The 55,686-nt window shown below is 72.8% G+C and carries 53 protein-coding genes and 1 pseudogene (1 of these 54 only partly in view); 38 read left to right on the plus strand and 16 right to left on the minus strand.

All coding sequences use genetic code 11. The annotated features are described in order from the left end of the window. Window positions 1-370: 370 nt before the first annotated feature. Window positions 371-1,504 (minus strand): FUSC family protein, encoded by a 1,134-nt coding sequence (locus tag AVL61_RS02460; RefSeq protein WP_109244228.1) that lies wholly within the window; start codon window positions 1,502-1,504, stop codon window positions 371-373. A 129-nt stretch (window positions 1,505-1,633) separates the two neighbouring features. On the opposite strand from AVL61_RS02460, the gene AVL61_RS02465 reads away from it, so the two are divergent. From AVL61_RS02465 to AVL61_RS17265, 6 genes are all read left to right on the plus strand, one after another. After that, a complete protein-coding gene (locus tag AVL61_RS02465; protein ID WP_058872774.1) occupies window positions 1,634-2,140 on the plus strand; it encodes a hypothetical protein in 507 nt (168 codons plus the stop codon). Window positions 2,141-2,444: 304 nt separating this feature from the next. After that, the gene (locus tag AVL61_RS02470) at window positions 2,445-2,732 is read left to right on the plus strand and encodes a hypothetical protein (RefSeq protein ID WP_058872775.1); all 288 of its coding nucleotides are present in this window, start codon (window positions 2,445-2,447) and stop codon (window positions 2,730-2,732) included. A gap of 158 nt (window positions 2,733-2,890) precedes the next feature. After that, window positions 2,891-3,181 carry a hypothetical protein gene (locus AVL61_RS02475; RefSeq protein ID WP_058872776.1) on the plus strand — a complete coding sequence of 97 codons (291 nt, stop codon included), beginning with the start codon at window positions 2,891-2,893 and terminating at the stop codon, window positions 3,179-3,181. 557 nt (window positions 3,182-3,738) lie between these two features. Beyond that, complete coding sequence (locus AVL61_RS02480) at window positions 3,739-4,563, plus strand: hypothetical protein (RefSeq protein WP_058872777.1); 825 nt, start codon at window positions 3,739-3,741, stop codon at window positions 4,561-4,563. Window positions 4,564-5,263: 700 nt separating this feature from the next. Continuing rightward, window positions 5,264-5,554 carry a hypothetical protein gene (locus AVL61_RS17260; protein ID WP_082696909.1) on the plus strand — a complete coding sequence of 97 codons (291 nt, stop codon included), beginning with the start codon at window positions 5,264-5,266 and terminating at the stop codon, window positions 5,552-5,554. Further along, a complete protein-coding gene (locus AVL61_RS17265; RefSeq protein ID WP_081615836.1) occupies window positions 5,551-5,910 on the plus strand; it encodes a DUF488 domain-containing protein in 360 nt (119 codons plus the stop codon). The genes AVL61_RS17260 and AVL61_RS17265 overlap by 4 nt, the downstream gene beginning before the upstream one ends. Window positions 5,911-5,975: 65 nt before the next feature. On the opposite strand, the gene AVL61_RS17725 is transcribed toward AVL61_RS17265, so the two are convergent. Then, window positions 5,976-6,395: a hypothetical protein gene (locus AVL61_RS17725; protein ID WP_157571259.1), complete on the minus strand. Its 420-nt coding sequence runs from the start codon at window positions 6,393-6,395 to the stop codon at window positions 5,976-5,978. A 301-nt stretch (window positions 6,396-6,696) separates the two neighbouring features. On the opposite strand from AVL61_RS17725, the gene AVL61_RS02485 reads away from it, so the two are divergent. Then, window positions 6,697-6,987 (plus strand): hypothetical protein, encoded by a 291-nt coding sequence (locus AVL61_RS02485; protein WP_058872778.1) that lies wholly within the window; start codon window positions 6,697-6,699, stop codon window positions 6,985-6,987. Window positions 6,988-7,334: 347 nt separating this feature from the next. Here AVL61_RS02485 and AVL61_RS02490 read toward each other — a convergent pair whose 3' ends face one another. Further along, window positions 7,335-7,829 (minus strand): SRPBCC family protein, encoded by a 495-nt coding sequence (locus AVL61_RS02490; protein ID WP_058872779.1) that lies wholly within the window; start codon window positions 7,827-7,829, stop codon window positions 7,335-7,337. Window positions 7,830-8,010: 181 nt separating this feature from the next. On the opposite strand from AVL61_RS02490, the gene AVL61_RS02495 reads away from it, so the two are divergent. From AVL61_RS02495 to AVL61_RS02520, 6 genes are all read left to right on the plus strand, one after another. Then, on the plus strand, window positions 8,011-9,579 hold the full coding sequence (locus tag AVL61_RS02495; protein ID WP_058872780.1) for a fumarylacetoacetate hydrolase family protein: 1,569 nt from the start codon (window positions 8,011-8,013) through the stop codon (window positions 9,577-9,579). Then, window positions 9,576-10,265: a GntR family transcriptional regulator gene (locus tag AVL61_RS02500; RefSeq protein WP_058872781.1), complete on the plus strand. Its 690-nt coding sequence runs from the start codon at window positions 9,576-9,578 to the stop codon at window positions 10,263-10,265. The genes AVL61_RS02495 and AVL61_RS02500 overlap by 4 nt, the downstream gene beginning before the upstream one ends. Then, window positions 10,262-11,818, plus strand: a complete 1,557-nt coding sequence (gene hpaE, locus AVL61_RS02505; RefSeq protein WP_058872782.1) for a 5-carboxymethyl-2-hydroxymuconate semialdehyde dehydrogenase — start codon at window positions 10,262-10,264, stop codon at window positions 11,816-11,818. The genes AVL61_RS02500 and hpaE overlap by 4 nt, the downstream gene beginning before the upstream one ends. Window positions 11,819-11,865: 47 nt before the next feature. Beyond that, a complete protein-coding gene (gene hpaD, locus AVL61_RS02510; RefSeq protein WP_058872783.1) occupies window positions 11,866-13,032 on the plus strand; it encodes a 3,4-dihydroxyphenylacetate 2,3-dioxygenase in 1,167 nt (388 codons plus the stop codon). Window positions 13,033-13,131: 99 nt separating this feature from the next. Further along, a complete protein-coding gene (locus tag AVL61_RS02515; protein WP_058872784.1) occupies window positions 13,132-13,917 on the plus strand; it encodes a 2-keto-4-pentenoate hydratase in 786 nt (261 codons plus the stop codon). Next, on the plus strand, window positions 13,902-14,735 hold the full coding sequence (locus AVL61_RS02520; protein WP_058872785.1) for an HpcH/HpaI aldolase family protein: 834 nt from the start codon (window positions 13,902-13,904) through the stop codon (window positions 14,733-14,735). The genes AVL61_RS02515 and AVL61_RS02520 overlap by 16 nt, the downstream gene beginning before the upstream one ends. Here AVL61_RS02520 and AVL61_RS02525 read toward each other — a convergent pair. Continuing rightward, on the minus strand, window positions 14,729-15,463 hold the full coding sequence (locus tag AVL61_RS02525) for an IclR family transcriptional regulator (RefSeq protein ID WP_058872786.1): 735 nt from the start codon (window positions 15,461-15,463) through the stop codon (window positions 14,729-14,731). The genes AVL61_RS02520 and AVL61_RS02525 overlap by 7 nt on opposite strands. A gap of 323 nt (window positions 15,464-15,786) precedes the next feature. Between AVL61_RS02525 and AVL61_RS02530 the strand changes: the two genes are divergently transcribed. Both AVL61_RS02530 and AVL61_RS02535 read left to right on the plus strand, forming a co-directional pair. Then, window positions 15,787-17,682 (plus strand): FAD-dependent monooxygenase, encoded by a 1,896-nt coding sequence (locus tag AVL61_RS02530; protein WP_058872787.1) that lies wholly within the window; start codon window positions 15,787-15,789, stop codon window positions 17,680-17,682. Between the two features lie 26 nt (window positions 17,683-17,708). Continuing rightward, window positions 17,709-18,767 carry an MFS transporter gene (locus AVL61_RS02535; RefSeq protein WP_331457097.1) on the plus strand — a complete coding sequence of 353 codons (1,059 nt, stop codon included), beginning with the start codon at window positions 17,709-17,711 and terminating at the stop codon, window positions 18,765-18,767. Between the two features lie 18 nt (window positions 18,768-18,785). Here the strand turns inward: AVL61_RS02535 and mdlC are convergent, their stop codons facing one another. Then, complete coding sequence (gene mdlC / locus AVL61_RS02540) at window positions 18,786-20,378, minus strand: benzoylformate decarboxylase (RefSeq protein WP_058872788.1); 1,593 nt, start codon at window positions 20,376-20,378, stop codon at window positions 18,786-18,788. Window positions 20,379-20,844: 466 nt separating this feature from the next. Between mdlC and AVL61_RS02545 the strand changes: the two genes are divergently transcribed. Then, window positions 20,845-21,087 (plus strand): hypothetical protein, encoded by a 243-nt coding sequence (locus AVL61_RS02545; RefSeq protein ID WP_058872789.1) that lies wholly within the window; start codon window positions 20,845-20,847, stop codon window positions 21,085-21,087. Window positions 21,088-21,150: 63 nt separating this feature from the next. Here AVL61_RS02545 and AVL61_RS02550 read toward each other — a convergent pair. Continuing rightward, a pseudogene (locus AVL61_RS02550) lies at window positions 21,151-21,437 on the minus strand (DUF4193 domain-containing protein). Between the two features lie 146 nt (window positions 21,438-21,583). Beyond that, window positions 21,584-21,925, minus strand: coding sequence for a hypothetical protein (locus AVL61_RS17730; protein ID WP_231738256.1), 342 nt, complete (start codon window positions 21,923-21,925; stop codon window positions 21,584-21,586). Window positions 21,926-22,581: 656 nt separating this feature from the next. On the opposite strand from AVL61_RS17730, the gene AVL61_RS02560 reads away from it, so the two are divergent. Both AVL61_RS02560 and AVL61_RS02565 read left to right on the plus strand, forming a co-directional pair. Then, window positions 22,582-23,364: a gamma-glutamyl-gamma-aminobutyrate hydrolase family protein gene (locus AVL61_RS02560; RefSeq protein WP_231738257.1), complete on the plus strand. Its 783-nt coding sequence runs from the start codon at window positions 22,582-22,584 to the stop codon at window positions 23,362-23,364. Window positions 23,365-23,665: 301 nt separating this feature from the next. Beyond that, window positions 23,666-24,787: a DUF808 domain-containing protein gene (locus tag AVL61_RS02565; protein WP_058872791.1), complete on the plus strand. Its 1,122-nt coding sequence runs from the start codon at window positions 23,666-23,668 to the stop codon at window positions 24,785-24,787. 123 nt (window positions 24,788-24,910) lie between these two features. On the opposite strand, the gene AVL61_RS02570 is transcribed toward AVL61_RS02565, so the two are convergent. Both AVL61_RS02570 and AVL61_RS02575 read right to left on the minus strand, forming a co-directional pair. After that, window positions 24,911-26,899 carry a vWA domain-containing protein gene (locus AVL61_RS02570; protein WP_058872792.1) on the minus strand — a complete coding sequence of 663 codons (1,989 nt, stop codon included), beginning with the start codon at window positions 26,897-26,899 and terminating at the stop codon, window positions 24,911-24,913. Between the two features lie 92 nt (window positions 26,900-26,991). Further along, a complete protein-coding gene (locus tag AVL61_RS02575; protein WP_058872793.1) occupies window positions 26,992-28,395 on the minus strand; it encodes a magnesium chelatase ATPase subunit I in 1,404 nt (467 codons plus the stop codon). A gap of 226 nt (window positions 28,396-28,621) precedes the next feature. Here AVL61_RS02575 and AVL61_RS02580 point away from each other — a divergent pair, with 226 nt between their 5' ends. Both AVL61_RS02580 and AVL61_RS02585 read left to right on the plus strand, forming a co-directional pair. Then, on the plus strand, window positions 28,622-29,266 hold the full coding sequence (locus tag AVL61_RS02580; RefSeq protein ID WP_058872794.1) for an MSMEG_4193 family putative phosphomutase: 645 nt from the start codon (window positions 28,622-28,624) through the stop codon (window positions 29,264-29,266). A gap of 10 nt (window positions 29,267-29,276) precedes the next feature. Next, window positions 29,277-29,972 (plus strand): SCO1664 family protein, encoded by a 696-nt coding sequence (locus AVL61_RS02585; protein ID WP_058872795.1) that lies wholly within the window; start codon window positions 29,277-29,279, stop codon window positions 29,970-29,972. 39 nt (window positions 29,973-30,011) lie between these two features. On the opposite strand, the gene AVL61_RS02590 is transcribed toward AVL61_RS02585, so the two are convergent. Next, entirely contained in the window at window positions 30,012-30,773 is a 762-nt protein-coding gene (locus tag AVL61_RS02590) for an IclR family transcriptional regulator (protein WP_058872796.1), read from the minus strand. A gap of 89 nt (window positions 30,774-30,862) precedes the next feature. On the opposite strand from AVL61_RS02590, the gene AVL61_RS02595 reads away from it, so the two are divergent. The 4 genes from AVL61_RS02595 (at window position 30,863) to AVL61_RS02610 (ending at window position 34,912) form a co-directional block, all read left to right on the plus strand. Then, the gene (locus tag AVL61_RS02595; RefSeq protein ID WP_082696911.1) at window positions 30,863-31,990 is read left to right on the plus strand and encodes a Gfo/Idh/MocA family protein; all 1,128 of its coding nucleotides are present in this window, start codon (window positions 30,863-30,865) and stop codon (window positions 31,988-31,990) included. Next, window positions 31,968-32,522, plus strand: coding sequence for a TRAP transporter small permease (locus AVL61_RS02600; RefSeq protein ID WP_082696912.1), 555 nt, complete (start codon window positions 31,968-31,970; stop codon window positions 32,520-32,522). Before AVL61_RS02595 ends, AVL61_RS02600 begins: the two co-directional genes overlap by 23 nt. A gap of 2 nt (window positions 32,523-32,524) precedes the next feature. Further along, window positions 32,525-33,799 carry a TRAP transporter large permease gene (locus AVL61_RS02605; RefSeq protein WP_058872798.1) on the plus strand — a complete coding sequence of 425 codons (1,275 nt, stop codon included), beginning with the start codon at window positions 32,525-32,527 and terminating at the stop codon, window positions 33,797-33,799. Between the two features lie 84 nt (window positions 33,800-33,883). Further along, on the plus strand, window positions 33,884-34,912 hold the full coding sequence (locus AVL61_RS02610) for a DctP family TRAP transporter solute-binding subunit (protein WP_058872799.1): 1,029 nt from the start codon (window positions 33,884-33,886) through the stop codon (window positions 34,910-34,912). 88 nt (window positions 34,913-35,000) lie between these two features. On the opposite strand, the gene AVL61_RS02615 is transcribed toward AVL61_RS02610, so the two are convergent. Continuing rightward, window positions 35,001-35,963, minus strand: a complete 963-nt coding sequence (locus AVL61_RS02615) for a helix-turn-helix transcriptional regulator (protein ID WP_058872800.1) — start codon at window positions 35,961-35,963, stop codon at window positions 35,001-35,003. Between the two features lie 6 nt (window positions 35,964-35,969). Beyond that, on the minus strand, window positions 35,970-36,929 hold the full coding sequence (locus tag AVL61_RS02620) for an AraC family transcriptional regulator (protein WP_058872801.1): 960 nt from the start codon (window positions 36,927-36,929) through the stop codon (window positions 35,970-35,972). Window positions 36,930-37,140: 211 nt separating this feature from the next. Here AVL61_RS02620 and AVL61_RS02625 point away from each other — a divergent pair, with 211 nt between their 5' ends. Both AVL61_RS02625 and AVL61_RS02630 read left to right on the plus strand, forming a co-directional pair. Then, the gene (locus AVL61_RS02625) at window positions 37,141-37,905 is read left to right on the plus strand and encodes a Mut7-C RNAse domain-containing protein (protein ID WP_058872802.1); all 765 of its coding nucleotides are present in this window, start codon (window positions 37,141-37,143) and stop codon (window positions 37,903-37,905) included. Between the two features lie 255 nt (window positions 37,906-38,160). Continuing rightward, on the plus strand, window positions 38,161-39,849 hold the full coding sequence (locus tag AVL61_RS02630) for an ABC-F family ATP-binding cassette domain-containing protein (RefSeq protein ID WP_058872803.1): 1,689 nt from the start codon (window positions 38,161-38,163) through the stop codon (window positions 39,847-39,849). Window positions 39,850-39,865: 16 nt separating this feature from the next. Here the strand turns inward: AVL61_RS02630 and AVL61_RS02635 are convergent, their stop codons facing one another. Further along, entirely contained in the window at window positions 39,866-40,744 is an 879-nt protein-coding gene (locus AVL61_RS02635) for a serine hydrolase (protein WP_197412621.1), read from the minus strand. A 194-nt stretch (window positions 40,745-40,938) separates the two neighbouring features. On the opposite strand from AVL61_RS02635, the gene AVL61_RS02640 reads away from it, so the two are divergent. The 6 genes from AVL61_RS02640 (at window position 40,939) to AVL61_RS02670 (ending at window position 46,905) form a co-directional block, all read left to right on the plus strand. After that, window positions 40,939-41,223 carry a hypothetical protein gene (locus AVL61_RS02640; RefSeq protein ID WP_197412622.1) on the plus strand — a complete coding sequence of 95 codons (285 nt, stop codon included), beginning with the start codon at window positions 40,939-40,941 and terminating at the stop codon, window positions 41,221-41,223. A gap of 49 nt (window positions 41,224-41,272) precedes the next feature. Then, window positions 41,273-41,953, plus strand: coding sequence for a YqjF family protein (locus AVL61_RS02645; protein WP_058872805.1), 681 nt, complete (start codon window positions 41,273-41,275; stop codon window positions 41,951-41,953). A 211-nt stretch (window positions 41,954-42,164) separates the two neighbouring features. Continuing rightward, window positions 42,165-42,521: a hypothetical protein gene (locus tag AVL61_RS02650; protein ID WP_058872806.1), complete on the plus strand. Its 357-nt coding sequence runs from the start codon at window positions 42,165-42,167 to the stop codon at window positions 42,519-42,521. 208 nt (window positions 42,522-42,729) lie between these two features. Beyond that, a complete protein-coding gene (locus tag AVL61_RS02655; protein WP_157571260.1) occupies window positions 42,730-43,143 on the plus strand; it encodes a hypothetical protein in 414 nt (137 codons plus the stop codon). A gap of 325 nt (window positions 43,144-43,468) precedes the next feature. Further along, window positions 43,469-44,299 (plus strand): FAD:protein FMN transferase, encoded by an 831-nt coding sequence (locus AVL61_RS02665; RefSeq protein ID WP_058872809.1) that lies wholly within the window; start codon window positions 43,469-43,471, stop codon window positions 44,297-44,299. Between the two features lie 89 nt (window positions 44,300-44,388). After that, a complete protein-coding gene (locus tag AVL61_RS02670) occupies window positions 44,389-46,905 on the plus strand; it encodes an excinuclease ABC subunit UvrA (RefSeq protein ID WP_082696960.1) in 2,517 nt (838 codons plus the stop codon). 224 nt (window positions 46,906-47,129) lie between these two features. On the opposite strand, the gene AVL61_RS02675 is transcribed toward AVL61_RS02670, so the two are convergent. From AVL61_RS02675 to AVL61_RS02685, 3 genes are all read right to left on the minus strand, one after another. Continuing rightward, window positions 47,130-47,336, minus strand: coding sequence for an antitoxin (locus AVL61_RS02675; RefSeq protein ID WP_058872811.1), 207 nt, complete (start codon window positions 47,334-47,336; stop codon window positions 47,130-47,132). A 159-nt stretch (window positions 47,337-47,495) separates the two neighbouring features. Continuing rightward, the gene (locus AVL61_RS02680) at window positions 47,496-47,987 is read right to left on the minus strand and encodes a nucleoside deaminase (RefSeq protein ID WP_058872812.1); all 492 of its coding nucleotides are present in this window, start codon (window positions 47,985-47,987) and stop codon (window positions 47,496-47,498) included. Between the two features lie 115 nt (window positions 47,988-48,102). Beyond that, window positions 48,103-48,822 (minus strand): FadR/GntR family transcriptional regulator, encoded by a 720-nt coding sequence (locus AVL61_RS02685; RefSeq protein WP_058872813.1) that lies wholly within the window; start codon window positions 48,820-48,822, stop codon window positions 48,103-48,105. A gap of 139 nt (window positions 48,823-48,961) precedes the next feature. Here AVL61_RS02685 and AVL61_RS02690 point away from each other — a divergent pair, with 139 nt between their 5' ends. The 6 genes from AVL61_RS02690 to AVL61_RS02715 all read left to right on the plus strand — a co-directional run. Continuing rightward, entirely contained in the window at window positions 48,962-50,341 is a 1,380-nt protein-coding gene (locus AVL61_RS02690) for a GntP family permease (RefSeq protein ID WP_058872814.1), read from the plus strand. Between the two features lie 7 nt (window positions 50,342-50,348). Beyond that, entirely contained in the window at window positions 50,349-51,116 is a 768-nt protein-coding gene (locus AVL61_RS02695) for a glucose 1-dehydrogenase (protein ID WP_058872815.1), read from the plus strand. Window positions 51,117-51,208: 92 nt separating this feature from the next. After that, window positions 51,209-52,249 (plus strand): zinc-binding dehydrogenase, encoded by a 1,041-nt coding sequence (locus tag AVL61_RS02700; protein ID WP_058872816.1) that lies wholly within the window; start codon window positions 51,209-51,211, stop codon window positions 52,247-52,249. Then, window positions 52,249-53,796 (plus strand): gluconokinase, encoded by a 1,548-nt coding sequence (locus AVL61_RS02705; protein ID WP_058872817.1) that lies wholly within the window; start codon window positions 52,249-52,251, stop codon window positions 53,794-53,796. Before AVL61_RS02700 ends, AVL61_RS02705 begins: the two co-directional genes overlap by 1 nt. A gap of 182 nt (window positions 53,797-53,978) precedes the next feature. Further along, window positions 53,979-55,394 (plus strand): FAD-binding oxidoreductase, encoded by a 1,416-nt coding sequence (locus AVL61_RS02710; protein ID WP_058872818.1) that lies wholly within the window; start codon window positions 53,979-53,981, stop codon window positions 55,392-55,394. Window positions 55,395-55,453: 59 nt separating this feature from the next. Next, window positions 55,454-55,686, plus strand: the 5' portion of a protein-coding gene (locus tag AVL61_RS02715; RefSeq protein WP_058872819.1) for an antitoxin. The gene runs 142 nt beyond the window's last position; only the first 233 of its 375 coding nucleotides appear in the window; its start codon is at window positions 55,454-55,456; the stop codon falls past the right edge of the window.

The raw sequence follows: 55,686 nt of genomic DNA on the forward strand, positions 1-55,686 counted from the left end.
CTTGCTGTGAACCACTGGACTCAACTCACCCTGACACGCAGGGGGACGCCTCACCGGTCGAGAACGCCGGGCGTTCCCCCGGCCGGTGGAGTCCCGAGCGGGAACGCCCCGAGGACAACGAGGTGGTCCTCACCTACACGAGCGAGTCCGCCTGCCGGCGCGTGAGCTGACGCCGCGGATCGGGCGCAGCGGGGCGCGGGTCGACGACGACCGTTCAGCAACCCCCCGAGGGCACACGACGGAGGAGGTTGCACCCGCCCCCGTGCTGCGGGTGATGTTGTCGATCGCGGCGATCCGATCGGCGTCGAAGGCATGCGGATCCCCGATGTGAAGGCCGTGAACGCCGAACGCCACTCGAGCACCGTGTCGGCTAGTGGAGCTTCGGCAGGTAGCCGGACGCCGTCCGGTGCCTCATCCCGGTCGCCTCCAGCAGATCCACCACCAGCGGCCGCAGCAGCAGGATCGCGCCTTCGCCCTGCAGACCCCGGACCCCCAGCGGGTCCGGATGCAACCTGGCAGCCACCGCGATCAGCTCGTCCCGGGTCCGGCGCATGTCCAGTTCCGAGCCTCCTCCGGCGTCGGCTTCGGTGAGGGCGCGGCCGAAGGTCTCCACCGCGTCCGCGGTGTCGATCAGCAGCCCGTGCAGGGAGTCCATGGCTTCCTCGCTCAGAGCGGCGTTGTTGATGGCCGAGGCGAGTCGTCGCACCAGCGCGTCGCTGTTGCGGACGGCGAGCTCGATGAAGTCCAGTGACCGGTTCAGGTCTTCCAGTTCGGTGCGATGTCGTCGATAGGCTGGTGCCAGCCGGGCGACTTCCTGGGCTGAATTCAATGATTCCTGCAGCGTGTCGACCAGGGGTTGGGCTTTCCGGATCCTCACCAGGGCGTGCCAGGCCGGTGTCGCGTCGTTGGTTTCCAGCGCGACGGCGGCCCTCTGCAGGACCTTGGCTAGCTCGGCCAGCACCCGCCGGACGTTCGCGTGGGGTTCACGCCGGGGATCGCGGGGCACCAGCGCTGTGATCAGCAGAGCCACGGAGCCTCCCACGATGGCATCCACGCTGCGGGTGAAAGGTCCTCCTGCTGGGACCGGCAGCAGCACCACAAGGACCGACTGAATCGCCATCTGGGTGGAGAACAGCGACCCGCTGTCCAGGAATCGGGCCAGCAGGATGGCTGTCAACAGCACCGCGGAGGCCTGCCACAGGCCCGCGTTGAGCACCTTCAGCAGAAGATCCCCCACAAGAATGCCGATGGTGCACCCGATGGCCACTTCCAGTACTCGGCGCAGCCGCGGGTCATGCGAAAAGCCCATAACGATGATGGCTGACGTCGCCGCGAAGATCGGACCTTCGTGGCCAAACAGCTCCTGGGCAATGGCGAAAGCCGCGATTCCACCCGCGGTCATCTGAACGGCGTGCCAAAAGGACTTCCGGACCCGGCGTACACCCGACCGCACCCGGGTCCGGAGCAGACGGGGAAGATCCCTGGGCCACGACATGGCCGACATGGCCTCAGTGTAGGACTAGCTGCTGCTCGGCCGAGTCCCATGAGGTGTCCCCGGAAACAGCAAAGTAGACTTGTTCTTTCTGTGAGCGGACTCGCACGGAGTGTCCTCTCCCGAGCGGCTGGAGGAGCCATGTTCAGGCCGGAGACGCCGAGTGAAGAGATCGAGCAGCACGTCGAAGCGGTGATGACGGAGCTCGTCGAGGAACTGGACCACTGGGTCCAGCAGGACCATGTTCCGGACGGTGCCGATGACCGGGCCTATGTGCAGGCGTTCTCCGATGTGCGGGACAACAGCAACCGCGACCAGGTGGCGCTGCTGCACGCGGCGGTGGCCAGGCCTCATCTGGCCGAGTCCCTGGTCCAGCTCAATCGCCGGATGGACCGGGAGGATCTGGATCCGGGACACCCGGCGGGCATCCTCGGGGTGATCGTGCGGCTGGCCATGGACGGATTGTGGGTCAGCGACATCCTCGACTCCACCCGTTTCGACGATGGTGAGCGCCGCAGGATCACAGGCATCCTCACTGCCCTGACCTATCTGGGTGACGAACGGTTGGAGGAGGTGCTTGCCGAGGCCGCACCCGGTGACAGCGGATCCCGCGCGGGGAGATCGATCCTCTCGGAGGACGGGAACTAGGACACGATCCGGCCTCCTGCCCGCCGCTCTGGGTACGGACCACTTCGGGGTCAATGGGTCTGGACGGCACGTCCGTGACGCGTCCCGGGAGACCCATGGTGTCTCCGTTCTCCTGGTTCCGTCGGCGGCGACGCCGGCTCACGACCGGTGCCGCCCCCGCGGTTCGCCTTACCACCGGCGGGACACTATGGTCGGAGCAGTGCTGCCCTTCGGGCGCGACCGGCGCGCTGATGGGGCGGAGACCACCACCCCGCCCCGTCAGGAGAGCCACCCGAGACAGGCGATCTGACAGAAAGAGCGCCTGTTGAGCCACCGTTCCGCCCACCCTGTTCAGCCTTGGGACCCCCTCGACCTCCATGATGCCGAGGAGATCTATCTGGAGCCCACCGCCGGCTTCCCCGCAGACCTGTCGCGGCTGGCCCTCTCGGAGCTGCAGGTGCTGCACAGCAGGCTCTGCCGCCAGCTCAACCGTGATCATCTGCAGCATCTTGCCGTTCCCCACCCGGTGACCATGGCCCGGTACTGCAAAGTGGTCTTCGCCCTGGACGCGCGAGCAGGATTCCACGCCTCCGTGCGACCAGTCCGGCCGTAGGCCCCGCGGCGGAAACCCCGGCGGGGTACGAGGAAACGGGCTGTGGTCGGAAGGACAGTGCCTTCCGGGTGCCGTCTCTGCCCCGGTGTGGCAGACGACAACCAAAACGCTCAGTCAGGAACACCCCGAGACAGGCGAATGACCAGAAAGAGCCCCGATTGGCGACCCTGCATGCCTACCCTGTCCACCCTCTCGATCCCCAGACCGGCCCCGCCTCGCACCGTGTTGAGCCCGAGTGGATCTACCTCGAGCCCACCGAGGCGTTCCCGGAGCACTTGGACGATCTGACGGTGACCCAGCTGCAGGTCCTGCACAGCCAGATCTGCAGCCAGCTCGACTGGGAATACCTGGCCGACCCCGCCGGACCGCACCCCATCACCCTGGACCGTCGCCGCGCGCTGATCGGCGCCCTGGATGCCCGAGTCGGAACCCAGGACCCGTACGGATGACCTGATCGGCCCCTGCCGAAGGTCCGGACACGGGCAAAGCCTACGCCGTCGGGAACGTCGCGGCCCGGCCGAGAGCGGGGCGATACTCCCGGAATCGGTGCAAGCACCGAAGGACGACAACAAGGACGACGACGGCCGCTGGGGCAGCCGGCCGGCCTCAGGCGCCGTGGCTCACCTCGGGCAGGGAGTGGCTCGCGTACACTCCGGCCAGACCGAACAGGGCCAGGAACAGGAGGGCAGCCCCGGTGCCCAGGCGGCCTGATCATGGTGGCGCTGTCCAGCTGGTCGCGCACCGAATGCCCGGTGAGGGTTTCGTGTTCTGGTGCGTGGAGGCTTATCCGCCCTGGTTGGTCCTGCCTGCTAAACGGTGCGGCGCGACGGGGGCCCGGTCGTGTGCCGCGATGACGTCGCGCAGTTGGTCGAGGCGCCCCATGACGCCCATGCGCAATGTGCTCATACCTTCCGTGTGCGCGGATTATGTGCTTGCGCGAACACGCGACCGGGGTCGGCTCCGACACAATGAGCGGTGCTCCCTGCGCGCGGTTACGGTGGAAGCCATGCCGATGACCCACTACCGGCAGATGAGCCGGCAGCAGGCCGCGGCCGCACTGGACGAGTTTCTGGACGAGCGCGGCCCGGCGCTGCGGAGTCTGGGCGCGGAACTGGCCGGGCGCGGGATCGACCCGGACGAGTTCCTCAATGCCACCCCAGGCTCCCTGACACCGCTGTGGCGCTGGATCGTTGACCGCCGGGCAGAGCTCATGTCCTCCCCGGTGGAACCGCGTGAGCGGTGGCCCTCGTGGGCTCGGCACACCGTGACCAGTGCGCGGGTGCCGTCACGGACGATGTTCTTGCTGTTGGACGGGCTGGTCTCCTACCTGGCCGTCGTCCTCATCGCCGGAGCCCCGAACGCCCAGTGGGTCATCGGTTCCCCACAGGACCCCGGCCATCATCTGCACCACCACCCGGTGCTCACCGGCAATGGGCACCAGATCTTCGTCCCGACCCTGCCGATGGCCGGGATGCTGCGGCTCAAACGCGGTCAGCAGTCGCTGCGCGAGAGCGAACTGGAGCAGTACGCGAAGCGTGTGATCGCCGATCTGCGCACCGGTGCGGAGGTGGATCCACTACCGAGGGGATCCCCGGTGGTGGTCGTGGCTGAACCCGACGGGTTTGACGTCGGCGTGCATCCTGTTCTCGCCGCCCGTCGTACCTCCTTGGTGGGCATCATGGCGCACAAGCTCGCCGGCCTCGACGGTGTCGTCTCGGTGTTCCGCCGCGGTCCCGATGCGCTGGAAGTCCAGGCCCCGGACTGGAACTCCGATCAATTGGAGCAGTGGCTGAACGCCTGGATGAAGACCTACGGCCCATTCATCCGTTGAGCAAAGCTCGCCCGCTCTGCTTCCGTCGGCCGAGGGCCGCTGACCGCGGCGATGATCTTCGCCTTCGGCCAGGTGCGGCTGACATCGCCGGAACGGCCTGGGGGTCGGTGCTGTCGAGGCACCCACGGGGTACCTTTCGCCTCAAAAGTATTCCAGCAGCTCAGGGATCGGAGCGCCGGGTCTGTCGAGCACCAAGCGGGACGACATCCCCGGAACGGCTCCGACACCGGTCACGTCAGTCCGCTGGGCGAGCGGGGACGCGCCGGCGGGCATGCCCGATGCTTCAGGCGGCCCTTGGCTGCCGTCGTCCGGATCTCAAGCCCGGATACGGGAAGTTCTGGATATGAGAAGACTACGACAACTCATAACGACCCATCGACGTTATTGTACGAGAAGTTCCTCGTATGTCTTCGGTTGAAAAACCTGAACTTATCGCGCGTAAGACGCTGTGCATTGCGCAGGGACACCTTTTCTTCCAGGACACTCGTGGATGAGGAAACATGATTGTTCGAAATCAGCGCGTCCCTGCCCTGAAAGATTACTTCCGCCTGGGGGCGGAATAATTCAAAACTGGAGAAAGGGATATAGTCGGAAGGACAGTGCCTTTGGGGTGCCGATGGCGCCCCGAGATGGCGAACGACAACCGGAACGCCCAGTCAGGAGATCCCCGAGACAGGCGACTGACCAGAAAGTTTTTCTTGTGGCTAATGTGCAGACCTATCCTGTCCATCCTCTCGATTCCCTTGGCGACTGCGCCAAGGGGCCTGTCGCACCCGAGTGGATCTACCTCGAACCCACCGATGCCTTCCCGGAGAGCCTGGCGGATCTGACAGTGACGCAATTGCAGGTCCTGCACAGCCGGATCTGCAGCCAACTCGACTGGGAATACCTCACCGATCCGACAGGCCCCCATCCCGTCACCCTGGACCGCCGTCGGATGCTGATTGATGCCCTGGACGCACGAGTCGGAACCCAGGAGAAATTAGCATGACCACTTATCACGTGCGGGTCCGGCGAGTCTATGAAGCAGCCTCGTCGGCCGATGGCACCCGTGTGCTGGTCGATCGCCTGTGGCCCCGTGGACTGAGTCGGAAGAAAGCGGCCCTCGACGAGTGGTGCAAGGCGATAGCTCCTTCGACATCGCTGCGCCAGTGGTATGGGCATGTCCCGGAACGTTTCGAAGAGTTCAGCGTCCGCTACCGCGCCGAAATGAAAGAACCCGAGCGAGCAGAAGCTTTCCAGCATTTACGTGAACTGGCGCAAAAAGGGCCGATCACGCTGCTCACGGCCACGAGAACCCCAGAGATCAGCGAAGCCAGGGTGCTTGCCGGACTGCTCCGGGGCTGACTCCGATCACCTCAAGGACCAGCGCCCTCACGCAACGGTCCCTCAAAACCTTGACCAAGGCTCCGTCAATTGATGTTCCGGACCCCTAGAAGGACAACGTGAATCCATCTGACGGTCGTCACACCGAGATCTTCGGGGGCGGACCGCGAAATGGCCACTGACAACTGACACAAGGAATACATTTCACGATGAACCCCAAGCTTTCCGTTCTGGTCCACATCGACCTGGACGGCCGGCACGTGAGACTGGACGTGGCCGGCACCCTGACTGAAACCAACCAACAGGCCCTGCCACCCTTGATCGCCCGCGCCCGAACCACGTTCCCGGAAGCTAGGTTGAGCGTGGACCTGCAGCGGGCCCAGTTGCGGGAACCGACTGTGATCGACGTGCTGGCCCGAAATCTTCGAAACGGTTCCTCGGGCACCGCTCCGGTGCAGATCACCGCCCCGGCCCCAACGATCCGCGACCACCTCGGTCACCAGCATCAGCACCTGCTGTCAGGGCGTCCGTCACAGCAACACGTCTCGCCCGGATCGCCCCCTCGAAGTCCCCTCCATCCTGGGCGGCGGCACTGCTCCAGCAGGCAGGGCAGTGGAGCACCGATGAGGTCCTCAGCGGCCGGTTCACGTATCTGGCCGTCCTCCGAGATGAGAGTTCGGCTGCACGCATCGAACCTCGTGTCGCCCCACCCGGCTCATGTCACACCCGATGAGGGGAAGGTCGCTTGCCGGCGGTCCGGCTGCGGAATCCCGGAGCAGTGCAGAACTCAACGCCTATGCCGACGAGGTGGAGACCAACATCGCCCAGTCCTTCGGGGCCGACAGCATGGAGGGACTGTGTGCCACAGGGTTGACGTGGCCCTGTCAGATCGCCGACGTCCGAGCCAGCAGGGAGGGGGCCATCGAGCTGGACACCACCCTCAATCAGCACGAGACGACCATGGCCGAGAAACTGGCTCGCGGTATGTACGCAGGTGACGGTGGCGATCACGATCTCGGATCCGTCACCGTCTACGACAACCAGGGTGCGGTCATCGACAACTGGACCGCCGAAGATTTCCCCGGAATGCCTCGGTGACCACCAGAGGCGCCGGGGCCCTTTGTCTCCCACCAACTTTTCGTTGGCCCTGGGGGCGTTCGGGCCTGCCACAAGCCCAGGTGACAACTGATCTAGCGTGCCACCGAGTGGGCGGCCCAGCGCTACCCGGAGCCCCGCAGCCCTGAGGACGAGGCCGCCTTCCAGCACCTCGTCAAGTCCCACACCCCGGTCGAAGAGGTCGGCGCCGTCGCGGAGCGGGCCGGTGTCCCGACGCTCGTGCTCAACCACTTCGTCCCCGGCAGCTGGCCGCTCGAGAAGTGGCAGGTCGCGCAGCAGGGATACAGCGGCCGTCTGATCGTCGGAGCCGACCTGGACGAGATCGGGCTCTAGTGCAGGCTCCCTGAGTTCCTGTAGTCGGTGCCGGCCCGCAGGTAGGCGGCCAGGTTCGCCAGCGACGAGGCGAACCCCGCGGCGTGGTCCTCGGCGGAGATCCCGTCAGGGAGGTTCTCGGCGCGGATCTCCACCCGGGTGCCGTCCGCGACCCGGGTGAGCTCCCAGGTCATGGTCATCGTGCCGGCGTAGGCCGGGTCGTCGGAGACGAAGTCCCCGGCCTGCACGACGCGCACGCCGGGGACGAGGTCCACGAAGCGTGCTTCCACGACGTCGGACGCGGCGGTGGTCTTCCCGGGAGCGCCCGCGGCGTCGTCGTAGGTGAGGACCATCCGGGAGGACCCGCCCGGGCGGGCGTCGAAGCGCTCGAAGCGGGCCGTCATCCCCTCCGGCGGCAGCCAGGCCGTGAGCGCGTCCGGGTCGACCAGGGCGGCGTAGACCTGCTCCGGTGAGGCGGGGACCACCCGTGCGGCGGTGTCCGTGCGGGCCATGCGGCCATCGTAGGCCTCGGCCCCGCACCGGCTCCAGGGGTCGGCGGCCGTCAGACGGACTCCCCTCGAGGGGTGGCGCCGATCACGTCACATCGTATACGATCGCCAGCAAGCGACCCGGGCCGCACCGCTGGACCTGCTGGACCCGGGCCACCTCCGCAGACCACGAAGGCAGGACGGCATGGCAGAGACGACACCGGCTCCTCCCGGGGCCACCGGGCCCGTTGACTTCACCGACCGGGCGAACCGCCCCGGGAAGGTCATCGCGCTGCACCTGAACTACCCCTCCCGCATCGCCCAGCGGGGCCGCTCCCCGAAGTTCCCCGGCTACTTCCTCAAGGCCGGGACCTCCATCGCCCGGACCGGCGCCACGATCGAGCGCCCGGCCGGCACCGAGCTGCTGGCCTACGAGGGCGAGATCGCCCTGGTCATCGGGCAGACGTGCCGCCGGGTGCGCCCGGAGGAGGGCTGGTCCAAGGTCTCCGGCATCACCGCCGCCAACGACTGGGGCCTGTACGACCTGCGCCACGCCGACAAGGGCTCCAACGTCAAGAACAAGTCCGGGGACGGCTACACCCCGCTCGGGCCGGACGTCATCCCGGCCGCCGGGCTCGACCCGGCCGCGCTGCGCATCCGGACCTGGGTCAACGGGGACCTCGTCCAGGACGACACCACCGAGGCGCTGGTCTTCCCCTTCGGTCAGCTCGTGGCGGACCTGTCCCAGCTCATGACGCTGGAGGAGGGCGACGTCATCCTGACGGGCACCCCGGCCGGCTCCTCCGTGGCCCAGCCGGGCGACGTCGTCGAGGTCGAGGTCGATGCGCCCGAGGCGCCCGGCGCTCCCTCCAGCGGACGGCTGGTCACCCGCGTGGTGGCCGGCGAGGAGCCGATGGCGCCCTACGGGCACGGCCCGCAGGTGGACGACACCCAGCGGGAGGAAGCTTGGGGCTCACGGGAGGCCGCCGGGCTGGCGCCGGCCGCGGCCGACGCCGAGCCGTACCACTACGTGCCGGCCGCCCCGGTCCCCGACCGCACCCTGCTCACCGACGAGCTCAGGGCGAAGATCAACGAGACGGCCGTGGCCACCATCACCGCGCAGCTGCGCAAGCGTGGCATCGACAACGCCACGATCGACGGCGTGCGGCCCACCCATCCCGGCCACCGCATCCTCGGCTACGCCAAGACGCTGCGCTACGTGCCCAACCGGGAGGACCTGTTCAAGGCCTTCGGCGGCGGGTTCAACGCCCAGAAGCGCGCCATGGACACGGTGCAGCCGGACGACGTGGTGGTCATGGAGGCCCGCGGTGAGAAGGGGACCGGCACCCTCGGCGACGTCCTCGCCCTGCGCGCCAAGGTGCGGGGCGCCGACGCGGTGATCACCGACGGCGGGGTGCGGGACAGCGCCGCCGTCGCCGAGGTCGGCATCCAGGTCTACTCCAGCGGCGTCCACCCGGCCGTGCTCGGCCGCCGCCACATCCCCTGGGAGGTCGGCGGGACGGTGGCCTGCGGAGGGACCACCGTCCAGCCGGGCGACATCGTCATCGGCGACGACGACGGCGTCGTGGTCGTCCCCCCGCAGCTGCTGACCGAGGTGATCGCCGACGCCTGGGAGCAGGAGCAGCAGGACGCCTGGGTGTACGACCGGGTGGCCGAAGGGCACCCGGTGGACGGGCTGTTCCCGCCCAACGCCGAGTGGAAGCGCAAGTACCAGGAGCACCAGCAGCGGCACGCCGACCGGGACGCCCGGTGAGCACCGAGGTCCTCCGGTCCAAGTCGGAGACGGCGTACCACGCCATCCTCGAGGGGGTCCAGCAGGGCCGCTTCGCCCCGGGCAGCCGCCTGGTGCTGGCCCAGCTGGCCGCCGAGCTCGAGATGTCCGTGGTGCCGGTCCGCGAGGCCGTGCGGAGGCTCCAGCAGGACGGGCTGGTGGCCTATCAGCGCAATGTCGGGGCGACCGTGGTGGGCATCGATCCCGTGGAGTACCGCTACACCATGGAGACCCTGGCCCTGGTGGAGGGATTCTCCACCGCCCAGTGCGCGCCGCTGGTCACCGGGGCCGAGCTGCAGCGGGCCCGGGAGATCAACGACCGGATGCGCCGGGTGCTGGACGACTTCGACCCGGTGAAGTTCACCGCGCTGAACAAGCAGTTCCACTCCACGCTCTACGAGCACCACCAGAACGCCCACATCCTCGAGCTGGTGCACCGCGGCTGGAACCGGCTGGCCGCTCTGCGCTCGTCCACCTTCGCCTACGTCCCCGGCCGGGCCCGTGCCTCCGTGGACGAGCACGACCACCTGCTGGACCTCATCGCCGAAGGCGCCCCCTTCGACGTCGTCGAGGCCGCCGCGCGACAGCACCGCCTCAACACGCTCGACGCCTACCTGGCGTCACGAACCACACCCCAGGACACCGCACGCCGAAAGGACACACCATGACGAGCACCGAGACCGACGCCCAGAACGCACAGCGCTGGGTTCCGGCCCACCTGCCGGAGAGGATCCAGCACTACATCAACGGCGAGCACGTCGACTCGATCGACGGCGACACCTTCGACGTGCTGGACCCCGTCACCAACCAGCCCTACCTGAAGGCCGCCTCCGGCAAGGTCGCCGACATCGACGCCGCCGTCGCCGCCGCCAAGGACGCCTTCGAGAACGGCCCGTGGCCGAGCATGCTCCCGCGTCAGCGGTCCCGGGTGCTGCACCGGATCGCCGACATCGTGGAGTCCCGCGGCCAGGACCTGGCCGAGATGGAGTGCTTCGACACCGGTCTGCCGATCAAGCAGGCGCTCGGCCAGGCCCAGCGCGCCGCCGAGAACTTCCGCTTCTTCGCGGACCTGATTGTCGCCCAGGCCGACGACACCTACAAGGTCCCGGGCCGCCAGGTGAACTACGTCAACCGCAAGCCGATCGGCGTGGCCGGGCTCATCACCCCGTGGAACACCCCGTTCATGCTGGAGTCCTGGAAGCTGGGCCCGGCGCTGGCCACCGGCAACACCGTGGTGCTCAAGCCGGCCGAGTTCACCCCGCTGTCCGCGTCCCTGTGGCCGGGCATCTTCGAGGAGGCCGGGCTGCCGGCCGGTGTGTTCAACATCGTCCACGGCTACGGCGAGGAGGGCTTCGCCGGCGACTCCCTGGTCAAGCACCCGGACGTCCCGCTGATCTCCTTCACCGGCGAGTCCCGCACCGGCCAGATCATCTTCGGCAACGCCGCACCGTACCTCAAGGGCCTGTCCATGGAGCTGGGCGGCAAGTCGCCCGCCGTCGTCTTCGAGGACGCGGACCTGGAGGCGGCCATCGACGCGACGATCTTCGGGGTCTTCTCCCTCAACGGCGAACGCTGCACCGCGGGCTCGCGCATCCTGGTCCAGCGCGGCATCTACGACGAGTTCGTGTCCCGCTACTCCGCCCAGGCCCAGCGCGTGAAGGTCGGCCTGCCGCACGAGGAGAGCACCGAGGTCGGCGCCCTGGTGCACCCCGAGCACTTCGAGAAGGTCATGTCCTACGTGGAGATCGGCAAGCAGGAGGCCCGCCTGACCGCCGGCGGCGGCCGTCCGGAGGAGTTCCCCGAGGGCAACTTCATCCAGCCGACCGTCTTCGCCGACGTCGCCCCGGACGCCCGGATCTTCCAGGAGGAGATCTTCGGCCCCGTCGTGGCGATCACCCCGTTCGACACGGACGAGGAGGCCCTGGCGCTGGCCAACAACACCAAGTACGGCCTGGCCGCCTACATCTGGACGAACGACCTGAAGCGGTCCCACAACTTCGCCCAGAACGTCGAGGCCGGCATGGTGTGGCTGAACTCCAACAACGTCCGCGACCTGCGCACCCCCTTCGGCGGGGTGAAGGCCTCGGGACTGGGCCACGAAGGCGGCTACCGGTCCATCGACTTCTACACCGACCAGCAGGCCGTGCACATCAACCTCGGCGAGGTGCACAACCCGGTCTTCGGCCGCCAGGAGCAGGCCGCCGAGGAGCTCCAGGCCTGATCCTCCGCGCCTGCCGACACCCACCACTCAGCACAAAGGACAGCACCATGACCCACCTCGACGACCGGACGATGACGTCCTCCGGCTTCTACGTCTCGCAGGAAGCCCCGATCCGTTCCGACAACCCGATCCCCACCCCGCAGGCGCCCGCGCCGGACATCCTGCGCTGCGCCTACATGGAGCTCGTGGTCACCGACCTGGAGCGCTCGCGGGAGTTCTACGTGGACGTGCTGGGGCTGACCGTGACCGAGGAGGACGAGAACACCGTCTACCTGCGGTCCCTGGAGGAGTTCATCCACCACAACCTCGTGCTCCGGAAGGGCCCGGTGGCCGCCGTCGCCGCCTTCTCCTACCGGGTGCGCAGCCCCGAGGACCTGGACCGGGCCGTGGCCTTCTACGAGGAGCTCGGCTGCCGCGTGGAGCGCCGCCCGGAGGGCTTCACCAAGGGCATCGGCGACTCGGTGCGCGTGCAGGACCCGCTGGGCTTCCCGTACGAGTTCTTCCACGACGTCGAGCACGTCGAGCGGCTGGCCTGGCGCTACGACCTGTACACCCCGGGCGCCCTGGTCCGCCTGGACCACTTCAACCAGGTCACCCCGGACGTGCCGCGCGCCACGAAGTTCATGCAGGACCTGGGCTTCCGCGTCACCGAGGACATCCAGGACGACGAGGGCACCGTGTACGCCGCCTGGATGCGCCGCAAGCCGACCGTGCACGACACCGCCATGACCGGCGGCGACGGCCCCCGCATGCACCACGTCGCCTTCGCCACCCACGAGAAGCACAACATCCTGGCGATCTGCGACAAGATGGGCGCCCTGCGCATCTCCGACCGCATCGAGCGCGGACCCGGCCGCCACGGCGTCTCCAACGCGTTCTACCTGTACATCCTCGACCCGGACGGCCACCGGATCGAGATCTACACCCAGGACTACTACACCGGCGACCCGGACAACCCGGTCGTCACCTGGGACGTGCACGACAACCAGCGCCGTGACTTCTGGGGCAACCCGGTGGTCCCGTCCTGGTACACCGACGCCTCCCTGGTCCTGGACCTGGACGGCAACCCGCAGCAGGTCGTGGCCCGCACCGAGGACTCCGAGATGGAGGTGACCATCGGCGCCGACGGGTTCTCCTACACCCGTGAGGGCGACGCGAACGGCACCTACAAGGGCGAGGCCGCCAAGGGCTTCAAGCTCGGCAACCAGCTCTGACCCTCCCCGTAGCGATGGCGGCCGGCCGGCTCCCTGCACGGAGCCGGCCGGCCGCCGCCGTCCCGGAGACAGAGCACCCGCAGAACACAGGAAGAGGACATGCTGGACCACGAGACCCATGTGAAGATCGCCGATGAGCTGCACCGGGCGGGACTGGACCGCACGCCGGTGCCGCGGCTGACCAAGCGGTACCCGCAGATGGAGATCGAGGACTCCTACGCGGTGCAGAGGATCTGGGCGCAGCGGCAGGAGGAGGCCGGCCGCACCAAGGCCGGGCACAAGATCGGGCTGACCTCCAAGGCCATGCAGGACGCCACCGGCATCGACGAGCCGGACTACGGGGTGATCTTCGACGACCAGGTGGTCGAGTCCGGCCACGTGTACGAGTGGGCGCGGTACACCCACCCGCGCATCGAGATGGAGCTGGCCTTCGTCCTGAAGGAGGACCTCGCCGGCCCCGGCGTGAACCTCTTCGACGTGCTGCGCGCCACCGAGTACGTGGTGCCGGCCCTCGAGGTGCTGGACTCGCGCATCGAGATGGAGGGCCGGACCATCACCGACACCATCTCGGACAACGCCGCGCTCGGCTCCATGGTGATCGGGGGCCGCCCGGTCGCCCCGGACGCCGTCGACCTGCGCTGGGTCGCCGGGGCGCTGTGGCGCAACGAGGAGATCATCGAGACCGGGGTGGCCTCCGGGGTGCTCAACCACCCGGCCAACGGGGTGCACTGGCTGGCGAACCGGATCGCCGGCCACGGGGACCGGCTGGAGGCCGGGGAGATCATCCTCGCCGGGTCCTTCACCCGCCCCATGTGGGTCCACGCCGGGGACACCGTGTACGCCGACTACGGAGAGCTGGGGACCATCACATGCCGATTCGCCTAGAACCGCAGCCCGGTTTCAAGGACCTGTTCACCGAGGCCGCCCGCGCAGAGCGCGGTGGGCGGCCGGCGGCCGGCATGTTCGTCAGCTCGGGAGACCCCACCGCGACCGAGATCTGCGCCTCGGCCGGCCTGGACTACCTCCTGCTCGACGCCGAGCACTCACCGCTGGGACTCGAGACCGTCCAGTCCCAGCTGCGGGCCATGGCCGGCTACCCGGTCGTCCCCGTGGTGCGCGTGCCCGCGCTGGACACCGTGCTGGTCAAGCAGTTCCTCGACCTGGGCGCACAGTCCCTCGTCATTCCGATGGTGGACAGCGCCGGGGACGCCGAGACGGCCGTGCGCGCCATGCACTATCCGCCGCGCGGGGTCCGGGGGGTCGGTTCCGCACTGGCCCGCTCGGCGCGGTGGAACCGGATCCCGGACTACCTGGACCGGGCCGCCGACCTGGTCACCCTGGTCGTCCAGGTCGAGTCCGCCGCCGCCGTCGAGAACGCCCGGCAGATCGCCGCGGTCGACGGCATCGACGGCATCTTCGTCGGTCCCTCCGACCTGGCCGCCTCCATGGGCCTGCTCGGCCGACAGGACCACCCCGACGTGGTGCTCGCCGTCAAGGACGTCATCGCCGCCGTGCAGCAGGCGGGGAAGTTCGTGGGGGTCAACGCCTTCGCGCCGTCCCAGGCCCAGGACTATCTCGACGCCGGCGCCGACTTCGTCAACGTGGGCGCCGACGTCGCGCTGCTGGCCCGCGGGACCGAGGCGCTCGCCGATGCCTGGTGCGCTCCGGCAACGGGGGAGCAGGCGCCGCGCGGGTCCTACTGATTCGACGGGGCTGGTCGCTGCCCGAGGCGGGCGGCGACCAGCCCGGCGCTGTGCGCCAGCCGCCGGCCCAGCGCCTCGACGTCGAGCCGGCGGGTGGCGTAGACGACGGCCAGTGCTGCCGGCAGGTGGCCGCGAGCACGCAGGGGAACGGCCACGGAGGACACCCCGTCCAGCACCTCGTTGCTGCTGACGGCGAATCCGCGCTCCCGGGCCTGCTCCACCTCCGCGCGGGGGCGGACGCCGCCCGTCAGCTCGGTGAGCTCGTCCGGGTCCATGCCCGCCTGCACGGCGAGCCCGGGGGCGCCGCGGTCCAGCGGGTGGCGGGTGCCCGGGCGCTGGGTGACGGCGTGGCCGCGGAAGGGCTCCACCGTGACCAGCGTGATGCACTCCTCCTGGCCCCAGACCGCCACGAAGGCGCTCATCTGCAGCTCGTTGGCCAGCGCGGTCAGTTCCGGCAGGGACGCCGACTGGAGGTCCTGCTGCACCCCCCGCGCGAGCACCGCCAGCCCGGGTGCGCCGATCAGCCGGCCGGTGGAGTCCCGGGTCAGCAGGCCGTAGCTCTCCAGGGTCCGCAGGATCCGGTAGGCGATCGACCGGTGCACGCCCAGCTGGGCGGCCACGTCGGCGATCGTGGGCGGCTCCTCGGCCGAGACCACGAGCTCGAGCATGCGCAGCCCCCGGGAGAGGGTCTGCGAGGGCGCCGCCGGAGCGGCGGCCCGGCCCTGCATGCTCCCGGTCGACTGCGCGGCCGGCGTCCTGTTCGCCGGCACCTGGGCGGAAGGACGTCCCTGAGCGTTCACCGTGGCCCCTTTCTGTGGGCGGTCTGACGAGGTTCCCCGGGCCGGGTCGCGGAGCGGCACCGGAGGCCTGACGGGTCTCGGCCTGGGGGCGACCATGTTTTCACCGCAGCGGAGCGTGAGCGGCGTCGCAGGGTCTTGTGAGGACGATCACCCACCGTATATGATCTGTCCCAAGAGTTCGATAAAAGAACGGTGTGTTCCATTATAGAACACGCAGGCCGTTCCTCCCTCTCATTCCGCCAGGAGGCCCCATGCTGTTCCACCACCACGGGTACGTGTCCACGGACCCCCGTGTCCAGCCCGCCGCCGGTGTGGGCGTCGACCGTTCCCCCGAGCTGCCCGAGACCATGGACGTGCTCGTGGTCGGCGCGGGCCCGGCCGGCATGACCGCCACCGCCCAGCTGGCCAGCTTCCCGGACGTCATGACCTGCCTCGTCGACCGCCGCCCCTACCGGCTGGAGATCGGCCAGGCCGACGGCATCCAGGCCCGCAGCGTCGAGACGTTCCAGGCCTTCGGCTTCGCCGAGGAGATCACCGCCGAGGCGTTCCACCTGAGCGAGATGAACTTCTGGAAGCCGGACCCGGCCGACCCGGGGCACATCGTCCGGACCGCACGGGCCGTGGACGACCCCACGGGGGTCAGCGAGTTCCCGCACCTGATCGTCAACCAGGCGCGCGTGCTGGACTACTTCGCCCGCTTCGCGAAGAACGCCCCGTCCCGGACCGCACCGTACTTCGGCTGGGAGTTCGTGAAGCTCGAGGTCGGTGAGGGGGAGTACCCGGTCACCGTGACCCTGAAGCGCACCGGCGACCAGCCGGAGGGCGGCACGAGCCCGGGCGAGGAGCGCGTCGTGCGCACCAAGTACGTCCTGGGGGGCGACGGCGCGCGTTCGAAGGTCCGCCGGGACATCGGTGCCCAGCACGTGGGTGCGGTGTCCTACCACGCGTGGGGCGTCATGGACGTCCTGGCCGAGACCGATTTCCCGGACATCCGCACCAAGTGCGCCATCCAGTCCAAGCACGGATCGATCCTGCACATCCCGCGCGAGGGCGGCTTCCTGTTCCGCATGTACGTGGACCTGGGCGAGGTCAGCGCGGACGACGCCGGCGCCGTCCGCAGGACCCCGATCGAGTCGATCGTGGCCCAGGCCAACCAGATCGTCTCGCCCTACACCGTGGACGTGAAGGACGTGGCGTGGTGGAGCGTCTACGAGGTCGGCCACCGGGTGACGGACCGCTTCGACGACGTCCCCGTCGAGGAGGCGGGACAGCGCAGCCCGCGGGTGTTCATCGCCGGCGACGCCTGCCACACCCACTCGGCCAAGGCGGGCCAGGGCATGAACGTCTCCATCCAGGACGCGTTCAACCTGGGCTGGAAGCTGGGCCACGTGCTGACCGGGCTGAGCCCCGCGTCGCTGCTGTCCACCTACTCGGCCGAGCGCCAGCCCGTGGCCCAGAACCTCATCGACTTCGACCGCGAGTGGTCCGCCATGATGGCCGCCAAGCCGGAGGAGCTGGGGAGCGCGTCCGCGCTGGAGGACTTCTACCAGAAGACCGCCGAGTTCCCGGCGGGCTTCATGACGGAGTACCCGGCCGGGCTGCTCGTGGGCGAGGCGGTGCACCAGGACCTCGCCACGGGCTTCCCCCTGGGCAAGCGGTTCAAGGCGCATCCGGTCAAGCGCGTCTCGGACACCAACCCGAAGTTCCTGGGCCACCAGCACACCGCCGACGGGCGGTGGCGGATCTACGCCTTCGCCGACGCCGCAGTGTCCTCCGCGCAGGACTCGGCGCTGCGGGCCTGGGCCGAGTGGATGGACTCCGCGGAGTCCCCGGTGCGCCGGTTCACCCCGGAGGGCCAGGACCTCGACGCCCTGTTCGACCTCAACGTGGTCTACCAGCAGCCGCACGAGGAGGTGGAACTGATGAAGGTGCCGTCCGTGTTCCGCCCGAAGGTCGGCAGGTTCCAGATCTCGAACCTGAACAAGGTGTGGGGCACGGACCCGGCCGATGACATCTACGCGGCCCGGGGGCTGAGCCGGGACGGCGTGGTCGTGGTGGTCCGCCCGGACCAGTACGTCGCCCACGTGCTGCCGCTGACCGCGACCGCCGAGCTGTCGGACTTCCTGACGCCGATCTTCACCATCTGATCGGTCTGCTGCCCACCTACCAGTCCGTGGGGGTGCTCGCCCCGGTGCTGCTGGTCCTGCTGCGCATCGTCCAGGGCATCTCGGTCGGCGGCGAATGGGGCGGGGCGGCCCTGATGGCCGTGGAGCACGCGCCGGCCGAGCGCCGTGGGCTGGCCGGCTCCATGCCCCAGCTGGGCGTGCCCCTGGGCCTGCTGCTGGCCACCGCCGTCACCGCCCTGATGACCGGGGTGATCTCCCCCGGGGAGCAGTTCCTCGAGTGGGGATGGCGCATTCCGTCCGCCGCCTCGATCGTCCTCATCGCGGTCGGCTACTTCGTCCGCATCGCCGTGGACGAGTCCCCCGTCTTCCAGGAGATCGCCGCCAAGAAGGAGCAGGCGAGCGTCCCGATCGTGGAGCTGTTCCGCAAGTACTGGCACCTCGTGGCCATCGCGGCCCTGATCTTCGTGGGCAACAACTCCGTGGGCTACATGTCCACCGGAGGCTTCATCCCCGCCTACGCCACCTCGGACGCGGTCGGGCTCTCCCGGACCGACGTGCTGGTCGCCATGACCTTCGCCGCCACCGTGTGGCTGGTCTCCACGCTGGGGGCCGGGATCGTCTCCGACCGCATCGGGCGCAAGCTCACCTACCAGATCGGCTACGTCTGGCTGATCCTCACGATCTGGCCGCTGTTCCTGCTCATCGACTCGGGCTCCCTGCTCAACCTGTACATCGGACTGGGCCTCGTCTGCATCGGTACGGGCCTGACCTACGGCCCCCAGGCCTCCCTGTACTCCGAGCTGTTCCCGGCATCGATCCGGTTCTCCGGCGTGTCGATCTCCTACGCGATCGGCGCCATCCTCGGCGGTGCCTTCGCGCCGATGATCGCCCAGGCCCTGCTCGACGCCACCGGCGGCACGCCCGCCATCGCCGTCTACCTGATCGGGATGTGCGTGGTGGCCCTGGTCGCCGTCAGCCTGGTCCGGGACCGCTCCAGGATCGACCTGTCCATCAACAACCAGGCCGAGCAGGAGATCGGGAGCACGGTGTTCGACAAGCGCCCGGTGCCGGACCGGCCCCGCCGGATGAGTGCTTCCAGGAGCTGAAGGAGCCGGTCCCGGGCCTCACACCACCCGGGCGTCGATGAGGGCGGGGCCGTCCGCCCGCAGAGCCTGCTGGTAGGCCTCCTCGAACTCCGCCCGGGTGGTGGTGCGGGTGGCGGGCACCCCGTACCCCTGGGCGAGGGACACGAAGTCGATCTCGCCCAGGACCAGGCCCGGCACGTCGGGCACGCCCATTCGCTCGGCGAATCCGGCCAGCGCGCCGTATCCGGAGTTGTTGACGATCACGAACACGGTGCGGGTGCCCCGCTGCGCCGCCGTGTACAGCGCGGTGATGCCGTAGTTGGCGGACCCGTCGCCGACCGTGGCCACGACGGTCGCCTCCGGCGCGGCCAGGGAGATTCCGACGGCGGCCGGCAGGCCGAAGCCGAGACCGCCGGAGGCCGGGAAGTGATAGCCGCCCGGCCGGTCGATGGCGACCCGCTCGAGATACTCCAGGTCCAGGGTGGTGGTCTCGTTGACGTAGACCACGCGGTCGTCGACGTGCTGGTTCAGGACCTCCAGGATCTCTGTGCCCGTCATCCCCTCGGGAGAGGTCCTCGCCGCGGGCAGCCGGCGCTCCGGGCGCCGAGCACCGCGGTCCCGCACGCCCTCGGCGAGCACGGTGACGGCATCGGCGACATCGGCGACGACCGCCCGGCCGAAGGGGGCGCGGGTGGCCTCGGACGGGTCCTGCGTCACCTGCCAGACCTGCGTGCCGGGCTCGAGGTAGTCCCCCGGCTCCCACCGGTGGTACCGGAACACCGGTGCGCCGAGCACGAGCACCGTGTCGTGCCCGGCCAGCCGGCGGCGCACCGAGTCGATGCCCGGGACCAGGACGCCGCCGAAATTGGGGTGGGTGGTGGGGAACGGTGCCCGGGACGGGGACGGCGCCACGTACACCGTCGCGTCGGCGTGCTCGGCCAGCCGGAGCACGGCGGCGAAGACCGCGGGATCCGAGACCGCGGCCGCGTCGACCTGGGGACCCAGCACCAGCGCCGGGCTCCGGGCGTCGTCGACGGCGGCGACCAGCTCACGGGCGATCCGATCGGGCAGCCCGCCCGCGGTGGTCACCGAGCGTTCGAGCAGCAGGGCGTCATCGGGGAGGGCCGGTTCGCTCCAGTCGTCCAGGGGGACCGACACGTAGACAGGGCCTCGTGGATGGGTGGTGGCCTCGAGCACGGCCTGGGACAGCGTGCGCGGCACATCGGTGGCGGACAGGGGCTCGTGCGCGTACTTGGTCAGCGGGTAGGTCAGCATTCCCGCCTCCATGTTGGCGAGCATGGCTTCCTGCCCGACCGTGCGCCGCACCTGCTGGCCCGCCAGCAGCACCAGCGGCACGTGCGCATACCGGGCGTTGGTCAGCGCGCCCATGGCGTTGCCGGTTCCGGACGCGGCGTGCAGGTTGACCAGGACCGGCTTGCCGGAGGCGCGGGAGTAGCCCTCGGCCATGCCCACCACCACCTGCTCGTGCAGTCCCAGCACGAAGTCGAAGTCCTCGCCCAGCCCGGCCAGGAAGGGCAGCTCGTTGGACCCCGGGTTGCCGAAGATCAGGGTCATGCCGTGCGCACGGAACAGGTCCGCGGAGGCCTCCAGGACTGTCCTGCCATCTGCCATGGTTCGACTCCCGTCAAGTGAGTGGTGCAACGCGGGCGCTCCGCCGGTTCGACGGCCTGGATGCTGGTCCGGAGCTCCTCCGGTCCGATCCGGCGGAAGGCCCGGGCCGAGAACCTGCGGACCCCTGCCTCCCGGAGGGGTGGATCCGACCGGTCGTCGCCACAGCGTGCTGTTGGGCCCAGCGTATCCGCTCCCCGCGGACCGCGGCCGGGGTCCGCCGGCCGCGGCTCTTGTCACCGCAGGTCGGACCGCGATAGGAACGACACCAGGGACGCCTCACGGTGGGCGTCCCGAAGGGAAGGACCCACGGTCGTCCCGGCCTCGACCGGCGATCCGGCGAGGTCGCGGCGGCCGCCATGACCCGCCGCGGCGCCCCAGCACCCGGAGACTCCCGAATGTCCCGGTCCTCCGGTGGAGAAGCTGCACCAGGAGATGTGGACCTGCCCGCCGAGACGAAAGGCACGCGATGAACGCCACCCCAGACGCCCCCCGCCCCTCCGACCCGGAGGAGGAGAACACGCAGGACCGGTCGAACCCGGCCTCGGACGCCTCGGACGGGCTGGCCGATCCGGAGTCCGCAGAGCACTTCCGCCAGGCCGTGGAGGACCGCCTGAGCGAGCCGGCGGCCGAGGCCTCCGGTGCCGAGGAGCCGGCACCCGGGGAGGACCCGGACGAGGACAACCCGGTCTCCGTGGACAATCCGGAGTAGGGATCCCGTGGAGCTGCCGTCCCCGGGTGCTCCGAGCCGCCGGGCCTGCCGGAGGGGCGGGGCTCAGCCCTCGCAGTCGGTGCAGTAGCTGGTCCCGTTCTTCTGACGGGCGAGCTGGGAGCGGTGGCGGACCAGGAAGCAGGAGCCGCAGGTGAACTCGTCGGCCTGTTCCGGGACGACGGCCACGGTGAGCTCTTCGTGGGAGAGGTCCGCNNGGCGGTGTCGAAGTCCTCGGCGTCGATGACCGCGGTCTGGGTGGTGGCGCTGCGCTGGACCTGGATCGCCTCCAGGGACTCGTTGGCCGGCTCGTCCTCGGGTCGGGTGCGCGGAGCGTCGTAGTCGGTGGCCATGATGTGGTGCGTCCTCCTGGAGCGGGGTGGTGCTGTGCAGGGGCGGTTCTGCACGGAAGGACCAGAGTGTACCCCACCGGACGAGAGTCCGGTGCACGCCCGTGGTCGCGGCACCTGCACCTCCAGGGCGGACGGCGCCGTCCCGGTCAGCGGCGGGCGTCCGAGGTCTCGTCCTCGAGGTCGTCGAGCACCCACTCCGACAGCTGCCCGGCCGGAACGACGGTCGTGACGTCGGTGCGCCGCAGTGCCTCCTGGAGCGACCGCGGCCCGTCCGTGGCGTCGGCGTCGAAGGCGGCCAGCGCCGCCGTGTACCCGGCGGCCAGGTGGTGCGCCCAGGCCCGGTGGCGGGCGTAGCAGGGGTGGTCGGGATCGGCGCTGCGCACCTCCAGCCACCGTGCCGTCTCCGCGGGATCGAGGGGGAGGGGCACCAGCACCTGGTGCAGGGGCCAGGTGACCTCGGCCCAGCGTCCCGCGGGGGTCTCGTTCATGGGGTAGTAGGTGGCGATCCATCGGACGGGGGAGTGGGGGTGCAGCTCGACGGCCAGAGCCCCGGAGGCGGAGTGGATGATGCCTTCTTCCTGTGCGCAGAGGGAGCGGGGCGGCCTGGGGCTGGACCGCATCGCCGGACCGGGGGTCCGGCGCTGATCACTCAGACTAGGCATGTGGCCGAGGTCCGTGGAAGTGCATTGAACAGTGTGACGACGAGCTGTCCTCCCCGGTGCTGACACAGGGCGCCCAGGGGCGTGGCCGCCGCTCGTGACCGGTGTCCGCGGCCGTGACGCCGATTTTCGTCGACCGCGAATATTCGGGAATCTTCTTCTCCCCGAGGGAGGACGCGGCCTTGCCGGCTCGGGCAGAGTGATCCGCATCACCTGCAGCAGGTGTCTTCGCCGGAGAGGTCACGGCGTGGACGGCCACCCGGCCGTCCACCGTCGTCTCCCGCGGAACCGGCCGGCTCCACCGGGACGGCCGGTTCCGTCCGCACCCACCAGTGCTCTCCGGCGGTCCGGCGGCACCGACCCTCCGTCCGCGCTCCCGCTGCGCCACCCGCCGTTCAACCGGCAACGAAGACCCCACCGATCGAAGAGGAGATGATCGCATGAACCGCCGGACTGTTCGACTCAATGAGCACGAGGTGACTCCCGTGGGACTGTGGAGTCTGCGGGCCGGAGCGCCCACCGTGGCCGTCGTGGTCTCGCTGAACTTCCCCGGTCTCGCTCCGCACACCCGGGACCTGATGCGCCGCACGACCCGCACCGCCCTGCAGACGCTGGTCAACGCCGGCGCCCGCCCGGTCCTGGTCGACTCCAGCGCCCGGCAGCTGCCCGATCCCGCCGTCACGGCGGCCGCGGACGGGGTCCTGGTGCTCGGGGGCGGGGACGTCGACCCCTCCCTGTACGGCGCGGAGGGGCACGAGCCCCACGAGTACGGGGTGGACCGGCGCGCTGACCTCTACACCCTGCAGCTCGTCCGGGAGAGCCTGGGCCGCGACGCCCCCCTGCTGGCCGTCGGCCGGGGCTCCCAGCTGCTCAACCTGGCCTGCGGGGGAACCCTCATCACCCACCTCGACACCTGGCACCGGCACCGGGGCGGGCCCGGGCAGGCGATGTGCGTGGAGGAGGAGGTCACCCTGGAGCCGGAGAGCCTGCTGGCGGACGTCCTCGGCGCCCGGCGGCTCACCGTCCGGGCCGCCCACCACCAGGCGGTGGGCGTCGTGGCCCCCGAGCTGCGCGTCACCGCGGTGGCCGAGGACGGCATGGTCGAGGCGACCGAGCACCGCGACCTCGGCTGGGTCGTCGGTGTGCAGTGGCACCCGGAGGACCCGCGCGGTCCGGGGGCGGACCGGCGGAGACTGTTCGCCGCCTTCGTGGAGCAGGCCCGCTCCGCCCGGCACCGGGCCCCGGAGGTGTCGCTGGCGGCCGCGTGAACCGTCCCGCCGCCCGTCCGTGCCGAGGAGCTCCGGGCCTCGGCACGGACGGGCGCAGCCTGCCGGAGCTCCGGCAGGTCATCTTCTCGACGCGCCGGCTCCGTGGACGAGGGGCTTCCAGGGCAGAGCCGGCCCGGACCAGCGCACCGGCCGCGGTCCGGTCCCGGCGGCAGCGGCAGGTCACCGGTGCCCGCCGGGTCCGCGCGGGAGCATCCGGGCGTCCGACGCTCTACTCTGTCAACATGCTGATCACCACCGCGGCACCGCCCGCCCCTGCCGAGACCACGCCGGAGGTCCTCCGATGAGCGGCGGTCTGATCGCCCTGCTGGACGACGTCGCCGCCCTGGCCCGCGTCACCGCGGCCTCCGTGGACGACATCGGCGCGGCCGCGGGCCGGGCGAGCATGAAGGCCGCCGGCGTCGTCGTCGACGACACCGCCGTGACCCCGCAGTACGTCCAGGGCATCTCCCCGGCCCGCGAGCTGCCCATCATCTGGCGCATCACCAAGGGCTCGCTGCGCAACAAGCTGATCTTCATCCTCCCGGTCATCCTGCTGCTGAGCCAGTTCGCGCCGTGGCTGCTGACCCCGATCCTCATGCTCGGCGGCAGCTACCTCTGCTTCGAGGGCGCCGAGAAGATCTGGGCCAAGCTCTCGGGCCACGGAGCCAAGACCAAGACCCCGGTGGTCGAGAAGGGCAAGGAGGCGGAGGACACGATGGTCGGCGGCGCGGTGCGCACCGACCTGATCCTCTCGGCCGAGATCATGGTCATCTCCCTCAACGAGGTGGCCGATGAGCCGCTGCTCTCGCGCGCGGCCATCCTGGTGGTCGTCGCACTCGGCATCACGGTCCTGGTCTACGGCGTGGTGGCCCTGATCATCCGGATGGACGACTTCGGCCTGCACCTGGCCGAGCGGTCCTCCCCGACCACGCAGAAGATCGGCCACGGCCTGGTCAAGGGCATGCCCGGGCTGCTCGCGGTCATCTCGGTCGTGGGCACGGCCGCCATGCTCTGGGTGGGCGGGCACATCATCCTCGTGGGCCTCGACGAACTGGGCTGGCACGCCCCCTACGAGGCCGTCCACCACGTCGAGGTCCTCGTGCACGACGCCGTCCCCGGCGGCCTCGGCGCGACGCTCGCCTGGCTCACGAACACCTTCTTCTCCGCGGTCCTGGGCCTCGCCTGGGGCGCCGTCCTGGTGCTGGTGTGGGAGCTGCTGCCCTTCGGCAAGGGCGAGCACGAGGCCGAGCACGCCGCCCACGGCGCGCACGAGGCGCAGGCCGAGCACCACGGGAAGCACTCCGCGGCGTCCGCCCCGGCAGACTCCTCCCCGGCGGCGTCCGCCGCGGAGGACGGCGGCGCCACGACCGACCGGCCGGATGCCGCCCCGCCGGCCGACGGGGGCTCCTCCGCGGCCCGCTGACCGCCGGACCCCGGCTGCCCCTGCCGTGAACGCAGTCCCCTGACCCGGGGTCCGCCGCTCGCCGCGGGCGGCCGGGGACCGCACGCGGCGAGGAGGCCCCGCGCTCCCGGGCGGCGCCGCCCGTCAGAGATCGTCGGGGTCCCCGGAGCGGGCGCCGAGGTACTCGTCCAGGACGGCGGAGCCCAGGTCCGCCGGGTCCGGGGCCACCACGCGCCCGTCGATCCGCTCGGCCATCCGCCGCAGGAACCGCTCCAGCCCGGGGTCGTCGCCGAGCCGGAAGAACGTCGCCTGGGCCCCCATGCGCCCCAGCCGGTCGAGCTCCTCCACCGTGGCGCGCAGGGTCTCCGGCTCCGTGGGCCAGGAGAACCAGCTCTCGCCGTCGGGCAGCAGGTGCGCCGTGGGCTCCCCGTCGGTGACCACGAGCAGGACGGGCTGCATCGACGGGTGCTTGCGGAAGAACCGCGTGGCGAGCAGCAGCGCGTGGTGCAGGTTGGTGCCCTGCTCCCGCACCGGCGGCAGGCCTGTGAGCTCGTCGACCGGCAGCGCGCGGGCGTAGCGGCCGAAGGCGAGGATCTGCAGCTGGTCCCCCCGGAACCGGGTGGAGACGAGGTGGTGGAGCGCCAGCGCCGTGCGCTTCATGGGCACCCAGCGTCCCTCGGCGGCCATGGAGAACGAGGTGTCCACGAGCAGGACGACGGCGGCCTGCGTGCGCGCCTCGGTCTCCGCCACCTCGATGTCCCGGACGTCGAGGCGCAGCCCCCGGCGGGCGTCGCCGCCCTCGGCCGCCGTGCGCCGGATCGCGTTGGTGATCGTGCGGGTGGTGTCCCAGGGCTCGGCGTCCCCGAACTGCCACTCCCGGGTGGCGCCGGAGGGCTCGCCGGCCGCCCCCGCGAGGCGGGTGTCGCGCTGACCGGTCCGGGAGGACAGGTTCTGCGCGGCGTCCCGCAGCAGCGCCTTCCCGATCCGCCGCACCGCCCGGGGCGAGAGCCGCAGGTCGCCGTCCGCGCCGCGCTGCAGGTAACCGCTGTCCCGCATCGCCTGCTCCAGCTCGGCCAGGGTCCGCGCCGACACCGCGGCGTCCGCGCCCAGCTGGCGCGCGAGCGCGTCGAGGTCCATGTCGTCCAGGTTGGCGCCCCGGTGGTGCTGCGCCAGCTGCTCGGCCAGCGCGTCGAGCTCGGCGATGTCCTGGAGCACGCCCGTGCCGTCGCCGAGCCCCAGGCCGTCCTGGCCGCCGAAGTCCTCGGAGCCGCCCCAGTCCTCACCGGGGCGCAGCCCCTGCAGGTTCGCGTCGAGCCGGCCGAGCTGGTCCATGAGCTCCGGGGAGCCGAACGCCTGGGCGGAGAGCTGCATCAGCTCCTGGCGCTGCTCCGGGGACATGGAGTTCAGCATCCGCTGGGCCGCCGCGGCGCGCCGGGCCATCGCGTCGATCAGCTCCTCGACCGACTGCGGGTTCTCGGGGAAGTGCTCCCCGTGCTTCGCCATGAAGTCCTGGAAGTCCTCGTCGGTGTCCTCGCCCCGGGCGTGCTTCTCGAGCAGCTCGTTGAGGTCCCGCAGCATCTCCGCCACGGCCTCCCGGTCGGCGTCCGTGGCGTTCTCGAGGGCCTGCTTCATCCCGGCGAAGCGCTGGTCCAGCAGCTCGCGGCCCAGGAGGTCCTTGATCTGCTCGTACGCCTCCCGCGCGGACTCGGACTGCCAGTCGTAGGACGCGAGCTCGCTGACGGCGGCGGCCGTGGAGCTCGGCAGGCCGTCGAGCTGCATCTCCCGGAAGGAGCGGTCCATCGGGTCCATCCGGGCGTCCCGCAGGAACTGCTCGCGCTCCAGGCGCAGCGCCTTCTCGAGCAGCTTCTTCGCCTCCTCGAGGGTGCCGCCCATTCGGTGGCGCTTCAGCAGCTCGCGCCGGCGCTGCTGCACGCGCCGGGACAGGTCGTCGAGACCGTCCCGGCCGCGGCCGCCCCGCCGGAGGAACTCGCGCAGCGCCTCCTCCGGCGAGTAGCCCGCCATGACGTCCTCGGAGACGGCCTCGAGCGCCTCGGACAGGTCCACCGGCGGGGCCAGCGGATCGGGTCCTCCGGCGTACCGGCCGTAGCGGGAGGACCGGTGGTGTGCGGGCATGACGCCCCCTCTGTGTCTTGTGCCGTGTCTCTTCCGGATCCCCGTGCCGTGGACGCGCGGTCGGTGCCGCGGTCCTCCCCGGGCGGGGCGCCTCAGCCGTAGACGGTGCCGCCCTCGTCGGCGTCCTTGGAGATCTTCTGCGCCAGGTAGAGGCCCTCCAGCGCGAGCTCGATCGCGCTGGCGCGCTGTCCCGGCGTGCTCGCGCCCAGGCGCGCGGCGATCTCGTCGTAGGCGGTCCCGGCCCCGTCGTCGTCCGGTGCCAGCTCGGGGAGCCCGGCGAGGAAGTCCCGGGCCGAGACGTCGTCGCCGGTGGACACCGTGGTGCGGCCGTCGAAGGCCTCCACGACCGGTCCGAGGTCGAGACCGCGGAAGCGGCCCCGGACGGTCTCGGCGGTCGCCCGGCGCAGCAGGTGGTCGAGGATCGCGCGCTCGCGGCCCTCCTCGCCGGACTCGAACTCGATCTTGCCGGCCAGGACGTCGGTGGCCGTCTCCATGTCCACCATCCGCGCCACGGCCTCCTCCTCGCCGCGGATCGTGGCGCGCCGCAGCGCCGCCGCCGCGACCGTCTCGGCGCCCGCGATGGCGAACCGTGCCGACACCCCCGAGCGCTGGTCCACCGCGGAGGAGTCCCGCAGCAGGCGGGTGAACCGGGCCAGGGTCTCGAGGATCGTGTCCGGGACCTCGGCGATCAGCTCGGCCTCCTGGCGGATCACGGCGATCTCGTCCTCGAGCTCGAGCGGGTAGTGGGTGCGGATCTCGGCGCCGAACCGGTCCTTGAGCGGCGTGATGATCCGGCCGCGGTTCGTGTAGTCCTCGGGGTTGGCCGTGGCCACCACGAGCACGTCCAGCGGCAGCCGCAGGACGTAGCCGCGGATCTGGATGTCCCGCTCCTCCATCACGTTGAGCATGGCCACCTGGATGCGCTCGGCGAGGTCGGGCAGCTCGTTGATCGCCACGATGCCGCGGTGCGAGCGCGGCACCAGCCCGTAGTGGATGGTCTCCGGGTCCCCGAGCCGCCGCCCCTCGGCGACGCGCATCGGGTCGACGTCCCCGATGAGGTCCGCCACGGACGTGTCCGGAGTGGCGAGCTTCTCCACGTAGCGCTCCGAGCGGTGCCGCCAGACCACGGGCAGCTCGTCCCCCTCGAGCAGGATCCGGCGCCGCGACGCCTCGGTCAGGGGCTCCAGGGGGTGCTCGTTGAGCTCCGAGCCCTCGATCGCGGGGGACCACTCGTCGAGCAGGCCGGCGAGGGTGCGCAGCAGGCGGGTCTTGCCCTGGCCGCGCTCGCCCAGCAGCACCACGTCGTGGCCGGCGAGCAGGGCCCGCTCCAGCTGGGGCAGCACCGTGCGCCCGAGCCCGTGCAGGCCCGGCCAGGGGTCACCGCCCTCGGCCAGCGTGCGCAGGAGGTTCTCGCGGATCTCCTCGCGCAGGGTCCTGTGGGCGACGCCGGCGGCGCGGAGCTCGCCGAGCGTGCGGATGTCCGGGTGATCGGTCACAGCGCCAACTTAACCCCGGCGTCAAGGGGCGCCCGTGCGCGGGGGTCCGGCGTCGTCGGCAGCGGTGCGTCCCGCCGCCCGCGGCGGCGCTCCCCGGCGGCGCTCCCCGGCGCCCGACGGCAGGGCCCGACGGCAGGGCCCGACGGCGGAGCCCGGCCGCGGCCCACGGCGGTGCCGGGCCGCGGCCCCTGTGGCCGCGGGGGTCCCGCCAGTACGCTGGTGCATCATGGGCACTCGCAAGGCACCACGGAGCACCCTCGTCCTGCTCGTGCGGCACGGGGAGACCCCCACCACGGGCAAGGTCCTGCCGGGGCGGGCCCCCGGCCTGCACCTGTCCGAGCGCGGCCGGGCGCAGGCGGACCGGGTGGCGGAACGGCTCGCGGGGGTCCGCGTCGACGCCGTCTACACCTCCCCGCTCGAGCGCACCCGCGAGACCGCGGCGCCGACCGAGGCCCGGACCGGCCGGGAGGCGGTCGTGGAGCCGGGCCTGCTCGAGTGCGACTTCGGGGAGTGGACGGGCGAGGAGCTCTCCCGCCTCTCCCGGCTCAAGGCCTGGTCGACCGTCCAGCGGGCGCCCTCGACCTTCCGGTTCCCCGGCGGGGAGAGCTTCCCTGAGATGCAGGCGCGGACGGTCGGCGCCGTGGACCGGGTGCGGGCGGCCCACGAGGGCGGGGTGGTGGTCTGCTTCTCGCACGCCGACCCCATCAAGGCGGCGCTCGCCCACGCCCTGGGCACGCACCTGGACCTCTTCCAGCGCATCGTGGTCAGCCCGTGCTCGGTCTCGGCGGTCTCGTACGCGCAGGGACAGGCGCCGGCCGTGCTCACGGTGAACTCCACCGACGAGCCGCTGGCCGGCCTGAGGGTGTCGTGAGCGGACGCTGATGGGCGAGCTCGTGCTCCTGACGGAGGGCCGGATCGAGCTCCTCGGCATGATCCGGGAGAGCAGCAACTCCGCGCTGCTCGTCGAGGTCACGCTCGAGGAGCAGACGGCCTGGGGGATCTACAAGCCCCTCGAGGGCGAGCGGCCGCTGATCGACTTCCGTCCCGGCCTGCACCGGCGGGAGCGCGCCGCGTACGTGCTGAGCGAGTTCCTGGGCTGGGGCCTCGTCCCGCCCACCGTGCTGCGGCAGGACGGCCCGTTCGGCGCGGGGTCCCTGCAGCGGTTCGTGGAGCACGACCCCCGGCAGCACTACTTCACTCTCTACGACGCCGCCCCGGACACCCACGACGCCCTGCGCCGGATCGCGCTGTTCGACCTCGTGGCCAACAACGCCGACCGCAAGGGCGGCCACGTGCTGCGGGGCGCCGACGGGCGGATCTGGGGGATCGACCACGGGCTGTGCTTCGCGGCCGCGTTCAAGCTGCGGACCGTCGTCTGGGACTTCTCCGGCGAACCCGTCCCCGAGGAGCTGCTCCGCGACATCGCCCCGCTGGCCGACGACGTCCCCGCCGAGCTCGCCGAGCTCCTCGACGCCACGGAGGTGGACGCGCTGCGGCGGCGGGTGCGCCGGCTGCTCGACGAGGCGGTCCTGCCGGTGGACGCCACCGGCCGCCGGATCCCCTGGCCGCTGCTGTAGCCGCGCGCCGGTCCTGCGGATCCCGCCGCCCCGGTGCCGTCACGGCCGGAGCGGGAGCTCCAGGGCGAGTTCCGTGGCGGCCTGCTGCAGCTGCGGCAGGTACGTCCGCAGGCCCTCGAGGTCGGTGCGGAACAGCGGGGCCGCCAGGGCGACGGCGGCGATCAGCCGGTGCGACGGGGACAGGACCGGCACGGCCACGGCGGCCATGCCCACGTCGTTCTCCTCCTGCTGGCCCGCCCAGCCCTGGACGCGGATCCGCTCGACCTGGCGCCGGAGCTCCGTGCGGTCGGTGAGCGAGTGCGCGGTGCGCGGGACGAGCTCGATCGTCTCCAGCAGGCGCTCGCGGGTGCCCGGGTCGCTGAAGGCCAGCAGCGCCTTGCCGATGGCGCTGGTGTGCAGGGACCCGTGGTCCCCGGGGTCGGTGGTGGTGCGGAACTGGGGGCCGTCCACCTTGCGCACCGTGAGGAAGTGCGGACCGTCGAGCACGCCGAGGATCGAGCTCTCCCCCGTGACCGCGGTGAGGTGCTGGAGGATCGGTGCCGCGGCGCCCTCGAAGCCGCGGGTGCTGGCGACCTTCTGTCCCAGCTGGTAGACGCGCAGGCCCAGCCGGTAGCGCTTGTCCTGCGGATCGTAGGTCGCGAAGTCCGTGCTGACCAGGGTGTTCAGCAACCGGTAGACGGTGCTGAACGGGTACTGCGCCTGCTCGGCGATCTGCGCGGCGGTGGCACCGTGCGGGTGCTCCCCGAGCAGGGTCAGCAGGTCCAGGGCCTTGCCCACGGTTCCGGAGGCCTCGGTCGTCATGATGACACCTTCCTTGACACGGTCTGTGAGGTACATCATGCTCATAATTCAAATAACAGCAACAGTTGCCAACATTCGGAAGCCGGGACATGAAGCGGACACTGCGCATCGCCGTCGTGGGGGCGGGCCTCATCGGGCGCCAGCACGCCCGGCGCGTCCTGGGCCGCCGGCACCTGCAGCTGCGCTACGTCGTCGACCCCTACGCGGATCCCGCCGGCGTGCCCACGGGACCGGACACCGCCCTGGTGGCCGATCTCGGGCAGGTCCTGGGGGACGTGGACGGCGTGGTCCTGGCCACTCCGAACGCCGCCCACCGCGAGGGGGCGCTGGCCGCCGTCGCGGCCGGGGTGCCGGTGCTCGTGGAGAAGCCGATCGCCGACACCCTGGAGGCGGCCGAGGAGATCGTCACGGCCGCCGAGGCGTGCGGGGTGCCCGTGCTGGTCGGCCACCACCGGCGGTACTCCCCGCTGCTGGCCCGCGCCGCCGAGGTCATCGCGTCCGGGGCGATCGGGGACCCGGTGGCGGTCATGGGCTCGGCGCTCTTCCGCAAGCCCGACGACTACTTCGAGAGCGCGCCCTGGCGCACCGGGCCCGGGGGAGGGCCGATCCTCATCAACCTCGTCCACGACGTGGACGCCCTCCGCGCCCTGTGCGGGGAGATCGTCCGGGTGCAGGCCGTGGCCGGCAGCGCCGCCCGCGGCTTCGCGGTCGAGGACACCGCGGCGCTCACCCTGGGCTTCGCGAACGGCGCGCTGGGCACGTTCATCGTCTCCGACGCCGCCGCCTCCGCCCGGTCCTGGGAACAGACCTCCCGGGAGAACCCCGGCTACGAGACCGACGAGCACGAGGACTGCTACCACGTGGCCGGCACCCGCGGGTCGCTGTCCGTGCCGACCCTGCGGCTGCGGACCCACCCGGGGGCGGCCTCGTGGACGGAGCCCGCCACCGTCAGCACCGTGGCGGCGCCCCGCGAGGACCCGCTGGACCTGCAGCTGGAGCACTTCGAGCACGTCCTCCGCGGGGAGGCGGCGCCGCGCGTCCCCGCCCGCGAGGGCCTGCAGTCGCTGCGCGTGGTCCACGCCGTGGCGCAGAGCGCCCGGACCGGGCTGCCCGTCCGCGTGCCCACCGATCCTCCGGCGGCCCGCCCGGCCGCCGCCCGTCCCGAGCAGCCGCCCGTCCCGAGAACAGGAGTGGATGACCATGTCGTCGATCCGTGAGCCGGCAGCGCCGGCCGACCCGCCGCCCGACCGGGAGGCCGGCGTCCTCCGCTGGCTGGGCTACGTGGAGCAGGTGGTCGGCGGGCTCCTGATCCTGGTGATCTTCGTCTTCGTCCTGATGCAGGCCGTGCAGCGCTACCTGCCCACCGGCACGTGGGTGGGCGCGGGGGAGCTCTCCCGCTACGCCCTGGCCGGGCTGACGTTCCTGATGGCCGGCTACCTCTACGGCCACGGACTGCACATCACGGTGCTCGTGATCGACCGGTACACCTCCGGGCGGACCGCAAAGGCGCTGCACGTGCTGACCCACGTCCTCGTCCTGCTGGCCTCCCTGCTGCTGCTCAACGAGGTGTGGTTCCTGATCACGGACTCCGTCTCCCAGTCCACCCCGGCGCTGGGGATCCCCATGCTGTGGATCTACCTGCTGCCCCTGCTCGGGATCCTCACCCTGACCGTGCGCTCGGCCGTGGCGATCTTCGTGCCGCGGGCGATCGCCGCCGACCCCGATCCGCTCCTCGCGGAAGGAGCGTGAGCATGAGCATCTGGATCCTCGCCGTCCTCATCGTCGTCCTCATCGGCCTGCGCACGCCCGTGGGCCTGGCCTTCCTGGGCCCCAGCGTCCTGTACATGCTCCTGGAGGGGAACTCCGCGGGCCTCGGCTTCCGCCAGGCCTTCAACGGCGTCGCGTCCTTCCCGCTGCTGGCCGTGCCCCTGTTCATCCTGCTCGGCTCCATCGCCAACCGCGCCGGGATCGCCGACCGCATCTTCGACTTCGCCCTGGCGCTGCTGGGCCGGGTCCGCGGCAACCTCGGCTACGTCAACATCGCCACCAGCCTGGGCTTCTCCTGGATGAGCGGCTCCGCGCTGGCCGACGCCGCGGCCCTGGGCAAGATCCAGGTGCCGGCCATGATGAAGGCCGGCTACACCTTCCGGTTCGCCTCCGGCCTGACCGCCGCGTCGGCCCTGATCGCCCCGGTGATGCCCCCGTCCATCCCAGCCGTCATCTACGCCTCCGTGGCCGCGCTGTCCACCGGCGCCCTGTTCGCGGGCTCCGTGCTCCCGGCCTTCCTCATGGCGGCGGGGCTGGCGCTCACCGTGCTGCTCCTGACCCGCCGCAACACCGCGCTGGAGACCATCCCGTTCAACTGGTCGACGCTGGGCACCGCGACCCTGCGGGTGATCGGCCCGCTCGGCGCCCCCGTGATCATCCTCGGCGGCATCCTGCTGGGCCTGTTCACCCCCACGGAGGCCGCCGCGGTCGGGGTGGCCTACATGGTGGTCCTGGGCTTCGTCTACCGCACCCTGAATCTGCGCTCCCTCGTGGAAGCGGTCCGCGAGGCGGCGACCACGACGGCGGCGATCACCCTCATCCTGGCCTCGGCCTCCCTGCTGGGCTGGATCCTGGCCCGGGAGCGGGTGCCCCAGGAGGTCGCCGAGTTCGTCACCTCCTTCACCGACAGCCCGATCGTGTTCCTGCTCCTGATCAACGTGCTGCTGATCCTGCTGGGGATGGTCATCGACGCCACCGCGGTCATCATGATCACCGTCCCGGTGCTGATGCCCATCGCCACCCAGTTCGGCATCGACCCGATCCACCTCGGGGTGATCATCATCGTCAACCTCATGATCGGGCTCCTGACCCCGCCCGTGGGCAGCGTCCTCTACGTGATGAGCTCCGTGACCCGCCGGGGGGTGGACGAGGTCTTCCGGGGCATCGCCGTCTTCCTGGTCCCCCTGGTCGTCGTCCAGCTGATCATCACCTTCTTCCCGCCGGTCGTCACCGGCCTGCCGGCCCTGCTCGGCCTGTAGCCCGCCCCGCGCCACCGTCCACGTCCCGACCCAGAGCACCGATCCACAGCACCGAACCACGTCACCGACCCACAGGAGAACACCATGCGATCCACCACCCGTCAGCGTCTGGCCGCCGCCGTCAGCCTGCCCCTGGCCCTCGGCCTGCTCACCGCCTGCGCCGGCGGGGGCTCCGGGAGCGGGGGAGGCGAGGGCGGAGGCCAGTCCCTGAGCTTCGCCAACAGCTACCCCGAGGACCACCCGCACAACCGCTGCGGGGCCGTGCTCGTGCAGGAGGCCGTCGCCGACGACGACCTCGAGCTGGAGATCTTCCCCTCGAGCCAGCTCGGCGGGGACACCGACCGGTTCACCTCCGTGATGTCCGGGGACATCGCCCTGGACCTGCAGGGCTCCTCCGGGCTGGCCGCGACCTACGAGCCCATCGGTGTGATGGACATGGCCTACGCCTTCGACGACGTCGACCACCTCTTCTCCTGGTTCGACGAGTCCGAGGCCGCGCAGCAGATGAAGGAGGACTTCGAGACCGAGACCGGGGCGAAGATCCTGGACGTCTGGTACTACGGCGACCGGACCTTCTCCGCGAACTCGCCCATCCGCACGCCCGCGGACCTCGACAACCTGCGCATCCGCTTCCCCGACTCCCCCGTGCACCTGCAGAACGCCGAGGCCCTCGGGGCGGAGCCGGTCGCGGTGGCCTTCGAGGAGATCTACCTGGCCCTGCAGCAGGGCACCGTGGACGGCCAGGAGAACCCGGTGCAGCTCACGGCGCAGAACAGCTTCGACGAGGTCCAGGACTACGTCAGCCTGAACCGCCACTCGGTGGGCTCGCAGCTCGTGGTGATGAACGCGGACGCATGGAGCGGGCTCTCGGAGGAGCAGCAGACGGCGCTGACCGAGGCCGTGCGGGACGCCCGCGCCGACAACCTCGAGTGCGCCCAGACCGAGGAGCAGGAGGTCCTCGACGAGTGGGAGGCCGCCGGCACCCCGGAGGTCATCGAGGACGTCGACGTCGAGGCCTTCCGGACCAGGGCCCAGGACTACTTCCTGAACAACCTCGACGGCGAGCAGCTCGAGCTCTACCAGGACATCCGCGACTCCGCCGGACAGAACTGACCGTCCCGCGGACCGTGCACGAGGGGCGCCGACCGCACCGCGGCGGCGCCCCTCGCCCTGCCCGCGCGCCGGTGCCGTCCGGGAGGGTCTAGCGGCGCAGTGTGACGGCCGGGTTCTCGCCGTAGACCTGCCGGTGGCGGCGCGCGAAGTCACCGGGGTGGGCCATGCCCCACCGCCGGGCGATGCCGCGCACGGTGTCGCCCCGGGCGGGGTCCGCCCGGAGCAGGTCGTCGTGGGCGGCGACCAGCCGCAGCTCGCGGAGGTAGGCCCCCGGGGTGGTCCCCGCGTGGGAGCGGAAGGCCCGGGTGAGCTCCACGGTGCTGAGCCCCGCGTGCCGGGCGACGTCCTCGACCGTGATCGGCGACGGCGCAGCGGCGTGCAGGTACTCCACGGCGCGCCGGTAGGCCGCGTGCTGCCCGGCGGGCGAGGTCCGCCGGGGCCCGGGCTCCGCGACGAGGGGAAACGCCTCCAGGGTGGCCACCGCGATCCGCCGCCGCAGATCGGCGCGCAGCAGCGGGAGCTCGGCGATCTCGGGGTCGGCCAGGGCCTGCTGCGCGAACGCGAAGGTGCTCCTCCAGTACCTCTCCTGCGCGGGGGACCGCGGGCGCGGGTCGTGGAAGGCCGGCTCGAGCGCCTCGTCCCCGTAGACCGACCGGGCCGTCTCCTGCAGCGTGGCCCGTCCGACGGTGGCGGAGTCGACCAGCAGCTGGTCCACCTCGCCGTAGTACTCCTGACCGGGCTGGACCAGGAACACCCCCAGCCCGGTGCCCGACCGACCGTCGATCGTCCAGTCGACGCCGCCGGCGCGCGGCACGACGACCGAGAAGACCTCGTCGAGCACCATCCGCCCGGCGATGCTGCCGCGGAAGGTGAGCTGCCCCAGACTGAGGTCGGCGTCCCCCCGCACCTCCTGGCGGTACAGGAACGGCGCCCCCTCGGCGACCGGGCCCATGCGCGCACTCGTGTAGACCTGCTGCAGCGCCTCGTTGGCCACCTCGGGGTCGGTGGTCGCCACGTGCAGGTGGATCGGCGTGCCGGGTTCCGCGCGCATCGGTGATCAGCTCCGCAGGGTGGTGGCCGGGGCCTGGCCGTACCGCTGCCGGTAGGCCGCGGCGAAGCGTCCGCGGTGGCTGAAGCCCCAGTGCGCGGCGGCGGCCTCCACGGTCGCGCCGGCGGCGGGGTCGGCGGCCAGCAGCTCGTGGTGGACGGCGTCGAGCCGGGCGCCGCGCAGATAGGCGGTGGGGGTGGTGTCCAGCTCCCGGCGGAAGGCCGCCTGGAGCCCGCGCACGCTCATCCTGGCGGCCGCCGCGATCTCGGCCGGGCCGATGTCGGCGCCCACGTGCTCCTCGATGAAGGCGACCGCCCGCCGCACCCCGGCCGGGGCCGGGCGGGACTGCCCGGCCGGTGCCTCTCCGCGGGTCAGGAAGGAGCCGGGGAAGGTGTGCAGCAGGGCGGTGGTGAGGGAGCGGGCGGCCTCGGCGCGCAGCAGCGGGCTGCTCATCGCCCGCTCGTCGGGCAGCAGGTCGCGGGCCAGGTGGGAGACCGTCGCCAGCCAGTACCGGGTCATGGCCGGCGAGACCGGGCGGACCCCCGCGAACGCCAGCCGAAAGGTCTCGTCCCCCAGCAGCTGCCGCGCGTGCTCCTCCACCGCCGCAGGGTCGAGGCACACGGTGATCGCCTCGAGCTCGTCCCACCAGCTGCTGAAGGTGCGCTGGGGGAAGAGGAAGGGCCCGGTGCGCGGGAAGCGGTCGCCGGCGCTGGTGGCGCTCAGCACGCCCGCCGTCACGTGGCACACCCGCAGCACGTCGGCGCCGTCCGTCCTGCCGGCGCACGAGGAGCCCCTGAGCAGGACGCGCTCGTAGGCCACCGGCCCGATGCCGGTCGCGGCCAGCCGCATGTCGAACGCGCCCTCCGGCGACCTGCGCACGCCCCGGATGGCGAAGACCTCGTCGAGCACCGCGATGCCCTCCGCCGGGTCGCGGGTGGTGAACACCGACCGGCGCACCTGGGAGTCCATGCTCCGCAGGCTACGCCCGTGCGCGGACGGAGTCGACAGCCGGCGCCCCGGCCCAGCACCCCGGCCGAGCAGCCCGGCTCGGCACCGCAGCACCGTGCCGGGTCGCGGCGACAGCGCGGGGCGTTCCCCGCGCTCGGTCGCCGCCGGGACCCGGCGCCGTCCCGGGAGCGCGACCGGTGACGGGGGCCGGGGCGTGCGGCATCCTGGGAGAGTGCCGCACCTGGTCCTGGAGGTCGACCCCGCCCTGTGGTTCCTGCTGTCGCCGCGACGCCGGAGCCCGCACTTCACCGTGGACGTGCCCGGCACGGACACGGTCGGCCACGTGGTGCGCATGGTCGGCATCCCGCCGACCGAGGTCGGCCCGCTGCGCCTCGACGGGCGGCCCGTGGGACTGGAGGCGCGTCCCACCGCCGCGGCACGGCCCGGCACGGACCCCGTGCTGGAGGTCCGTCCCCGCCGCCGGCCCCAGCCCACCCGGCACACGCCGCCCCGCTTCCTGCTGGACGTCCACCTGCGCCCCCTCGCCCGCCGGCTCCGCCTGCTGGGCCTCGACGCCGCGTGGGAGCCCGACGCCGAGGACGCCCACCTCGTGGAGCGGGCCGCCCGGGAGGAGCGGGTGCTGCTGACCGAGGACCGGGGCCTGCTCCACCGCGGCGCCCTGCCCGAGGGCGCCCTCGTGCGCGGCGGGGACGCCGACGCCCAGCTGGCCGACGTCCTGGAGCGCTTCGCCCCGCCCCTGGCGCCGTGGACCCGGTGCCTGCGCTGCGGCGCCCCGCTCGCCGCGGCGAGCGCGGAGGACGTCGCCGACCAGCTGCTGCCGCGCACCCGGCGGGCCTACCGGGAGTTCTCCCGCTGCACCGGCTGCGGCCGGGCGTACTGGCGCGGGGCCCACGCCGGGCGCCTGGACGCCGTCGTCGCCCGGGCCGAGCAGGTGCTGGCCGCGGCCCCGGACGGGCCGGGCGGCCCGCGGCCGTGACCCGGGCGGTGCCGGCGCACCGGGGACCGCCCGGGTGTGCCGGGGTTCCGCGGGCCGCCGGCCCGGATCCGCGCGGGGACGCCGGAGCCCTTGCCGGTGGGCGGGCGCGGGCGTAGCTTGGTGGCCATGTTCCTGTCCTGACGCCCCTGGCCCGCGCCCGCGGCCGGCACCGTCGATCCGAGCCCCGGTGGGCTCCGCGCGTCCGGTGCCGCACCGGCCCGGCGGGCCTCGTCCCCGCAGCGACAGGACCGCACCGTGACCTCCACCGCCCCTCCGGCGGCGACCGCCGCCCCGCACCGCGCCGACCACCTGCGCCTGGACGGCGTCGGCGTCAGCCACCCCGGCCGCCGGGTCCTCACCGACGTGTCGCTGACCGTCACCGCCGGTGAGCGCATCGGCCTGATCGGGGAGAACGGCGCCGGCAAGAGCACCCTGCTGCACGTGGCCGCCGGCCTCCTGGTGCCCGCCACCGGCACCGTGCACCGGCCCGGGCGCACCGGGCTGCTCCACCAGGAGCTCGATCTTCCCGCCGCGACCGCCCTGGGAGAGGTCGTCGAGCGGGCCGTGGGGGAGGTCCGCGCCCTCGAGCGCCGGCTGGCCGGGGCGGCCGCCGCGATCGCCCGGGCGCCCGGCGACCCCGCGACGGCCGACGCCTACGACTCCGCCCTCCGGGACGCCGAGCGCCACGGGCTGTGGACCCTCGACGCCCGCATCGGGACGGTCCTCGCCGGGCTCGGCCTGGCCCGCCTGCCGAGGGACCGCCCGGTCGGGGAGCTCTCCGGCGGACAGCGCCGCCGGCTCGCGCTCGCGGCCCTGCTGCTGGCCCGCCCCGGGGCGCTGCTGCTCGACGAGCCGACCAACCACCTCGACGACGACGCCGTCGACTTCCTGGCGGGCGAGCTGGCCGGCTGGCGGGGACCGGTGCTCCTGGCCAGCCACGACCGCTGGTTCCTGGACGAGGTGGCCACCGGGCTCGTCGACCTCGACCCCGCCCTGGGGCCCGACGAGTCCGCCGGCGGACCGCCCCGCCAGGGCGCGGCCACCACGGGCGGCTACAGCTCCTACCTCGAGCGGCGGGAGCTCGCCCGCCGCCGCTGGGCCGAGCGCTTCGCCGCCCAGGGGCAGGAGCGGGAGCGGCTGCGAGAGATCGCCGAGGTGTCCGGCCGGGAGATCTTCCACACCACGGCCCCCAAGTCCGAGGGGCGGATCACCCGGAAGTTCTACAGCGACCGCGCCGCCAAGACCGTCGGCGGTCGGGTGCGCTCGGCCCGGCACCGGCTGGCCGAGCTCGAGCGCACCGCGGTGGGCGCCCCGCCGGAGCCGCTGCGCTTCGCGGGGTTCGCCCGGGACGCGGACGCCCTGCCCGGCACCGGCTCCCCGGTGGTCCGGCTGACGGGGGCGTCGGTCACGGGGCGCCTGGCGCCGACCGACCTCGAGCTGCGCGCCGGGGACCGGGTGCTGGTCGAGGGCCCGAGCGGCAGCGGCAAGTCGACGCTGCTCGCCGTGCTGGCGGGGGAGCTGCGCCCCGACGGCGGGACGGTGGAGCGGCAGGGCTCCGTCGTCGTCGGCCGCCTGGCCCAGGACGACTCCTGGCCGGACCTCGCGTGCACGGCCGAGGCGGCCTTCCGCGCCCGGCTGCGCGACGCGGACCGCGCCCCGACGCCGGCGGAGCTGGGCCTGCTGCGCGCCGGCGACGCCGCCCGCCCCCTCGGGGAGCTCTCCCCCGGGCAGCGCCGGCGGGTCGCGCTCGCGGCGCTGGTCGCGGAGCCCGCCCCGCTGCTCCTCCTGGACGAGCCGACCAACCACCTGTCGCTGGCCCTGGCCGAGGAGCTCGAGCGGGCCCTGGAGGACTTCGCGGGCACAGTGGTGCTGGCCACGCACGACCGGTGGCTCCGGCGGCGCTGGCGGGGCCGGACCGTCCCGGTGCGGCCCGGGACGGAGTGAGGGGCCCGGTGCCCGGCTACGGCGCCGCCGCCGGCAGCGGGCCCGCGGCGGCGTCCTCGCGCACGGACGCCTCGATCTCCCGGCCGGCCTCCCCGAACCAGGGCGCCGACTCCTCGTAGTCGGACCACCCGTCGGTCAGCACGGCGACGACGTAGTCGCGGCCGCCGAGCTCGAGGATCCCGGCGTCGTGCGAGACGTCCTGCAGCAGGCCGGTCTTGTGCGCGAAGCCGACGTCCGGGGAGAAGCCCGAGGACAGGGCGTAGTCGAGGTGCTGCTCCTCGAGGAAGCCCAGGAGCAGCTCGGTGGAGGGGCCGGAGAGCAGCTCGCCCCGGCGCAGGCGGTCCAGGAGGTCGGCGACGTCGGCGGGGGTGGTGGTCATCGCCACGACGTCCTCGGACCCGGTGCCGGGGTCGAACGTCGTGGCCCCGAAGCCCTGCTCGTGCGCGAAGGCCTCGACCTCCTGCCACCCGAGCCGGCGGCCCAGTGCCGCGCCGGAGGCGTTGTCCGACCAGCTGATCATCACGTCGAGGGCCTGCTCGACCGTGAGGCCCAGCTCGGGCAGGGTGTCGGAGAGGGAGAGGGTGCCCCGGTCGACCTCGTCGAGGACCGCGTGGGCGAGGAAGAGCTTGTAGAGGCTCGCGCTCGTGAACGGGCGGTCGGCGTTGCGGGCCGCCACCTCCCCGCCCTCGGGGTCGAGCAGCACGACCCCGAGCTCCCCGGGCACCTCCTCGGCGAGCTCCGCCAGGCGCTGCGCCGGCCCCGCGGGAGCGTCCTCGGCCGTGGGGGCCGCCATCGGTACGTCCACGGTCCCGCCGCAGGCACCGAGGAGGAGGACGAGGGCGAGGCCCAGGGCCGCGGTGCGGCCGGTCCGGTTTCCTCGACAGTTCCTGGGCACGGCACGCCTCCTTCCCGGGCAGGGGGACGCGGGCTGACCGCCCCGGCGCACGGCGCCGGTCCCGCCTCCGACGGTACCGGCGCGGACCGGGGCTGTGGCTGAGCATGTTCCGTCAATCGGGGCGCCGTCCCTTGAACGGAAGTGGGAAGCGTGCTTACCTTTGAGCATCCATGCAGCACCACGGAGGAGGGGTCATGGCCGCAGCGGCAGGCGAGACATGGTGGCGGAGGATGCTGGCGATCGGGTTCCTGTCCTTCGCCGCCCTCGGGCTCGCGGGGTGTGACGAGTCCGGGTCCGGCGGCGGGGAGGGCACGGAGCAGGAGGCCCCCGCCGGCGGCAGCGGAGGCGGCGACGACGAGGGCGGCGAGGACGACGGCGCCGGTGACGACGGCTCCACGCCCGAGGGCGAGGGCCCCACGGAGGGCGAGCAACCCGCGGAACAGGGCCAGGAGCAGGGCGAGGAGCAGGACGACGGCTGATCCGGAGGGCCCCTGGCCGGCGGCGCCGGAGCTGCCCCGCCCCCACCTGATGGACCAGCGCTGGGAGGACGCCGTCTTCCTGCACTGGCGGATCCCCGTGGCCGCGGCGCAGGCGCGCATGCCGCCGGGAGTGCGGGCCGACGTGCTCGACGGCTCCGCCTGGGTGGGCCTCGTGGGGTTCCGCATGCACCGGGTCCGGCTCGGCGCCGTGCTGCCCCTGCCGTGGGTGGGCAGCTTCCCGGAGATCAACGTGCGCCTGTACTCGCGCGAGCCGGACGGCACCCGCGGGGTGGTGTTCCGCTCCCTCGACGCCCCGCGGCTCGCGGTGGTCCTCGGCGCCCGTGCCGCCGGCATCCCCTACGTCTGGTCGCGCTGCCGGGCCGTCGTCACGGACGGGACGGACCCGGCCTTCGGCTACGACGTCGAACGGCGCCGCGGAGGGGCGCGGTCCTCGTTCGCCGTGCGCCCGGACCGCGCCGCCCGGGCCGACGACGAGCTGTCGCTCGAGCTCACCGCACGCTTCGGCCTGCACAGCCGGTTCGCCGGCCGGACGGTGCACGTCCCGGTCGCGCACGATCCCTGGCCGCTGCACCCCGCCACGGCCGTGCACCTCGAGGACGGGCTGGTGGCGGCGGCCGGCCTCGACGTCGGCGGACCGCCCGAGTCGGTGCTGTTCTCGCCGGGCGTCCGCACCCGGATCGGGCGCCCCCGGACGGTGCCTCGGTCGTGAACCGCCGGGCCGGCCCGTCCTGCTGGGTCGGGCCCGCCGGTGCCGGGCGCCCGCCAGCCCCACAAGAGTGGGCAGGCCCCGGGGCGTGCGGGAGGTCCAGGATGGGACCAACTCCCGCGGGAGCGGCCGGAGGACTCCGGTCGAGGTCGCTCTCGGAGCCGCTCATCCCCGGGACCGTTCCTCCGGGGGAGCCGGACGCGAAAGGCCCGCCGTGGCCACCCCCTTCGTTCCCGAGCTGCCCCAGCTGCCGGAGTTCTCCGGAGGCTCCCCGGCCCCGCCGGCGAGCCCGCGCCCGGCCCGCGCGTTCGAGCCGGCGGCCACGGGCGTCCTGCTCCTGCTCCTCGCGCTGACCCTCGTCCTGGCCGTCCTCGTCCGGGCCGTGCCGGTGGGGCCGCTGATCACGGTGGCGCTCCTGCTGCTGGTGTCCGCCGGCGTGCTCGCGGTGGGCGCCCGGGAGGACGACGGTTCCGTCCCGGTCCCGGGGGACCTCCTCGAGGTGCCGGAGACGGCGGGGGCCTACTACTACGACCGGCAGGGCCGCCCGGTGCCCATCGAGGACGCGTTCTGAGTGGCGCCGGCGCCCGCCCGCCGGGGCGGACGGACCGTGTCCGAAACGTGTCCGTCATCTTCGCCCATGTTGGCCGGTGAGCCCTGACCTGCGCCTACGTTGGTGACGTCGCACCAGACACGGGGTCCGGGGGTGTTCGGGGGAACGCGCCGCGGGCCGGCACCAGTCGCGAAGCGGTCCTCGCTTCTCCACCGGATGGGACGGAACCATGAGAAGAACCACCAGGGCAGTCACGGCCGCGGCCTTCGCGGCAGGAGTCGGGCTCGTCGCCGCCGCGCCGGCGCAGGCGATGGAGATCTATGACATCAGCAACGCCACACGGCTCGCCGAGGGGGCTGCCGTCGAGGGCACCTACACGGTGTCCTGCACGGCGGGAACGAACATCTTCGTCTCCCTCAACGTGACCCAGCGGGTCTCCGAGGGGCGGATCGCCAACGGCAGCTACTTCAAGCAGTGGGTCTGCGAGGGCGGTGAGGTCGAGCTGGACTACCAGGCTGTGGCCTTCAACATGGCCTTCGACGAGGGACCGGCCGTGCTCTCCGGGTTCATCCAGGAGTGCGCGACCGAGTTCTGCGGGACGGGCACCAACCTGCCGCTGCAGGTCATCGAGATCACCGACTAGATCACCGACCAGCAGGACCGCGCCGCGGCCCCGCCCCCTGCGCAGGGGGCGGGGCCGCGGTGCGCCCGGCCCGGCAGTTCTGCCCGAAAGTCCAGTGCCCGCGGACTCCGCCCGGACCTATAGTCGAAAGCATCGATCGCACACAGCTCCCCCCGCGCCCCCCGCAGCAGCTCGACGACCGCGCCGTCCACGCCGTCCGCGAAGCGGTCCTCCACGAGGAGGTCCTCGCGTGCCGGCCGGCGCGGGTCGACGTCGTGAGCGGGGCCGACCCCGCCGTGCAGGGCTACCGCACGGCCTGCCGGGAGCTGCTCGAGAGGGCCGGGCTGTGAGCGCGCCCGCCGTCGAGCTGCGCCGTCCCCGGGGCCGGTGGCACCGCCACCGGGAGATGATCTGGGGCACCGCCGTGACCGTGGACGTCCGCGCCGGCGCGGAGGGCCTGCCCCCCGAACCCGCAGTGCGGCACGCGCTGGACACGGCCGTGGCCAACATGCGGTGGGTCGACGCCGTCTTCTCCACCTACCGCCCCGACTCGCTCGTGACGGCCCTCCGCTCCGGTCTGCTGGACGAGCGCCGGCTCAGCCGCTGGGACGCCGCCCAGGGGGCCCTGCTGGACGTGCTCCAGCGCTGCCGGGAGGGCCGGGACCTGACCGACGGCTGCTTCGACCCGTGGGCCGTGCGCGGCGGCTTCGACCCCTCCGGCTACGTCACGGCGTGGGCCGCGGAACGGATCGCCGACGACCTGGTCCGCGCCGGGTGCGCCAACGTCTGCGTGGAGGCCGGCGGGGACGTCGTGACCCGCGGCTCCGCCGCCCCCGGGGAACCCTGGACGGTCGGGATCCGCCACCCCGACGACGCCGGGGCCGTCACGTGGACCGTGCTCCCCGGCGACGGCGCGGTGTCGACCTCCGGCACCTACGAGCGCCCGGCGCACATCGTCGACCCGCGCACCGGCCGGCCCGCCACGGGCGCCCGCTCCGCGACGGTCGTCGGCCCGGACGCACGGCTGGCCGGGGTGCTCGCCACGGCGCTCGTGGTCGCCGGCCGGGAGGGGGCCCGCTGGTTCACCGGCCTGGACGGCTGGTCGGCCTGGGCGGTGGACCCCGCCCCCGCGGACACCGCGTGGTCGGTCGGCGGGGAGCGGCACCGGGCCGGCTGAGTCCGCGCACGGCCCGACCGGTGGCTAGGGTGGAGGCGGTGAGCACCCACCCCGACACCGCCCCGGCCCCCGACCCCACCCGCACCGGCATGGTCCGGGTCCGCGGGGCCTCCGAGCACAACCTGCGCCACGTGGACGTGGACGTCCCCCGCGACGCGATCGTCGCCTTCACCGGCGTCTCCGGATCGGGGAAGTCCTCCCTGGCCTTCGGCACCATCTACGCCGAGGCGCAGCGGCGCTACATGGAGTCCGTGGCGCCCTACGCCCGGCGGCTGATCCAGCAGGGGCACAACCCCGCGGTCGAGGGCATCACCGGGCTGCCGCCGGCCGTCGCCCTGCAGCAGCGGCGGGGGGCGCCCAGCTCGCGCTCCACCGTGGGCACCCTCACCACGCTGTCCAACTCGATGCGCATGCTCTTCTCCCGCGCGGGCACCTACCCCGCGTCCGCCGCGGGGAGCCTCGACTCGGACGCCTTCTCGCCCAACACCGCCGCCGGCGCGTGCCCGAAGTGCTCCGGCCTGGGCACCGTGCACGACGTCACCGAGTCCTCCCTGGTCCCCGATCCGGCGCTCAGCATCCGGGACGGGGCGATCGCGGCGTGGCCGGGCGCGTGGCAGGGCAAGAACCTGCGCGACATCCTGAGCCACCTCGGCCACGACGTCGACGTCCCCTGGCGCGAGCTGCCGCGGCAGGAGCGCGACTGGATCCTGTTCACCGAGGAGCAGCCGGTCGTGGAGATCACCCCGCAGCGGGACCGGGTGGCGAAGCCGTACAAGGGCCGGTTCTGGAGCGCCCGCAGCTACGTCCTGCACACCCTCGCGGACTCCGCGAGCCAGCAGATGCGCGAGCGCGTCCTGCAGTACGTGGTCACCGGCCCCTGCCCCGCGTGCGCCGGCAGCGGCCTGCGCCCCGAGGCGCTCGCCGTGACCTTCGCGGGCCGGAGCATCGCCGAGCTCAACGGGGCCTCCCTGGGCGAGCTGGCCGAGGTGGTCCGCCCCACGGCGGCCCTGGAGCACGCCGGCACCGCCTCCCGGGCCGTGTCCTCCGGGGAGCGCAGCGAGGCCGCGGTGACCATCGCCAAGGACCTGCTCGCCCGGCTGCAGGTGCTCCTGGACCTGGGCCTGGGCTACCTCAGCCTGGACCGGTCCACGCCCACGCTCTCCCCGGGGGAGATGCAGCGGCTGCGGATCGCCACCCAGCTGCGCTCCGGGCTCTTCGGCGTGGTCTACGTGCTCGACGAGCCCTCGGCGGGCCTGCACCCGGCCGACGCCGAGCCGCTGCTGGCCGTGCTCGAGGAGCTCAAGGCCTCCGGGAACTCGGTCTTCGTGGTGGAGCACGACATGGCCGTGGTGCGGCGCTCCGACTGGGTCGTGGACGTGGGACCGCAGGCCGGGGACCGCGGCGGCTCGGTGCTCTACAGCGGGCCCGTCCCCGGCCTGGCCGCGGTGGCGGAGTCCGCCACGCGCCCGTTCCTGTTCCCGGACGGCTCCCCCGACGGGACTCCCGGCGGCACGACGGCGCAGCGCACGCCCCGCCCGGTCGATCGGCGGCTGCGGCTGCGCGGGGTCACGCGCCACAACCTGGTGGACCTCGACGCGGAGATCCCCCTGGGCGTGCTCACCGCCGTCACCGGGGTCTCCGGCTCGGGCAAGTCCACGCTGGTCAGCCAGGTCCTGGCCGAGACGGTCGGCCGGTACGTGCACGGCGGGCCCGGCGGCGGCACCGGGTCCGCGGCCGAGCCCGCCGTCGAACCCGCCGCCGCGGCCGCCGCCCCGGCCGCGGCGGCCGGGACGCAGCTGGGCGCGGTCGAGGGCCTGGAGCACCTGGACCGGCTGATCCGCGTGGACCAGCGGCCCATCGGCCGGACCCCGCGCTCCAACCTGGCGACCTACACGGGACTGTTCGACGCGGTCCGCAAGCTCTACGCCGCCACCGACGAGGCGCGGGCCCGCGGCTACGGGGCCGGGCGGTTCTCCTTCAACGTGACCGGCGGCCGCTGCGAGACGTGCCAGGGCGAGGGCTTCCTGGCCGTGGAGCTGCTGTTCCTGCCGGGCACCTACGGCCCCTGCCCCGACTGCCACGGCGCCCGCTACAACCCCGAGACGCTGGAGGTGACCCACCGGGGCCGGAGCATCGCCGACGTCCTGGGAATGCGCGTGGAGACCGCCGCGGAGTTCCTCGCGGACGTCCCGGCCGCCGCGCGCAGCCTGCGCACCCTGCTCGAGGTGGGACTGGGCTACCTGCGGCTCGGCCAGCCGGCCACCGAGCTCTCGGGCGGCGAGGCGCAGCGGATCAAGCTGGCCACCGAGCTGCAGCGGGCCCGCCGCGGCCACACCCTCTACCTCCTGGACGAGCCGACCACCGGGCTGCACCCGCAGGACGTGCAGCTGCTGCTGCGCCAGCTGAACCGCCTGGTGGACGCCGGCAACACCGTGGTGGTGGTGGAGCACGCCATGGACGTGGTGGCGGCCTCGGACTGGGTGATCGACATGGGCCCGTCCGGCGGCGAGGCCGGCGGGCGGATCGTGTGCGCCGGCACCCCGGCGGACGTGGCGGGCTGCCCGCGCAGCCGGACGGCGCCCTACCTGGCCGCGGCCCTGGCCTGACCACCGCCCCTCCTCCTCCCTTTCCCGACCGCTTCTCCGGTCCGCTTCTCCGGTCCGCTTCCCCGGTCCGCTTCCCCCGTCCGCGAGATTGCGGCTGTCGGCCACCGGGCACGGCTGCGTCGCCGTCAGCTGCGACCTCGGCGCAGGAGGCGCAGGAGGGGCCCCGGAACGGCGCAGCCCCCGCGCGCCGGACGGCGGGCGGGGGCTGCTGGGACTGCCGGGGATCAGTTCTGCTGGTCCTTCTGGTCCTGCTCGCCGGTGCCGAGGAAGTCCCCGGCCTTCTCCTGGCCCTGGTCCACCTGGCTCTCGTACTTGTTGCCGGTGCGCTCGTCGACGGCGTCGCCGCCCCGGTCGATGCCCTGCTGCACCTTGTCCGGGTGCTGGTCCGCAAGGTTCTTCGCCTTGTCCGCGAATCCTCCCATGTCCACCATGTCCGTGTCCTTTCGTCGAACGGATCCGGCGGGCGCCGCCCACCGGAGCTGTTCCTCCATCCTGGTCCCAGGACGGGGACTCTGGCCACCCCCCTCGCCGAGACTGCGGCTGACGGCGACGCAGCCGTGCCCGGTCGCCGTGAGCCGCAACCTCGCGGGTCAGGGGCGGTGCCGCGGGCGGTGCAGCTGCTGGTGGAGCTCCCGCACGGCCGGGGCCAGCTCGGGGCACGGGCCGTCCACCGGCACGCCGGGGGCCACCTGGGAGATCGGCAGGGGCGCGACGGGGGCGGGCGGGACACCGAGCTCGTGCAGCCACCGGCCGAGCTGCGCCGAGGAGGAGGCGTGCACGATGCGGCCCAGCCCCACCCAGGCGTGGGCGGCCGAGCACATGGGGCAGTGCTCGCCCGAGGTGTAGACGGTGGCCGCGGAGCGCTGCTCCGGGCTCAGGTGGGCGGCCGCCCAGCGGGCGATCTCGAACTCGGGGTGCCGGGTCGCGTCCCCGCCGGCCACCCGGTTGCGGTCCTCGAACAGCACCTCCCCCCGGGCCGAGACGAGGACCGAGCCGAACGGCTCGTCCCCGGCGCCGAGGGCCTCGCGGGCCAGCTCCACGCAGCGTCGCAGGTGTCCGCGGTCGGTCTCCGAGATGCCCATGGGCCCACCCTACGGGCCGCAACGCCGGCCCGGCGGGGGCCCCGCACGTCAGCGGTGCTCGAGCCCGCCGTCCGGGGTGCCGCGCGGTCCGGTCGGCCCGCGCGGGCCCCGCACGTCAGTCCTGCTCGGACCCGCCGTCCGGGACGTCGACGACCCCCTCGAGCACCTCCACCACCACGGAGCGGGCCCGCGCCTCGGCCTCGGCCGCGTCCCCGGCGGCGACGGCGGCCGCCGTGGCCTCGTGGTCCTCGAGCGCCCCGGGGTCCGGGGAGCGGGGCATGAGCCCCAGCGCGGTGCGCCCGGACAGCACCTCGGCCACGACGTCCTGCAGGGCGGCGAGCATGGGGTTGCCGCTCGCCTCCAGCAGCAGAGCGTGGTAGGCGGTGTCCACCTCCAGGTACTCCGGGTCCGTGCCGCGGCGGGCCTCGCCGAGCTCCCGCAGCCGCGCGGCGAGCTCCACCAGGCGCCGCCGGGTGGGCTCGTCGGCCCGGACCGCCGCCAGGCGCGCGGCCGCCGGCTCGATCGCGGTCCGCAGCTCCGTGAGGCTGCGCAGCTGCTCGTCCCGCCCCGGGCCGGCGAGCCGCCACCGGATCAGCCGGGGGTCGAACGGGTTCCAGTCCCGCGGCGGGCGGACCGTGACGCCCACGCGCCGCCGCGGCTCGAGCATCCCCATCGACTCGAGCACGCGCACCACCTCCCGCACGAGGGTGCGGGAGACGCCGAACTCCTCCTCGAGACCCCCGAGGGTCAGGACCGTGCCGGGCGCCCGGACGCCCGAGGCGATGCTCTGCCCGAGCCGGTCCAGCACCCCGCTGTGCTGCTCCACGCCGTGCATGCCGGCTCCGTCCCCGTGCGACGTGCGTTACGCCGCCCTTGTTGCCAAAAGTATGATCTTTCTGTCAGCCTAGCGCGTGTCGTAGATCACGACGAGCACCCACGGCCTGCCCGCAGGCACGAGAGCACGGAGACCCTCAGTGGAAGACTGGACACAGACCCTCGGCACCACACCGCTGCTGCTGATCGCAGCAGCCGCCATCGCCCTCATCCTGGTCCTGGTGATCAGGTTCAAGCTGCACGCGTTCCTCACCCTGATCCTCGTGGCGCTGCTGACGGCGTTCGCCACGGGCATCCCGCCGGGGATGATCGTGGAGACCGCCGTGGACGCCTTCGGCGGCACCCTCGGCTCCGTGGCCCTGCTCATCGGCCTGGGCGCCATGCTCGGCAAGCTCGTGGAGCACAGCGGCGGTGCCCGGGCCCTCGCCGACAAGCTCGTGGACGTCTTCGGCGAGAAGCGGGCGCCCTTCGGACTCGGCATCGCCTCCCTGATCATGGGTTTCCCGATCTTCTTCGACGCCGGCCTGGTGGTCATGCTGCCGATCATCTTCGCGGTCGCCCGCCGCGTGAGCGGCAACAACGTGCTCCTCTACGGCATCCCCGCCGCCGGTGCGTTCTCCGTCATGCACGTCTTCGTGCCGCCGCACCCCGGTCCCGTGGCCGCCACCGAGCTCTACGGCGCCGACCTCGGCATGGTCCTGCTGATCGGCGTGCTGCTGGCCTTCCCGCTCTGGTACGTCTCCGCGTACCTGTGGGGAAAGCGCGTGGGCACCAAGTACGTGCTGCCCGTCCCGGGCTTCTTCGGCGACGTCGACGACGACCAGCCGGTCAACCCGCCGAAGGTCGGCACCATCATCGCCCTGCTCCTGCTGCCCCTCGTGCTCATCTTCATGAACACCGGCCTGGACTTCCTCCGCGCCGCCGGCGTGGTCTCCGAGGACGCCCCCTGGTTCCCCGTGCTCTCCATGATCGGCGCGTCCCCGGTGGCCCTGCTGATCTCCGTGCTCGTGGCCCTGTTCGTGCTCGGCGCCCGCCGCGGCGAGCACGGCACCGCCCTGGAGAAGGTCGTCGACTCCTCGCTGGGCCCTGTGGCCTCCGTCATCCTCATCACCGGCGCCGGCGGCATGTTCGGCGGCATCCTCCGGGCCTCCGGCATCGGTGACGCCCTCGAGTCCTCCCTGGACGGCATCGGCCTGCCCGTCATCTTCGCCGCCTACCTCATCGCCGTGGTCCTGCGCCTGGCCCAGGGCTCGGCCACCGTGGCCCTGGTCACCGCCGCCGGCCTCATGGCCCCCGCCGTGGCCGCGGGCGACTTCAACTCCGTGCAGGTCGCGGCCGTCGTGCTGGCCACCGCCGCCGGCTCGGTCTTCGCCGGCCACGTCAACGACTCCGGCTTCTGGCTCGTCGGCCGGCTCATGGGCATGGACGTCAAGACCACGCTGAAGACGTGGACCGTCCAGCAGGCCCTGGAGTCCGTCGTGGGCTTCGCCATCGTCCTCGCCATCTTCTACATCGCCTGAGGTCACCGTGCGCAACGTCTTCGACATCACCGGCCGGCTCGCCCTCGTCACCGGGTCCTCCCGGGGGCTGGGGCGGGCCCTGGCCACGGGTCTCGCCGAGGCGGGCGCCCGCGTGGTCCTGCACGGGCGCGACGCCGAGGCCCTCGCCCGGGTGCGCGACGAGATCGCCGCGAGCACGGGCACGGACCCGGCCACGGCGGCCTTCGACCTCACCGACGCGGAAACCGTGCGGGCGGGGATCGAGGCGGTCCTGGCGGAGCACGGCGTGCCGGACATCCTGGTGAACAACGCCGGGATCCAGCGCCGCGCCCCCTTCGCCGAGTTCGCGGCCCAGGACTGGGAGGACATCGTCGCGGCGAACCTCTCGAGCGTGTTCCACGTGTCCCGGGCCGTGGTCCCCGGGATGCAGGAGCGCGGCTCGGGCAAGATCGTCAACATCGGCTCCGTGCAGTCGGTGCTCGCCCGGCAGACCATCGCCCCGTACTCGGCCACCAAGAGCGGGGTGGTCATGCTCACCAAGGGGATGGCCGCGGACCTCGCCCGGCACAACATCCAGGTCAACGCGATCTCGCCCGGCTACTTCGCCACGGAGATGAACCAGGCGCTGATCGCGGACGAGGAGTTCAACCGCTGGGTGGTCGAGCGCACCCCGGCCCGGCGCTGGGGACAGGTCGAGGAGCTCGTGGGCACCCTGGTCTACCTGTGCTCGGACGCCTCCAGCTTCGTCTCGGGCCACAACGTCCTGGTCGACGGCGGCATGACCTCCGTCCTCTGACCCGGACCCGCAACACCGCCCCGCAGGACCGCTGCGCGGCACCGCGGCACCGCACCGCAACGGCGCCCCGGGGCGCACCAGGAGGAGAGCTCATGAAGGCCATCGTGATCCACGGCAAGGACGACCTGCGGGTCGAGGACGTGCCCACCCCGCAGCCCGCCGAGGGACAGGTCCGGCTCCGGATCGCCTACGGCGGGGTGTGCGGGTCGGACCTGCACTACTGGGCCGAGGGCGCCAACGGCGAGTACGTGGTCCGGGAGCCCCTCGTGCCCGGTCACGAGGTCTCCGGCACGGTGGACCTCGACCCCGCCGGGGAGCTCGCCCCGGGCACCCCGGTGACGGTCCACCCCGCCACGTTCGGCACGCCCGAGCCCGGGATCGAGGACCGCCGCCACCTGTGGCCCGGCGGGGCCTACCTGGGCAGCGCCTCCACCCGGCCGCACACCCAGGGCGGGCTGAGCGAGTACCTCCTGGTCCGCCGCGACATGGTCCGGGTGCTCCCGGCGGACCTGCCGCTGCGCCGGGCCGCGCTCGCCGAGCCCCTGGCCGTGGCGCTGCACGGTCTCACCGTGGCCGGGGACGTGACCGGCCGGCGCGTGCTCGTCTCCGGGTCCGGGCCGATCGGGCTGCTCGCCGCCGCGGCGGCCCTGGCCCGCGGCGCGGCGGAGGTCGTGGCCACCGACGTCCTCGAGGGCCCGCTCGAGCGGGCGCGCGCGCTCGGCGTGCACGGCACCGTCCGGGTGGGGGCCGAGCAGGTCCCGGCGGAGGCGTTCGACGTGGTGCTGGAGTGCTCCGGCGTGCCGGCGGCCGTGGGTCCCGCGCTGGTGGGCGCCCGCCGCGGCGGCGTGGTGGTCCAGGTGGGGATGGTGCCGGACGAGGCCCGGCCCGTGAACCTCGCCCCGCTCGTCTCCAAGGAGCTCCAGCTGCGCGGCTCCTTCCGGTTCGACGACGAGATCGACGAGGCGATCGGGCTGCTCGCCGCACGCCCCGGGATCGAGGACGTGGTCACGCACGAGTTCCCCGCCGAGCGGGCCGTCGAGGCCTTCGCCACGGCCCGGGACTCCGCGGTCTCCGGGAAGGTCCTCGTGTCCCTGCTCGCCGGGGACCCCCTGACCGCCGGGGAGGTGCACTGATGCCGGGGCCGGCGGCGACCGGGCACCCGGAGCCCGTGGTGGTGGGCGTCGACATCGGCACCACGAGCACCAAGGCGGTGGCCTTCACCGTGGGCGGGGAGCAGCTCGCCGCCTCCTCCGCCGGCTACCCGCTGGAGGAGCCGCATCCCGGCCACGCCGTGCAGGACCCCCGGCTGATCCTGCAGGCCGTGCAGGACACCGTCCGCGCGGTGGTCGAGGAGGTCGGGGCGGAGCGCGTGGCCGGGCTGTCCTGCAGCGCCGCGATGCACAGCCTGCTGGGCCTCTCGCCCGAGGGGGAGCCCCTCACCCCGCTGGTCACCTGGGCCGACACCCGGGCGAGCGCCCAGGCGGAACGGCTGCGCGCGAGCTCGGGCGGGCTCGCCCTGCACCGGCGCACGGGCACCCCGGTGCACCCGATGTCCCCGCTGCCCAAGCTCGTGTGGTTCCACGACCAGGAGCCCAAGCTCTGCGAGCGCGTGGCGTTCTGGGCCGGCATCAAGGAGTACGTGCTGCTGCGGCTGTGCAACGCGCTCGTGACGGACCACTCGGTGGCCTCGGCCACCGGTCTCATGAACATCCACGAGCTCGCCTGGGACGGCGAGGCGCTCGCCCTCGCCGGGATCCTGCCCGAGCAGCTGCCCGAGCTCGTGCCCACCACCCACGTGCTGCCCGGGCTCACGGACGAGGGCGCCCGGGCCACCGGGCTTCCCGCGACCACGCCGGTGGTGGTCGGGGCCAGCGACGGGCCGCTGGCCAACCTGGGGCTGGGCGCGGTCCGGCCCGGGGTCGCCGCCTGCTCGATCGGCACGAGCGGCGCGCTGCGCGTCGTCGTCGACCGTCCCGTGGTGGACCCGCTGGGACGGGTCTTCTGCTATGCCCTGACCCCGGGGCGCTGGGTGGTCGGCGGGGCGATCAACAACGGCGGCGTGGTCCTGGGCTGGGCCGGGGACGCCCTCGCCCCGGACCTGGGGGAGGAGCCGGAGGAGGAGCTGCTCGAGCTCGCGGCGAGCGTGCCGGCCGGGTCCGGGGGCCTGCTCATGCTGCCCTACCTGCTGAGCGAGCGCGCCCCGCACTGGAGCTCCCTGCCCAAGGGCGCCTACGTGGGGCTGACCCGCGCCCACCGCCGCGAGCACCTGGTGCGCGCCGCCCTGGAAGGCGTGTGCCAGCAGCTCGGCCTGGTCCTGCAGTCGATGCGCTCGGCCGGTCTGGCCGTCGAGCAGATCCGCGCCACCGGCGGCTTCGCCCGCAGCCCGCTGTGGCGGCAGCTGCTCGCCGACGTCCTCGGCACGGACATCTCCTTCGCCTCGGGGCACGAGGGCTCCGGGTTCGGCGCCGCGCTGCTCGGGATGCAGGCGCTCGGGCTGATCGAGTCCGTCGACGTGGCCGCGGACCTGGTGGAGGTGCAGTCCACCGTGCGCCCGGACCCGGCCGACGCGGCGGTGCACGCGTCCCTGCAGCCGGTGTTCGAGCAGCTCTACGAGGCGCTCGTGCCCACGTTCACGTCCCTGCGCCGGCTGGCGCCCGCCCTGCCGCTCGAGCGCGACTGACCCCTCCGGCGGCCCCGCGGCGGGGTCGTCGCCCCGGCCGGTCCGCCCGGTCCGCACGCGGCGGTCCGGTGCCCGGTCCACGGGTGCACCGGAGCGTCCGCGTGGGAGAATGGGCGTGTTCTGTGGCGCTGCGGGACCGTCCGGTCCCGCACCGCGGATCGTCGGCGCCGAGGGGGACCGCCATGATCACGAGAACGGACGTGGAAGAACTCCACCGCCAGGTCCGCGGCCCGGTCCTGCTGCCCGACGACGACGGCTTCGCGCAGGAGGCCGCCGGCTTCAACCTGGCCGGCGTCCACCACCCGGACGTGGTGGTCGGGGTGGCCGACACCGCCGACGTGGTGGCCGCGATGCGGTGGGCCGCCGCCCACCACGAGCCCGTGGGGGTCCAGTCCACGGGCCACGGCGCGGACCAGCCCATGCAGGGCGGGCTGCTCGTGACGACGCACCGGATGCAGGAGCTCGAGGTCGACCCTCGCCGCCGGACGGCACGGATCGGCGCCGGCGTGCGGTGGCGCCGGGTGATCGACGCGGTCGCGCCCCACGGGCTCGCCGTCCTCAGCGGCTCGGCCAGCGACGCCGGGGCGGTGGGCTACACCCTGGGCGGCGGGCTGCCGGTGCTCGGGCGGGTCTTCGGGTTCGCCGCCGACCACCTCCTGGGCCTCGAGGTGGTCACCCCCGACGGGCGGCTGCGCCACGTGGACGCCCGGCACGAGCCGGAGCTGTTCGCCCTGCTGCGCGGGGGCAAGGGCAACCTGGGCCTCGTCACCGCCATGACCCTCGACCTGGTCCCGCTGGAGGACCTCTACGGCGGCGGCATCTTCTACGCCGGCACCGACGCCCAGGAGGTGCTGAGCGCGTTCAGCCGGTGGGCGCCCACCCTGCCCGAGCACGCCTCGACGTCCGTGGCCCTGCGCTGGATGCCGCACGACCCGACCGTCCCCGAGCAGCTGCACCAGCGGATGCTCGTGCACCTGCGCTTCTGCTGGGTGGGCCCGGCGGACGAGGGGGCCCGTGTCCTCGCGCCGATGCGGGAGATCGCACGACCGGTCCTGGACCTCGTGGGTCCCATGGACTACCGGGACATCGACCAGGTGCACATGGACGCCACCGAGCCGGGGCTCTACGTGCTCACGGGCGAGTTCCTGCGGGAGTTCGACGCCGCCGCGGTCATGACGCTGCTGCAGCGCGCGGGCCCCGGCAGCCGGTGCCCGCTGCCGGAGGTGGGGATCCGTCTCATGGGCGGAGCCTTCGCGCGGACGGACGGCACCCAGGACGCCGTCTCGGGACGGGACGCGGCGTTCTTCCTGGAGCTCATCGGCTGGCTCGCGCCCCACGTGGCCGAGGCGACGCCCCGGGCGCTGGCCGAGATCCTGCAGGCCATGGCCCCGTGGTCCACGGGGCGGGCGTTCGTGAACATGCACGGGGTCCCGGGCGGGGAGCGGGAGCACGCCCGGGCGTGGTCCGAGGAGGTCTACGCACGCCTGGTCCGGGCCAAGGCCCTCTACGACCCGGACAACCTGCTGCGCTTCCAGCACGTGGTGGGGCAGGAGCGCGCGGGCCCCGGCACTGGCCAGCCCGCGGACAGCTCCGCATGATGGACTCGTGGCAGCACCGCCGCGGCACCGCGCGGTGACCTCTCTCGGAAGGAGACGTGATGGTGAACTTCAAGGGGCTCACGGCCAAGGCCAAGCAGCTCGCCCAGCGCAACCCGGACAAGGTCGACAAGGTCCTCGACCAGGCCGGCAACTTCGTGGACAAGCGCACCGGGCGCAAGTACGAGCGCCACGTGGACACGGTCCAGCAGAAGGCGCGCCAGTTCCTCGGCGGGAACCGCGCCCCCGGCGACCGGGCGGCCGGAGGCACGGTTCAGGGCGACCGGACCCAGGG

Origin of the sequence: Kocuria rosea subsp. polaris (assembly GCF_001483755.1) — a bacterium.
GTDB classification, from domain to species: domain Bacteria; phylum Actinomycetota; class Actinomycetes; order Actinomycetales; family Micrococcaceae; genus Kocuria; species Kocuria cellulosilytica.

What these genes read in the sequence shown, in the direction of transcription:
- AVL61_RS02460 (WP_109244228.1), bottom strand. Translation starts at nt 1,504, where the DNA reads ATGTCGGCCATGTCGTGGCCCAGGGATCTTCCCCGTCTGCTCCGGACC.
- AVL61_RS02465 (WP_058872774.1), top strand. Translation starts at nt 1,634, where the DNA reads ATGTTCAGGCCGGAGACGCCGAGTGAAGAGATCGAGCAGCACGTCGAA.
- AVL61_RS02480 (WP_058872777.1), top strand. Translation starts at nt 3,739, where the DNA reads ATGCCGATGACCCACTACCGGCAGATGAGCCGGCAGCAGGCCGCGGCC.
- AVL61_RS17265 (WP_081615836.1), top strand. Translation starts at nt 5,551, where the DNA reads ATGACCACTTATCACGTGCGGGTCCGGCGAGTCTATGAAGCAGCCTCG.
- AVL61_RS17725 (WP_157571259.1), bottom strand. Translation starts at nt 6,395, where the DNA reads ATGCTGGTGACCGAGGTGGTCGCGGATCGTTGGGGCCGGGGCGGTGAT.
- AVL61_RS02490 (WP_058872779.1), bottom strand. Translation starts at nt 7,829, where the DNA reads ATGGCCCGCACGGACACCGCCGCACGGGTGGTCCCCGCCTCACCGGAG.
- AVL61_RS02495 (WP_058872780.1), top strand. Translation starts at nt 8,011, where the DNA reads ATGGCAGAGACGACACCGGCTCCTCCCGGGGCCACCGGGCCCGTTGAC.
- hpaE (WP_058872782.1), top strand. Translation starts at nt 10,262, where the DNA reads ATGACGAGCACCGAGACCGACGCCCAGAACGCACAGCGCTGGGTTCCG.
- hpaD (WP_058872783.1), top strand. Translation starts at nt 11,866, where the DNA reads ATGACCCACCTCGACGACCGGACGATGACGTCCTCCGGCTTCTACGTC.
- AVL61_RS02515 (WP_058872784.1), top strand. Translation starts at nt 13,132, where the DNA reads ATGCTGGACCACGAGACCCATGTGAAGATCGCCGATGAGCTGCACCGG.
- AVL61_RS02520 (WP_058872785.1), top strand. Translation starts at nt 13,902, where the DNA reads ATGCCGATTCGCCTAGAACCGCAGCCCGGTTTCAAGGACCTGTTCACC.
- AVL61_RS02525 (WP_058872786.1), bottom strand. Translation starts at nt 15,463, where the DNA reads ATGCAGGGCCGGGCCGCCGCTCCGGCGGCGCCCTCGCAGACCCTCTCC.
- AVL61_RS02530 (WP_058872787.1), top strand. Translation starts at nt 15,787, where the DNA reads ATGCTGTTCCACCACCACGGGTACGTGTCCACGGACCCCCGTGTCCAG.
- mdlC (WP_058872788.1), bottom strand. Translation starts at nt 20,378, where the DNA reads ATGGCAGATGGCAGGACAGTCCTGGAGGCCTCCGCGGACCTGTTCCGT.
- AVL61_RS02545 (WP_058872789.1), top strand. Translation starts at nt 20,845, where the DNA reads ATGAACGCCACCCCAGACGCCCCCCGCCCCTCCGACCCGGAGGAGGAG.
- AVL61_RS17730 (WP_231738256.1), bottom strand. Translation starts at nt 21,925, where the DNA reads ATGAACGAGACCCCCGCGGGACGCTGGGCCGAGGTCACCTGGCCCCTG.
- AVL61_RS02565 (WP_058872791.1), top strand. Translation starts at nt 23,666, where the DNA reads ATGAGCGGCGGTCTGATCGCCCTGCTGGACGACGTCGCCGCCCTGGCC.
- AVL61_RS02570 (WP_058872792.1), bottom strand. Translation starts at nt 26,899, where the DNA reads ATGCCCGCACACCACCGGTCCTCCCGCTACGGCCGGTACGCCGGAGGA.
- AVL61_RS02580 (WP_058872794.1), top strand. Translation starts at nt 28,622, where the DNA reads ATGGGCACTCGCAAGGCACCACGGAGCACCCTCGTCCTGCTCGTGCGG.
- AVL61_RS02585 (WP_058872795.1), top strand. Translation starts at nt 29,277, where the DNA reads ATGGGCGAGCTCGTGCTCCTGACGGAGGGCCGGATCGAGCTCCTCGGC.
- AVL61_RS02590 (WP_058872796.1), bottom strand. Translation starts at nt 30,773, where the DNA reads ATGACGACCGAGGCCTCCGGAACCGTGGGCAAGGCCCTGGACCTGCTG.
- AVL61_RS02595 (WP_082696911.1), top strand. Translation starts at nt 30,863, where the DNA reads ATGAAGCGGACACTGCGCATCGCCGTCGTGGGGGCGGGCCTCATCGGG.
- AVL61_RS02600 (WP_082696912.1), top strand. Translation starts at nt 31,968, where the DNA reads ATGACCATGTCGTCGATCCGTGAGCCGGCAGCGCCGGCCGACCCGCCG.
- AVL61_RS02605 (WP_058872798.1), top strand. Translation starts at nt 32,525, where the DNA reads ATGAGCATCTGGATCCTCGCCGTCCTCATCGTCGTCCTCATCGGCCTG.
- AVL61_RS02610 (WP_058872799.1), top strand. Translation starts at nt 33,884, where the DNA reads ATGCGATCCACCACCCGTCAGCGTCTGGCCGCCGCCGTCAGCCTGCCC.
- AVL61_RS02615 (WP_058872800.1), bottom strand. Translation starts at nt 35,963, where the DNA reads ATGCGCGCGGAACCCGGCACGCCGATCCACCTGCACGTGGCGACCACC.
- AVL61_RS02620 (WP_058872801.1), bottom strand. Translation starts at nt 36,929, where the DNA reads ATGGACTCCCAGGTGCGCCGGTCGGTGTTCACCACCCGCGACCCGGCG.
- AVL61_RS02640 (WP_197412622.1), top strand. Translation starts at nt 40,939, where the DNA reads ATGGCCGCAGCGGCAGGCGAGACATGGTGGCGGAGGATGCTGGCGATC.
- AVL61_RS02645 (WP_058872805.1), top strand. Translation starts at nt 41,273, where the DNA reads ATGGACCAGCGCTGGGAGGACGCCGTCTTCCTGCACTGGCGGATCCCC.
- AVL61_RS02655 (WP_157571260.1), top strand. Translation starts at nt 42,730, where the DNA reads ATGAGAAGAACCACCAGGGCAGTCACGGCCGCGGCCTTCGCGGCAGGA.
- AVL61_RS02670 (WP_082696960.1), top strand. Translation starts at nt 44,389, where the DNA reads ATGGTCCGGGTCCGCGGGGCCTCCGAGCACAACCTGCGCCACGTGGAC.
- AVL61_RS02675 (WP_058872811.1), bottom strand. Translation starts at nt 47,336, where the DNA reads ATGGTGGACATGGGAGGATTCGCGGACAAGGCGAAGAACCTTGCGGAC.
- AVL61_RS02680 (WP_058872812.1), bottom strand. Translation starts at nt 47,987, where the DNA reads ATGGGCATCTCGGAGACCGACCGCGGACACCTGCGACGCTGCGTGGAG.
- AVL61_RS02685 (WP_058872813.1), bottom strand. Translation starts at nt 48,822, where the DNA reads ATGCACGGCGTGGAGCAGCACAGCGGGGTGCTGGACCGGCTCGGGCAG.
- AVL61_RS02700 (WP_058872816.1), top strand. Translation starts at nt 51,209, where the DNA reads ATGAAGGCCATCGTGATCCACGGCAAGGACGACCTGCGGGTCGAGGAC.
- AVL61_RS02705 (WP_058872817.1), top strand. Translation starts at nt 52,249, where the DNA reads ATGCCGGGGCCGGCGGCGACCGGGCACCCGGAGCCCGTGGTGGTGGGC.
- AVL61_RS02710 (WP_058872818.1), top strand. Translation starts at nt 53,979, where the DNA reads ATGATCACGAGAACGGACGTGGAAGAACTCCACCGCCAGGTCCGCGGC.